51 protein-coding genes and 1 pseudogene (1 of these 52 only partly in view) are annotated in these 56,313 nt (G+C 70.3%); 18 read left to right on the top strand and 34 right to left on the bottom strand.

Annotated features, from left to right (window positions below; genetic code table 11):
• The 5 genes from ACTWQF_RS05805 to ACTWQF_RS05785 all read right to left on the bottom strand — a co-directional run.
• Positions 1-1,457, bottom strand: the 5' portion of a protein-coding gene (locus tag ACTWQF_RS05805) for an SCO6880 family protein (RefSeq protein ID WP_443277685.1). 43 nt of this gene lie to the left of the window's left edge; only the first 1,457 of its 1,500 coding nucleotides appear in the window; the start codon lies at positions 1,455-1,457; the stop codon falls past the left edge of the window.
• Positions 1,444-2,868 carry a hypothetical protein gene (locus ACTWQF_RS05800; protein WP_443277684.1) on the bottom strand — a complete coding sequence of 475 codons (1,425 nt, stop codon included), beginning with the start codon at positions 2,866-2,868 and terminating at the stop codon, positions 1,444-1,446. Before ACTWQF_RS05800 ends, ACTWQF_RS05805 begins: the two co-directional genes overlap by 14 nt.
• Positions 2,868-3,719 (bottom strand): hypothetical protein, encoded by an 852-nt coding sequence (locus tag ACTWQF_RS05795; protein ID WP_443277682.1) that lies wholly within the window; start codon positions 3,717-3,719, stop codon positions 2,868-2,870. Before ACTWQF_RS05795 ends, ACTWQF_RS05800 begins: the two co-directional genes overlap by 1 nt.
• Before the next feature lie 63 nt (positions 3,720-3,782).
• A complete protein-coding gene (locus ACTWQF_RS05790) occupies positions 3,783-4,109 on the bottom strand; it encodes a hypothetical protein (RefSeq protein WP_443277681.1) in 327 nt (108 codons plus the stop codon).
• 11 nt (positions 4,110-4,120) lie between these two features.
• Positions 4,121-4,594, bottom strand: a complete 474-nt coding sequence (locus tag ACTWQF_RS05785; protein WP_443277679.1) for a DUF6668 family protein — start codon at positions 4,592-4,594, stop codon at positions 4,121-4,123.
• Between the two features lie 305 nt (positions 4,595-4,899).
• On the opposite strand from ACTWQF_RS05785, the gene ACTWQF_RS05780 reads away from it, so the two are divergent.
• From ACTWQF_RS05780 to ACTWQF_RS05770, 3 genes are all read left to right on the top strand, one after another.
• A complete protein-coding gene (locus ACTWQF_RS05780) occupies positions 4,900-5,934 on the top strand; it encodes an NlpC/P60 family protein (protein ID WP_443277677.1) in 1,035 nt (344 codons plus the stop codon).
• Entirely contained in the window at positions 5,931-6,560 is a 630-nt protein-coding gene (locus ACTWQF_RS05775; RefSeq protein WP_443277675.1) for a hypothetical protein, read from the top strand. The genes ACTWQF_RS05780 and ACTWQF_RS05775 overlap by 4 nt, the downstream gene beginning before the upstream one ends.
• A 148-nt stretch (positions 6,561-6,708) precedes the next feature.
• Positions 6,709-7,473 carry a hypothetical protein gene (locus ACTWQF_RS05770; protein ID WP_443277673.1) on the top strand — a complete coding sequence of 255 codons (765 nt, stop codon included), beginning with the start codon at positions 6,709-6,711 and terminating at the stop codon, positions 7,471-7,473.
• 162 nt (positions 7,474-7,635) lie between these two features.
• On the opposite strand, the gene ACTWQF_RS05765 is transcribed toward ACTWQF_RS05770, so the two are convergent.
• The 5 genes from ACTWQF_RS05765 to ACTWQF_RS05745 are packed head-to-tail and all read right to left on the bottom strand — an operon-like array spanning position 7,636 to position 9,301.
• Positions 7,636-7,830, bottom strand: coding sequence for a DUF397 domain-containing protein (locus ACTWQF_RS05765; protein ID WP_443277671.1), 195 nt, complete (start codon positions 7,828-7,830; stop codon positions 7,636-7,638).
• Entirely contained in the window at positions 7,820-8,023 is a 204-nt protein-coding gene (locus tag ACTWQF_RS05760; protein ID WP_443277669.1) for a DUF397 domain-containing protein, read from the bottom strand. Before ACTWQF_RS05760 ends, ACTWQF_RS05765 begins: the two co-directional genes overlap by 11 nt.
• Positions 8,010-8,231 (bottom strand): DUF397 domain-containing protein, encoded by a 222-nt coding sequence (locus ACTWQF_RS05755; protein WP_443278470.1) that lies wholly within the window; start codon positions 8,229-8,231, stop codon positions 8,010-8,012. Before ACTWQF_RS05755 ends, ACTWQF_RS05760 begins: the two co-directional genes overlap by 14 nt.
• Complete coding sequence (locus ACTWQF_RS05750) at positions 8,221-8,445, bottom strand: DUF397 domain-containing protein (RefSeq protein WP_443277667.1); 225 nt, start codon at positions 8,443-8,445, stop codon at positions 8,221-8,223. Before ACTWQF_RS05750 ends, ACTWQF_RS05755 begins: the two co-directional genes overlap by 11 nt.
• Positions 8,435-9,301, bottom strand: coding sequence for a helix-turn-helix domain-containing protein (locus ACTWQF_RS05745; protein ID WP_443277665.1), 867 nt, complete (start codon positions 9,299-9,301; stop codon positions 8,435-8,437). The genes ACTWQF_RS05750 and ACTWQF_RS05745 overlap by 11 nt, the downstream gene beginning before the upstream one ends.
• Positions 9,302-9,435: 134 nt before the next feature.
• Between ACTWQF_RS05745 and ACTWQF_RS05740 the strand changes: the two genes are divergently transcribed.
• Positions 9,436-9,921, top strand: a complete 486-nt coding sequence (locus ACTWQF_RS05740) for an ATP-binding protein (RefSeq protein WP_443277663.1) — start codon at positions 9,436-9,438, stop codon at positions 9,919-9,921.
• A gap of 37 nt (positions 9,922-9,958) precedes the next feature.
• Here the strand turns inward: ACTWQF_RS05740 and ACTWQF_RS05735 are convergent, their stop codons facing one another.
• From ACTWQF_RS05735 to ACTWQF_RS05715, 5 genes are read right to left on the bottom strand one after another with little or no spacing between them, the layout of a single operon-like run.
• A complete protein-coding gene (locus tag ACTWQF_RS05735) occupies positions 9,959-11,221 on the bottom strand; it encodes a cytochrome P450 (RefSeq protein WP_443277661.1) in 1,263 nt (420 codons plus the stop codon).
• On the bottom strand, positions 11,218-11,838 hold the full coding sequence (locus ACTWQF_RS05730; RefSeq protein ID WP_443277660.1) for a GTP-binding protein: 621 nt from the start codon (positions 11,836-11,838) through the stop codon (positions 11,218-11,220). The genes ACTWQF_RS05735 and ACTWQF_RS05730 overlap by 4 nt, the downstream gene beginning before the upstream one ends.
• On the bottom strand, positions 11,819-12,187 hold the full coding sequence (locus tag ACTWQF_RS05725) for a DUF742 domain-containing protein (protein WP_443277658.1): 369 nt from the start codon (positions 12,185-12,187) through the stop codon (positions 11,819-11,821). Before ACTWQF_RS05725 ends, ACTWQF_RS05730 begins: the two co-directional genes overlap by 20 nt.
• Positions 12,184-12,588: a roadblock/LC7 domain-containing protein gene (locus tag ACTWQF_RS05720; RefSeq protein WP_443277656.1), complete on the bottom strand. Its 405-nt coding sequence runs from the start codon at positions 12,586-12,588 to the stop codon at positions 12,184-12,186. The genes ACTWQF_RS05725 and ACTWQF_RS05720 overlap by 4 nt, the downstream gene beginning before the upstream one ends.
• Positions 12,589-12,592: 4 nt before the next feature.
• Entirely contained in the window at positions 12,593-14,203 is a 1,611-nt protein-coding gene (locus ACTWQF_RS05715) for a sensor histidine kinase (protein WP_443277654.1), read from the bottom strand.
• A 1,280-nt stretch (positions 14,204-15,483) separates the two neighbouring features.
• On the opposite strand from ACTWQF_RS05715, the gene ACTWQF_RS05710 reads away from it, so the two are divergent.
• Entirely contained in the window at positions 15,484-16,602 is a 1,119-nt protein-coding gene (locus ACTWQF_RS05710; protein WP_443277652.1) for a hypothetical protein, read from the top strand.
• 233 nt (positions 16,603-16,835) lie between these two features.
• Here the strand turns inward: ACTWQF_RS05710 and ACTWQF_RS05705 are convergent, their stop codons facing one another.
• Genes ACTWQF_RS05705 through ACTWQF_RS05695 form a run of 3 tightly spaced genes read right to left on the bottom strand, consistent with a single transcriptional unit; the run spans position 16,836 to position 18,337 of the window.
• Entirely contained in the window at positions 16,836-17,126 is a 291-nt protein-coding gene (locus ACTWQF_RS05705) for a hypothetical protein (RefSeq protein ID WP_443278469.1), read from the bottom strand.
• The gene (locus ACTWQF_RS05700; protein WP_443277650.1) at positions 17,123-17,827 is read right to left on the bottom strand and encodes an HNH endonuclease family protein; all 705 of its coding nucleotides are present in this window, start codon (positions 17,825-17,827) and stop codon (positions 17,123-17,125) included. The genes ACTWQF_RS05705 and ACTWQF_RS05700 overlap by 4 nt, the downstream gene beginning before the upstream one ends.
• A 42-nt stretch (positions 17,828-17,869) precedes the next feature.
• Positions 17,870-18,337: an Lrp/AsnC family transcriptional regulator gene (locus ACTWQF_RS05695; RefSeq protein ID WP_443277648.1), complete on the bottom strand. Its 468-nt coding sequence runs from the start codon at positions 18,335-18,337 to the stop codon at positions 17,870-17,872.
• A gap of 84 nt (positions 18,338-18,421) precedes the next feature.
• Here ACTWQF_RS05695 and ACTWQF_RS05690 point away from each other — a divergent pair, with 84 nt between their 5' ends.
• On the top strand, positions 18,422-19,465 hold the full coding sequence (locus tag ACTWQF_RS05690) for an EamA family transporter (RefSeq protein WP_443277646.1): 1,044 nt from the start codon (positions 18,422-18,424) through the stop codon (positions 19,463-19,465).
• 41 nt (positions 19,466-19,506) lie between these two features.
• Positions 19,507-20,487, top strand: coding sequence for an aldo/keto reductase (locus tag ACTWQF_RS05685; RefSeq protein WP_443277644.1), 981 nt, complete (start codon positions 19,507-19,509; stop codon positions 20,485-20,487).
• Between the two features lie 332 nt (positions 20,488-20,819).
• On the opposite strand, the gene ACTWQF_RS05680 is transcribed toward ACTWQF_RS05685, so the two are convergent.
• Both ACTWQF_RS05680 and ACTWQF_RS05675 read right to left on the bottom strand, forming a co-directional pair.
• Positions 20,820-21,689, bottom strand: coding sequence for an endonuclease/exonuclease/phosphatase family protein (locus tag ACTWQF_RS05680; RefSeq protein WP_443277642.1), 870 nt, complete (start codon positions 21,687-21,689; stop codon positions 20,820-20,822).
• Positions 21,690-22,087: 398 nt separating this feature from the next.
• Positions 22,088-23,944, bottom strand: a complete 1,857-nt coding sequence (locus ACTWQF_RS05675; protein ID WP_443277640.1) for a SpoIIE family protein phosphatase — start codon at positions 23,942-23,944, stop codon at positions 22,088-22,090.
• Between the two features lie 97 nt (positions 23,945-24,041).
• Here ACTWQF_RS05675 and ACTWQF_RS05670 point away from each other — a divergent pair, with 97 nt between their 5' ends.
• From ACTWQF_RS05670 to ACTWQF_RS05655, 4 genes are all read left to right on the top strand, one after another.
• Positions 24,042-28,472: a HAMP domain-containing protein gene (locus tag ACTWQF_RS05670; protein WP_443277638.1), complete on the top strand. Its 4,431-nt coding sequence runs from the start codon at positions 24,042-24,044 to the stop codon at positions 28,470-28,472.
• Positions 28,469-29,101: a response regulator gene (locus ACTWQF_RS05665; protein ID WP_443277637.1), complete on the top strand. Its 633-nt coding sequence runs from the start codon at positions 28,469-28,471 to the stop codon at positions 29,099-29,101. Before ACTWQF_RS05670 ends, ACTWQF_RS05665 begins: the two co-directional genes overlap by 4 nt.
• Before the next feature lie 172 nt (positions 29,102-29,273).
• Positions 29,274-30,209 (top strand): SDR family oxidoreductase, encoded by a 936-nt coding sequence (locus ACTWQF_RS05660; RefSeq protein ID WP_443277636.1) that lies wholly within the window; start codon positions 29,274-29,276, stop codon positions 30,207-30,209.
• Between the two features lie 230 nt (positions 30,210-30,439).
• The gene (locus tag ACTWQF_RS05655) at positions 30,440-31,171 is read left to right on the top strand and encodes an alpha/beta fold hydrolase (RefSeq protein WP_443277634.1); all 732 of its coding nucleotides are present in this window, start codon (positions 30,440-30,442) and stop codon (positions 31,169-31,171) included.
• Positions 31,172-31,201: 30 nt separating this feature from the next.
• Here ACTWQF_RS05655 and ACTWQF_RS05650 read toward each other — a convergent pair whose 3' ends face one another.
• Both ACTWQF_RS05650 and ACTWQF_RS05645 read right to left on the bottom strand, forming a co-directional pair.
• Positions 31,202-31,909: a hypothetical protein gene (locus tag ACTWQF_RS05650; RefSeq protein ID WP_443277632.1), complete on the bottom strand. Its 708-nt coding sequence runs from the start codon at positions 31,907-31,909 to the stop codon at positions 31,202-31,204.
• Position 31,910: 1 nt separating this feature from the next.
• Positions 31,911-32,810, bottom strand: a complete 900-nt coding sequence (locus ACTWQF_RS05645; RefSeq protein ID WP_443277631.1) for an AraC family transcriptional regulator — start codon at positions 32,808-32,810, stop codon at positions 31,911-31,913.
• Positions 32,811-32,868: 58 nt separating this feature from the next.
• On the opposite strand from ACTWQF_RS05645, the gene ACTWQF_RS05640 reads away from it, so the two are divergent.
• From ACTWQF_RS05640 to ACTWQF_RS05620, 5 genes are all read left to right on the top strand, one after another.
• Positions 32,869-33,339, top strand: a complete 471-nt coding sequence (locus ACTWQF_RS05640) for a DUF2000 family protein (protein WP_443277629.1) — start codon at positions 32,869-32,871, stop codon at positions 33,337-33,339.
• A 172-nt stretch (positions 33,340-33,511) separates the two neighbouring features.
• Complete coding sequence (locus tag ACTWQF_RS05635) at positions 33,512-34,486, top strand: sulfotransferase domain-containing protein (RefSeq protein WP_443277627.1); 975 nt, start codon at positions 33,512-33,514, stop codon at positions 34,484-34,486.
• A 294-nt stretch (positions 34,487-34,780) separates the two neighbouring features.
• Entirely contained in the window at positions 34,781-36,628 is a 1,848-nt protein-coding gene (locus tag ACTWQF_RS05630; protein ID WP_443278468.1) for an ABC transporter ATP-binding protein, read from the top strand.
• A gap of 492 nt (positions 36,629-37,120) precedes the next feature.
• Positions 37,121-38,530: a lanthionine synthetase C family protein gene (locus tag ACTWQF_RS05625; RefSeq protein ID WP_443277625.1), complete on the top strand. Its 1,410-nt coding sequence runs from the start codon at positions 37,121-37,123 to the stop codon at positions 38,528-38,530.
• Positions 38,531-38,537: 7 nt separating this feature from the next.
• Positions 38,538-41,891, top strand: a complete 3,354-nt coding sequence (locus tag ACTWQF_RS05620; RefSeq protein ID WP_443277623.1) for a lantibiotic dehydratase — start codon at positions 38,538-38,540, stop codon at positions 41,889-41,891.
• A gap of 16 nt (positions 41,892-41,907) precedes the next feature.
• Here ACTWQF_RS05620 and ACTWQF_RS05615 read toward each other — a convergent pair whose 3' ends face one another.
• The 7 genes from ACTWQF_RS05615 to ACTWQF_RS05585 form a co-directional block, all read right to left on the bottom strand.
• Positions 41,908-42,153 carry a hypothetical protein gene (locus ACTWQF_RS05615; RefSeq protein ID WP_443277621.1) on the bottom strand — a complete coding sequence of 82 codons (246 nt, stop codon included), beginning with the start codon at positions 42,151-42,153 and terminating at the stop codon, positions 41,908-41,910.
• A complete protein-coding gene (locus ACTWQF_RS05610) occupies positions 42,150-44,063 on the bottom strand; it encodes a peroxidase family protein (protein ID WP_443277619.1) in 1,914 nt (637 codons plus the stop codon). The genes ACTWQF_RS05615 and ACTWQF_RS05610 overlap by 4 nt, the downstream gene beginning before the upstream one ends.
• Positions 44,064-44,166: 103 nt before the next feature.
• A complete protein-coding gene (locus tag ACTWQF_RS05605) occupies positions 44,167-45,540 on the bottom strand; it encodes a hypothetical protein (protein ID WP_443277617.1) in 1,374 nt (457 codons plus the stop codon).
• Positions 45,541-45,574: 34 nt separating this feature from the next.
• On the bottom strand, positions 45,575-46,969 hold the full coding sequence (locus ACTWQF_RS05600) for a cytochrome P450 (RefSeq protein WP_443277615.1): 1,395 nt from the start codon (positions 46,967-46,969) through the stop codon (positions 45,575-45,577).
• The gene (locus tag ACTWQF_RS05595; protein ID WP_443277613.1) at positions 46,966-48,369 is read right to left on the bottom strand and encodes an FAD-binding oxidoreductase; all 1,404 of its coding nucleotides are present in this window, start codon (positions 48,367-48,369) and stop codon (positions 46,966-46,968) included. Before ACTWQF_RS05595 ends, ACTWQF_RS05600 begins: the two co-directional genes overlap by 4 nt.
• Before the next feature lie 119 nt (positions 48,370-48,488).
• The gene (gene mdlC, locus ACTWQF_RS05590) at positions 48,489-50,045 is read right to left on the bottom strand and encodes a benzoylformate decarboxylase (RefSeq protein ID WP_443277611.1); all 1,557 of its coding nucleotides are present in this window, start codon (positions 50,043-50,045) and stop codon (positions 48,489-48,491) included.
• Positions 50,046-50,256: 211 nt separating this feature from the next.
• On the bottom strand, positions 50,257-50,835 hold the full coding sequence (locus tag ACTWQF_RS05585) for a MerR family transcriptional regulator (RefSeq protein WP_443277609.1): 579 nt from the start codon (positions 50,833-50,835) through the stop codon (positions 50,257-50,259).
• Between the two features lie 95 nt (positions 50,836-50,930).
• On the opposite strand from ACTWQF_RS05585, the pseudogene ACTWQF_RS05580 reads away from it, so the two are divergent.
• Positions 50,931-51,245: pseudogene (locus ACTWQF_RS05580) on the top strand (transposase); the annotation flags it as partial.
• 49 nt (positions 51,246-51,294) lie between these two features.
• Here the strand turns inward: ACTWQF_RS05580 and ACTWQF_RS05575 are convergent.
• The 4 genes from ACTWQF_RS05575 to ACTWQF_RS05560 form a co-directional block, all read right to left on the bottom strand.
• Positions 51,295-51,861, bottom strand: a complete 567-nt coding sequence (locus ACTWQF_RS05575; RefSeq protein ID WP_443277607.1) for a GNAT family N-acetyltransferase — start codon at positions 51,859-51,861, stop codon at positions 51,295-51,297.
• A 74-nt stretch (positions 51,862-51,935) separates the two neighbouring features.
• Positions 51,936-52,874 carry a MerR family transcriptional regulator gene (locus ACTWQF_RS05570; RefSeq protein ID WP_443277605.1) on the bottom strand — a complete coding sequence of 313 codons (939 nt, stop codon included), beginning with the start codon at positions 52,872-52,874 and terminating at the stop codon, positions 51,936-51,938.
• Between the two features lie 154 nt (positions 52,875-53,028).
• The gene (locus tag ACTWQF_RS05565) at positions 53,029-53,691 is read right to left on the bottom strand and encodes a M15 family metallopeptidase (RefSeq protein ID WP_443277603.1); all 663 of its coding nucleotides are present in this window, start codon (positions 53,689-53,691) and stop codon (positions 53,029-53,031) included.
• A gap of 11 nt (positions 53,692-53,702) precedes the next feature.
• Entirely contained in the window at positions 53,703-54,251 is a 549-nt protein-coding gene (locus ACTWQF_RS05560) for a GNAT family N-acetyltransferase (protein WP_443277602.1), read from the bottom strand.
• Positions 54,252-54,447: 196 nt separating this feature from the next.
• Between ACTWQF_RS05560 and ACTWQF_RS05555 the strand changes: the two genes are divergently transcribed.
• Entirely contained in the window at positions 54,448-55,131 is a 684-nt protein-coding gene (locus tag ACTWQF_RS05555; protein ID WP_443277600.1) for a maleylpyruvate isomerase family mycothiol-dependent enzyme, read from the top strand.
• Positions 55,132-55,308: 177 nt separating this feature from the next.
• On the opposite strand, the gene ACTWQF_RS05550 is transcribed toward ACTWQF_RS05555, so the two are convergent.
• A protein-coding gene (locus ACTWQF_RS05550; protein WP_443277599.1) for an IS5 family transposase occupies positions 55,309-56,117 on the bottom strand; the annotation gives its coding sequence in 2 pieces (ribosomal slippage) (positions 55,309-55,778 and positions 55,778-56,117; 810 coding nt in all).
• Between the last annotated feature and the right edge of the window lie 196 nt (positions 56,118-56,313).

The following is a 56,313-nucleotide window of genomic DNA, read 5'->3' as shown; positions in this document are numbered from 1 at the left end:
GGGAGCACCAAACCCAGCGGCAACGCGGCAGCGAAGGCCGCGGCCTGGGAGCCGTAGACCGGCCGGACGGCGATCCGTGCTGCGGGGGCGAGGTTGTCGACGGCGGCGGTCGCCCTGGGCAGATCCTCCGCGGAGTCGACGGTCGCGGTGATCAGCAGGCCGAACTGGATCACCCCGTGTCCCTGGGCCTGTTCCTCGGTCGCCTTCCTGGCCGCGACCACCTCCGCGTCGTCGCTCGCCCGCCCGAGGGGTGACTGCTGGGCGGTGAACAGGGCGTTCTTGTAGTCCTGTTGGACGACGCGGGCGCCCTCGGCGCGGCTGTGCGGGCGGTAGAGGAGGGTGACCCGCTTGCGGGCGATATCGCGGTTGGGCTGTACCAGGCCGGTCAGTACGTTGGAGAACACCTCGCCCTGCGGAGCCTCCGTCATGGCCCAGGTGATGCTGTGGACGCCGTCGTGCCGATAGTGGTCCCACGCCTCCTGCGCCGCGGTGGGTCCGGCCTCGTCCCAGGTCAGCCCGGTGCCCCCGGCGACGCGCGCCTCCTCCACCAGCTGTGCGACGGTCGGGTCGTAGGCGACCCGCACCGCCTCGGCGAGCTCGGTCGCCGTCATCGGTACGGCTGTCCCCGCGCCGGTCATGGACAGCCCGGCGGTCAGGCCCGGCAGGCGGGTGCCGATGTGCACCGCCATCTCCTCGACGTTGCGGCGGGGCGCACCGGCGCGGGCCGCACCGGAGTACGTCAGCGCGATCCGGGTGCTGATCTGCGCCGAGCCGCTTGGGTAGGCGGCGACCACGTCCCGGAGCATGGCCCGCGCCAACTCGGGTGCTTCGTCGACGGAGTTGGCGCCGATCTCCTGCTGGAGCCGGACTCCGGGATCGGGTGCCGTCTCCACGGTGACGCTCGCGGCGACGAGACCTGGTTCCGTACCCAGCGCCGACAGCCACTGGCCCCAGTGGGCCACCCAGATATCGACCTGCCGCTCGTCGACCAGGGCCGCACCGTCCGCGTCGCAGGAGACGACGACGGTGTGGTGGTTGGTCGCCGGAATGCTGATCATGGCGAACGGGCGTCCGTAGCCGTCCCGCGCCTCGCTCAGCGAGGACTGCGCGGCCAGCCCGGGCAGTCGGCAACTGCCGCCCCCGGCCCGGCCGAGCGGCCCTGACCGGTAGAGGTTGCTGCCGGAGGACGTGGAACGCCACCAGGCGAGGCGGACCGAACCACGCTGCATCAGCGTACGGCCGTGCCGGTCGCGCAGGGCCAGTGGAGCCATGACCATCGCCAGGACGACGGCCAGTGCCAGTGCGGCCCAGAGGGAGATCAGCGTGGTGAGGACGACGGCGATCAGGCCGCCGAACAGCAGCATGGTCGCCCCCAGGGACAGACCCCGCAGTCCGGAGGCGCGCGGCTTGCGGAAGTTGCCGTAGGTGCGCGGGCTGTGTGTTTCAGTCGCTGCCACGGGATTTTCCTCGCTGGTCGTCGTGGTGTCGGTGAGTTGTCGAAGGTGCGGAGGCAAGCAGCTCCTCGTCGGCGGACTCCGCGGGGTCCGAAGGGTCCGCGGGGTCCACAGGGCCCGCAGAGTTCGCAGACCGCGGCTGCTCCTCGGGCCGGTTCCGCCAGGCCGTCGGGCGCGGTTGCCCCGCGCGTCCCGCGTGTCCTGCGTGCCCCCCGTGTCCTGCGTGCCCCCCGTGTCCCGCGCGTCCGTCGGCGGCGACCCCCGCGTGCTCGGCGCCCGGTGTCGCGTGCGGGCCGCCGGCGCTTCCTGCGGGCGGGCGGCTGCTCGCCGCCCGGCGGGGGCTGTTGTGTGCGCCGGTGGCCTCCGCCCGGTCCCGGTCCACGGTCGCCCCGGAGACGGATCGGCCGGCGGCCGGACCGCGTAGCTGCGGTACGGCCTGCGCCCCGGTGGCCACGGCCTGACCGCCGCCTGCGCCGGACTTGGCGCCGCGGCCGAGGCCCGACGTCGTCGCCTGCACGGCGGGGGCTGCGAGCCGTAGCAGCGCGGGCAGGGTGAAGCAGGCCAGCACCAGCAGGACGACACCGGACACCATCGAGATGATCTCGTTGCCCTCTCCGCCCTGTTGCCCCGTGCCGGTCATCGAGAACGCCGCCGCGTACACGATCGCCGCGGTCGGCTTGTAGAGGACGAAGGCCAGCAGCCACCCCACGGACTTGCGGAACCAGGCCCGGCCCGCGGGGGTACCGCTCGCCGCCGCGGACAGCGGGAGCGTGCCGGTGAGGATCACCAGCATGGCCACCCGGACGATCATGAGGGCGATCTGCACCAGGCTGCCGCAGATCACCAGCAGGGACATGATCAGCACCAGGAAGGACGAATCGGTGTCCCCCAGGGCGAGCATGGCCGAGACGCGGTCGTCGAACTCCTTCACGCACTGCTGGACCGGCTCGCCGTTCGGGCTGATCTGCCGGCAGCCGATGGACCTGTCGATGATCCAGACGCTGAACCGGTCTCCCGCCACGGTCAGCAGGTTGACGGCTGCCACCCCGGCCGATGAGACGAGGACCAGGTTGAGCAGCCCCTGCACGGCCTGTCTGCCGGGTTCGCCGCGGCGCTGCCAGGCGATGTGCCCGGCCGCGACGATCAGGCACAGCACGGCGGTGAAGGAGGTGAACCACAAGGTGGAGCCGCGCAGGAACGCCACCGGTCCGCTGTCGAAGCTGAGGACCGGGCTCTCGATCTGCGTCCACGCGCTGCCGAGTGCCTTGACGGTGGAGCCTGCCGCCTTGGCGGCGCTGTCCACGATGTTGTCGAACGCGCTGTCGCCGAGGTCCTTCGGGCTGGTTCCCTCCCCCTCCCCCACGCAGTAGCCGCCGACGGTGGGGCTCACCCAGCCGAAGTCGCAGCCCGCCATCACACACCGCCCCACTTGACGTATCCGGCGAGGGAGTCGACGGGAGTGGGCGCCGCCGGATCGGCCGGATACTCCAGTCGCCAGTCCCCGTTCCGCCACAGCGCCGTCGTGGTGGCGGCCTGCATCCGGCCGTCGGGGAACCGCCACACAGTCTGGATCACCGCCGCGCTGCGGGTATACGTGACGAACTTGAAGCCCGCGATCTGCCCCTGCACCGCACCGTCCTGGGCCGCCTTCGGATCCGCCGTGCTCTCCGACTTGGTCCTGGCGGCGATATAGGACTGGCGGCCCGCGCCGACGGTCTGCGCGCGCGTCACCTTCTGCCAGTCGTCGGCGGCCAGGTACCGGACGCTGATCTGGCTCGTCGCCAGCAGAGCGCCCAGCGGAGTGTGCGCGTAGCAACGCGCCACGTCCTTCTCGACAACAGCCGGGCCCGCAGCCTTCGAGGAGGGGAGCGCGACGGTATGGAACAGCTTCCACGCCACGCCCTCGGGAGCGTCGGTGGGCACCTCGTCCCGCCGGTCGTCCAGTTCGGGACACGACGTATCGCCGCCACCGGACGTGTCACGGTCCCCGGAGGTGTCACCGTCCCCCGCCGAGTCGCCGTCCCCGGCCGCGGACGGCGGTGACTGTGTGGCGCGCCCGCCCGGCTGCGACCCCGGTGCCCCCTTCGATGCCGAGGCCGCGGTGGAACCGCCTCGGTCCGAGGAGTCCGAGGAGCCGGAGGAGACGAGGACCGCCACCCCGATGACGGCCACGAAGCCGATGAACCCCACCGCGAGGACGAATCCGGTCCGCAGCCACGGACTCCGCGGCTCGTCGGTGCCTGCACGGTTGTCGGACTCTGCCATGTCCCTTCCCCATCCCTGTGATCAGCCTCATCTGCGCCCGCCCCGCAATCCGTTGACGTGCCGTCAGACGAGCGCGCCGACGAGGCCGGAAGCCGAGCCGACGAGCAGACAGGCGCCCAGCACATAGCCCAGCCCCTTGGCGTGCTCGCGACCGCCGCCCCGTGAGTGGTCGAGCGCCATCCGCGCTGCGACGGCGAAGATCCCCGCGACGCACAGCGCTGTGACGGTCCAGGCCACCCACTTGAGCACCGTCAGCAAGCCGTCGGCTCCGGGCGGCGCCGAGCCGCCGCCGACGTCCGGAGGGCCGGACGGTGCCGGGTCGGCGGCGAGTTGGGCGAAGTGGGCGAGGTCCTGTGAAGCGACCGAGACAGCCGCCAGCAGACTGGACATGCGGTTTCCCCTTACGCGGGTCGGGTGAGTCGGGTCAGATCGCGGGCCAACGGCGCGCATTCCTTGGGGAGATGCGCCGTGGGCGGCTCGCCGAGCCGCCACTCCTCCACCCACGGGATCTCCCACAGCCGGGGGACGGTGCCGGAGACGAGATGCAGCAGGTCCCGCAGGGCGCGGGGGCGCCGGCCCGGAGCGTCGGCGACGACGACCAGCCCGAGCAGCTCGATCCCGGTGACCAGCTGCGAACCCCACTGCTGTGCGGCGTTCCGCACAGCCTTGAGGCCGTTCGCACTGGAGCGCGCGACGAGCACCACCGGCTGCGGCTCGTCGGCCGCGGGCCAGGCACGGCCCGCGTCCCGGCCGCCGGGCACGGCCTGCTCCAGCGTGCTGACCCCGGCGCCGCCGTGTACGCCCAGCCACCACCACCCGGGACCGGTGACCGGCCGGGGCGAGGCGACGGGCAGCACGTAGTCGGGCCACGGCACGCCGGCCCCCTGAGGTGCCGTCGGCCCTGTCGTTGCCGTCAACACGTCCTGAACCGATCGACTCGGCTCCCCGTTGTTGCCCCCCGAGGGACGGGCTGGAGATAGCCAGGGGTTGGAAACCGGTACTTCCCCGGCCATGGCATCTCCCTTCGTCGGCGCACTCAACGCCGCGATTCCGCAGATGAGTTGTCAAGTTCGTCCAAGCACTGATCGACGCGTACATACGCGCTGATTTTCGACTGCGGACCCACATACGGACTTTCGAGGGAACTGGTTCAAGAGGCTGGTTCAAGAGGGGGGTGCGGATGCCCACGGCCACGGTGAGGTTGGCGGGCGGTGTCATCGCCGGGCTGCTCGCCCTGCTGGTCGGCCTGTCCGTCGTGGCGGCAGCCGACGAGGAGGAAGCCGGTGCTCCCGCAGGGCTCGTGACAGCGCTCGATGCCGGACGCATCCCGAAGGAGTACGTACGGTGGATCGAACGCGCCGGCAAGGAGTGCAAAGAGGTCAGCGCCCCGTTGATCGCCGCGCAGATCGATGCCGAATCCGGCTGGAACCCCGACGCGAAGAGCCCCGTCGGCGCCCAGGGGCTGAGCCAGTTCATGCCCGGCACCTGGGAGACCTGGGGAGTGGACGCGGCCGGCAAGGACGGCAGCGCCGAACCCGACGGCACCGCCGACCCGTTCACCCCGGGCGACGCCATCATGACCCAGGCCCGCTACGACTGCTGGCTAGCGGGCAAGGTCAAGACGCTGGGGCTGGACGGCGACCCCACGCGGTTGCTGCTCGCCGCCTACAACGCGGGCCCCGGCGCGATCGAGCAGTACGGCGGTCTGCCGCCGTACCCGGAGACGCAGAACTACGTCGCGAAGATCCTCACGTCGATGAGCGACTACTCCGGTGCCCCCATGACGGACGAGGAAGGTGGCCCGTTCGGCGACCGCGTGGTGGCCTACGCCAAGAAATGGCTCGGCACCCCGTACGCCTGGGGCGGCGGCGGTCCCGAAGGTCCCGGGAGGGGCTTCGCGCAGGGTGCGAACACGGTCGGGTTCGACTGCTCCAGCCTCGTCCAGGCCGCGGTCTACCACGCGAGCGGCGGCAGGACGCTGCTGCCACGCACCTCCCAAGTGCAGGTCACCGAGGGCAAGACCGTCTCCCGCGACGACATGCGGCCGGGCGACGTGATCGGTTTCAACCTCCACGGCAGCTACGACCACATCGGCATCTACGTCGGGGGCGGCCAGTTCATCCACGCGCCGAAGACCGGCGACGTGGTGAAGATCAGCGATCTCGACGACAGCTACTACGCAAGCAGGCCCCAGAAAGTGAGGCGGTTCGGATGACAGCCCCCAGCGCGCGCCGTGCAGCCGCGACGGCGCTCGCCCTCGCGTTCGCACTTGCCGTACCCGGCTGCGGCGCCAGTGTCGGCGGCGCCGACACCGGCGGCGACGAAGGGAAGGGGCAGCCCTCCGTCTCGGCCCGGGCCTCGTCCCCACCGCCGTCCCCCAGCGCCACGGGCACCCCCAAGGGCGATGTTCCCAAGCCCGAGGAGGTCGACCAGAACGACGCCGACGAGGTCGGCGAGGGGACGCTCACCGCCATGTGGACGTACGACACCGCCGTCGACAGCGGTACGCAGGACGCCGGGACGCGCGCCGCGGACGCGGGCTGGCTGACCGAGTCGTACGCGCGTCAACTCCGCGAACGCCATTCCCGCGCGGCTCCCGGCGCCCAGTGGGGCGAGTGGACCCAGCATCGTGCCTACACCACCGTCAAGCTGACCAAGACCGAGGACGCGGCGAAGCCGGCCGACACCGACACCGTGGCCTGGCGGCAGTGGACCGTCACCACCACCCCGCACGGCCGCGACGGCTGGAAGCAGAAGCCCACCACCGCCGTCGCCTACGTCCACCTCGTCCGGTCGGCCGCCGCCAAGCCGTGGCGGGTCACCGGCGTCACCGTGCGCTAGCGCTTAGCGCCCCGAAGGGGCGCGGGGAACTGCGCGCCCAACCAGGGGGTACCTCCCTGCTCGAACAGCTTGGGGGAGCGCCCGCAGCCCGCGAGCGTCCGGCGGGGGCACCCCCTACCGGAACAGGAGCTCACCAGAAGGGAATTCGATGCCGTACGAGCCCAGCGAGGTGCCGGCCTGGCCGGCCTACGCCTTCGTCGTCCAGGACAGCGGCCGGGTGGCCGTCTCCGGCCCGCTCCTCCCCGCGTCCGAGCACCCCGACCGCTCCGCGGCCATCGACGCCGTGGCCGCGGCGGCAGCCGGCCTCGGCCGACCCGTACGCGCGGAGGCCACCGAGCCGGACGGCACCGTATGGCTGCTGGTCATCTCGCCCGACGGGTCGGTGGGCGAGCTCTCCGGCGCCGCCGCCCAACGCGGCAGGCCGCCGAAGAAACGCAGCACTCCTCCGCCCACCCCCGCGCTGGGCTCGCCGGACGCCCTCACCGATGCCGTGGCCCACCTCGAAGCACACGCGGGGGCGGGCCGCATGGACGAGGCCCTCGCGCTCGCCGCGCAGCTCGACGAGAAGGCCGCGGACGAGCTGGGGCTCTCCCACCCCGAAGCACTGCGCATCCGCGAGGCTCGCGCGCGCGTCACCGCTCTGGCCGGTGACGCCGTCGGTGGGGTACGCATGTACCGCGACGTCGCGGAGCGCTGGCACTACCAAGGGGCCGCCGACCAGGCCGAGGCCGTAGCGACCCGCGCTGAGGATCTATGGCTCCAGATCCCGGACCCGGAAACCGCAGCCCTGGCCGGAGTCGCCATGGTCCGCATGCGCAACCAGATCCCCGGCCAAGGCGGCCACGCCTTCGCCGCCGTCCTGGCCCATCAGTCCCAACTCGAAGCAGCCCTGAATGCCGCCACGGTGCAGTGATCTTTCTGGCCGGGGGTGCCCCTTGCCCAATCCCGCAGGCTGCGGGTGAGCTGTGGCTGATCGCGCAGTTCCCCGCGCCCCTAACGGGGCACGTCCCCTCTGTGCTTGGGAGGTCTGCGCCAGAGGCGCAGGGCTGGCAAGCACAGCCCCCCAATGCCGGGTTCAGCGCGTCACGGATGCGACGAACGCGGCCCAGCCGGCGCGGCCCATCGCGAGCTGCGGTCCGCCCGCCACCTTGGAGTCACGAACGCGCACGGCAGCGCCGGTACAAGCCACCTCGACGCAGTTGCCGCCACCCGACCCGCTGAAACTGCTCCTGACCCACGCCAGCGGCATGGCCTCCTGCTCAGTGGTCATCGTGCCCCTCCGACAACCGCTCGATAAACGCGGACCAGCCGGAGCGCGCCACCCGGATCTGCGGCCCATCCGCCACCTTGGAGTCACGAACGCGTATGGCAGTGACGGCATGAGCCACCTCGACGCAGTTGCCGCCACCGTCCCCGCTGTAAGTGCTCTTGACCCACACCAGCGGCATCTCACCGGTGGCCATCGCGCTCCTCCATCAACTGCCCGACGAACACAGCCCAGCCAGACCGCGCCACCCGGATCTGCGGCCCATCCACCATCTTCGAGTCACGAACGCACACGGCAGAACCTGTACGAGCCACCTCAACGCACTCGCCGCCGCCCGACCCGCTGTAAGTGCTTTTGAACCATGCCAGTGGTATCCCGACGGTGGCCTTCAGCTCAGTGGTCATGGTCATCGTGCCCCTCCAGCAACCGCTCGATGAACGCGGACCAGCCGGAGGGCGCCACCTTGAGCTGCGGCCCACCCACCACCTTGGAGTCACGAACGTGCACGGCAGCGCCGGTACGAGCCACCTCGACGCAGTTGCCGCCGCCCCCTCCGCTGTAACTGCTCTTGACCCACGCCAGCGACAGCCCGCCGGTCACCTTCTGCTCAGTGGTCATCGTGCCCCTCCAGCAACTTCTCGATGAACGCTGCCGATTCGTCGATGTGCAGCGCCTTCGAGCGCAGCTTCCCATAGCGCAGGCCAAGGGTGCTCACCCATGTTGCGTCGCTGATCACGAAGCCCAGGGTCTGGGACTCGATGTAGCCGAAGCGCCGGTGCTGCTCTGCGGTCTCCAGGAGCACGAATGGGCCTTCGAGTCCCGTGTGATACCCAGCCTGGCTAGGGATGACTTGTACCTCAACGTTCCCTGCCGTCCGCAGCTTCAGCAGGTGCCGGAGTTGTTCCCCCATCACCTCGGGGCCTCCGATCGGATTACGCAAGGCGCTCTCCCCAATGACGAAGGAGAACTCCACACTAGGTGTCTTGGTGAGGAGCTTCTGCCTACCGAGTCGGGCGTCGACGTTCTGCTCGACCATTTCCGCGGACATCTTGGGGCAATAGCCCTCGAACAACGCCTGTGCGTATGCAGGCGTCTGCAACAGCCCCGGCACCAGCAGCGGCTCGTACGAATAGTGGCTGACGGCATCCAGCTCTAACACGGCGAAGTCCCGGAAGAACGCCGGAAGTTTGGCGAAGTCGACCTCCTCCTGGACCGCCTCGAGAACTCCACCCGCGCCGAGGAACCGTTCGGCGGCCTCCGTGAAGGCGGCCTTCGCCGGGCGGCGGCCCTGTTCGATGGAGGCGGTCTGTTCCAGCGAATAGCCCACGGCTTCCGCCAGCCGTTCCTGGGTGACGCAGGCCCGTTTACGGGAGAGCTTCAGCAGCTTTCCGTAGGCCACCCAGACGCCGGGCCTGGTGTCGTTGCGCCTGTCCGCGGTCACAGGCTGCCGTTCGTGTTCCCGGCGCTTGGTCATCGCGCCCACCTCATCGCTCACTCCGTGCGGTTACGGTTCGCGGCCCGTACGGCGGTGGTCCTCGCACGTACCAACTGCGCGTGCAACATGGGCCGACCTGGGGAACCCTAGCCGCGTGACGAGATCGTCACCCTATGAACACGGAAATCAGGCGTCAGCAGCTCAGCCCACAACTCGACCCACAACTACTGGAGTTCCTGCTCCAGCTCTCCACCACCCGCCGTGGTGCCCGCCTGGCCCGTCGGCTCGCCGTGCAGCAGCTGGACGACTGGGGAATCCCGTACGGCAGCGACGCCTCGGAGACGGCAGCTCTCCTCGTCGCAGAACTGGCCTCGAACGCCGCACGCCACTGCGGCAACGTGGGCCGGGACTTCCGCCTTCGGCTCACCTGGGAGGACCGGACCGGCGGCACGCTGCGGATCGAGGTGAGCGACGCCTGCGCGGACCGGCCAGTGCGACCGACCTACCCGAAGGCGAACGACGGCAGCCAACCGGCCGAATCGGGCTACGGGCTGGTCCTCCTCGACGCTCTCGCCGACCACTGGGGCATCCACCGGCGCGACGCCATCGTGAAGACCGTCTGGGCCGAACTCAGCGTCCTGACGCTGCGGGCGAGGTGACGGGACGGACGCCTGGCTCCGGCCCCGTCACCCCGCCCTACGCCGCGAAGCTGACCGGAAGGCGGTCGAGGCGGGTCTCCCACGTGGAGGCGGTGTCCGTGAGCTCGGCGGGGTCGACGGTGAGGCGGAGGCCGGGGAGGCGGTGGATCAGCACCTCCACGGCCGCCTCGATGATGGCTTGGCCGATGGCCTGCCCCGGGCATTCGTGGGGGCCGCTGCTGAACGCCAGGTGAGCCTGGTTGCCCCGTACGGCGGTACCCGTGTGCGGGCGGATCTCCGGATCCAGGTTTCCCGCGGCCAGGCCGAGGATGAGCAGGTCGCCGACCTTGAGGTGCTGGCCGCCGAGTTCGCAGTCGGCGGTGGCGAACCGGCCGGGGAGCACGGCCAGTGGCGGCGAGTTCCACATCATTTCCTCGATGATCGCCGAGACGGTCAGCTGTCCGCTCACCACCTTGGAGAGGTGGGAGCCGTTACTGAGGATCGTCTGGAGCACCCGCGCCAGAAGGTTGCTGGTGGTGGTGTGGGCTGCGATGAGTACGAGGCGCAAGTGGTTCTGGACCTCGTCGTCGTCCAGGGAGGCAGGGTGCTGAATCAGTCCCGTGGCGAAGTCCGGGCCGGGTTCGGCGCGTTTGTGCGACGTGAGATCGGCGAGCACTCGGCCGATCCGGTCATTGTGCGCGATGGCGTCCTCGCCGCCCTTCATCATCTGGGCGCAGGACGCCGCCAGGCTCTTCCCCGCGCTCTCCGGCAGGCCGAAGAGCCGCGTCAGGACGAGCATCGGCAGATACTCGGCGTACTGGAGCACCAGATCCGCGTGCCCGGTGTCCGCGAAGGCGTCGATCTGCTGGTGGGCGAAGTGGATGACGTGGCGGCGTATCCCGCGATCGGCGACCGTCTGCATGCTTTCGGTGACGGCTTTGCGCAGCCGCTGGTGGGGCTCCCCGTCCTGCGAGAGACAGTCGGGGCGCCACCCCAGCATCGGGACGAGCGGTGAGGTCTCCTCGATCCGCCCCTCCTGCCAGTCCCGCCATTTGCGCGAATCCCGGCTGAACTGGTCGGGGTTGTCCAGCACACGCCGGTTCTCCCGGTAACCGAGTACGAGCCAGGCGGGCACGTCGCCTTCCAGGAGCACAGGCGCGACCTGCCCGTACTGCTTGCGCAGCCGGGAGTAGGTTCCGTACGGATCGACCGTGGACTCCGCCGCGTACAGCCTCGTCGCGGTGCCGGCGTGCCGCACAGGACAGCCCGCGGGCGGGTTCGGCGGGTCAAGGTGCGGACTGTCGGAGGGCTGGGCGTTCATCGGGGCTCCAATGCGGCAACAGACCGGTCCTTGATGTGGTGGATGAGCGCGATCAGCACATCGCGGCTCGAAGCCCGGTCGCGTGCGTCGCAGGTGAGGATCGGTGTGTGCGGGTCGATGGCCAGGGCCTCCCGCACCTCCTCGGCGGGGTAGCTGCGGGCGTCGGGGAACATGTTGAGGGCGATGACGAACGGCACGTCCAGCCTCTCCATCTCCTCGATGGCCCGGAAGCTGGACTGCAACCGCCGGGTGTCCACCAGGACGACCGCGCCGAGAGCGCCCTTGAACAGGCCGTTCCACAGGAACCAGAACCGCTCCTGCCCCGGTGTGCCGAACAGATAGAGCACAAGTTGCTCGTTGAGGCTGATCCGGCCGAAGTCGAGGCTGACGGTGGTGCTCTTCTTGTCCGCCACGCCGACCAGGTCGTCGACGCCGACGCTGGCCTGCGTGAGCGTTTCCTCGGTGGTGAGCGGCACGATTTCGCTGACCGAGCCGACCATGGTCGTCTTCCCCGTGCCGAAGCCGCCGGCGACCATCACTTTGACCGATCGGCTTCCCGCGTGCAGCGCTTCCGCCCGTTGCGGAAATGCCGGCCGGTCAAAGCCGTTGAAGTCCACTGAGTACCTCCTCAAGGAGCGCGAGGTCGGGCCCGCCGTCGCGCGTACCTGCGATGGGATCACGGGCTTCCACGCCGCCTGTGTTGAGCAGATCGGCCACCAGCACCGAGAGAACGTTGAAGGGCAGCTCCAGATACGCGCCAAGCTCGGCCACCGACAACGGGTTGCGGCAGGTCCGGAGGATGGCTTCGTGCTCGGGCCGGATTCCCGGTTCGGGCGCGGAGCGGGCGACGATGAGGGTGGCCACATCAAGGCTCGCCGCTCCTACGGTGGGCGCGCTGCGGCCGTCGGTGAGTATGTAGTAACGCTCCAGCCCGGACGGCACCGGGCCCAGCTGCCGTTCGGTCATCCAGGCTGCTCCTGGCGCGGAACGGTGCCGAGGAGGTCGCCCATCCTGCGGGCGCAGTCCCTCATCTGGTGTCCCAGCAGGCCCTGGTCGAGCCCGGTTTTGGCCAGCACACCCAGATACGTCTCGGTGCCTGCGCGTACGACGAAGAGGTGTCCACCGTCGACCTCGATCCCGGCGAGCCGCAACTGGCCCTTGTTTTTGGGGAACTGTTCGGCGACGGGCTGGGCCAGCGACTGAAGGCCCGCGACGATGGCGGCAAACCGGTCGGCGTCATCGGGGTCCGCGCCGAACGCGGTGATGGCCTTTCCGTCCGAGGAGGCCACCACGGCGAAGCGGATCTCCGGGATGCTCTCCGCCAGGTCGCGGAGCGCCCAGCTCAAGTCGGGCTGATGCTGCGTCATGTGGCTAATCACTCTCTTGTTGCTCGTCGAGGCGGTCGTGCGTGTCGGGCCCGTCCGCCGGGCTGTTGCTGGACACGAAGGCGGCCAGTCCGGCGAACGACTCCTCCGGCGGAACGCCGTCGGTGTCGGCGCCCGCCGCGGCGCGCATGCCGTTGGCAGGGCCCGGTACGTCCGTGAGCTGCTTGCTGCGCTTGGGCAGACCGCCCGGTGTGGTGCCGTCCGGAACCGGCTCCTCGTCCGGGCCGACCAGGCTGCCCGGACCGGCTGTCCCCGCCGGGCCGCCCGAGGCGGCGTCGGAGCCGGCGGTGCCGGGTCCGGGCCGAGCCGTGACGGCGGGTTCGGACTCCCGCTGGAGCTTGGCGGCCCGCGCCGGCTCGGAGTACATGGGCTTGTCGAGGGGCTTGAAGTACTTGTGGGGCACCACCACGACTGCGGCGGTGCCGAGCCACGGCGAGTCGTCGAACGTGATGGTGATGCCGTACTTGCGGGCGAGGTTGCCCACCACGCGCAGGCCGAGCTGCGCGTCCTCCGCCAGCCCGCCCGGCCCGGAGCCGATCATCACGCCGTTCAGCAGCCGCAACGCCTGCTGCCTCTTCTCCGCCTTGAGCCCGGTTCCCGCGTCCTGGATCTGGATGCCAAGCCCGTTGGGGACTTCCCGGCCGGAGACGATCACCGGTTCCGCCGGGGGCGAGTACCGCGTCGCGTTGTCCATGAGGTGCGCGAAGATCAGCGTGAGGTGGTCGACCAGGTTGCCGTCCACGCCCAGTTCTGGCAGTCGGCGTAGCTGGACGCGCTTGTACTCCTTGATGCGTCCCATGCCGCCGCGGACCACGCTGATCAGCGGCTGGTGGGTCTGCCACTGCCTGCCCGGGTGGTCGGCCCCGCCAAGTACGACGATGCTGGCGGCCAGGCAGTCGGCCGGGCCGATCTCCTGGTCCAGGTGCATGAGGTCACGGGCAACCGCGGGCAGTCTGCAGTGCACGCCCTGCATCTCGTGCAGTTGGGCACGGATCTTGCTCGTGTAGACCTGCATCCGGCTGCCGATGCTCACCACCGACTGGCGCGCCGAAGTGCTGCGGTCGAACTCCTCCTCGATGGCGAGCATGGCGGACCGCAGTAGCTTCCTGAGCGTGCTCTTGAACTCCTGCGGTACGTCGGGATCGTCGGCGAGCGGGCGCAGCAGATCGTCCATCGCCTCGCCCGCGCGCAGTTCGTCGATGGCCTTGGGCAGGAACTCCTCCGCGATCCGGACCAGTTGCTTCTTGTGGAACTCGGTCAGCTCGGAGAGCTGTGTACGCAGCGAGGAGACCTCGGCGGCGTGCTTCTCCTGTACGGATGCCAGCCAGCGCTCAGCCTGCGTCTTGTCCGCCGCCGCCTGCGCCTGGTAGTTCCCGGCGGACTGGCGGGCGCGGCTTTCGCAGTTCAGCAGGCGCTCGACGCAAATGGCCGTGGCCGCGGTGGCCAGCGCCCCGACGAGGAGGACGGTTGGCCGGCCTTGGGCCGACCCCGCGGCCATCGCCACGGCCGTGGCCATGCATATCGCTACGGGTAGTGACCACCACGCGTACCAGGCAGCGGGCAGCCGGGCCGCGGGTGAGTTCGTGGCTCGTTCCATCTGGGTCCTCAACCATTTTTCAAGCGGGGCTGGGTCGGAAACGCACTCGTCGTACGGCCGCTGCCGTACGGCGAGGCGGCGCTCACCGAATGGCCTGCTGGTAGTTCCGGTTCCTTTTCACGGGAGGCACAAAGCGGTCGGCAGGCCAACGGAGCCCTGCGAGTGCGTCAACTCGCCGGGAGTCGGGGAGCTTAACGAGAAGAACGTCCGCCCCGCAGGAGATGCCGCGTTCTGCCATGCATCCCGGATTTCCGTTCGAATACGACAGGCCAAATCCTTCGCTTCGGTTTTCGGAGCGCCGTGCGGGAAATCCCAGCCGCCGCGTATCACCGACGATCCATCCCGCCGTTAACGGCAACGCTTTCCGACTTCCTCCGTTCGGATAATGCCGCCCACTTGACTGTTCTTGCCCATTCTTGATCGCTCACGGCGACGGAACGCACCTGTCGTACGGCTGACCTGGACACATCCCATGAACCTGGGGAAACTGCCCTAGCACTGGCAGCTACCCCCCTCGCCGACCACGTCCGCCTGCCGGCCGCGAGCCCTCGCGGCCGGCGGGTTGACAGCCCCTGCTGCCCGTGTGACCTGGCCCAACAGGTCGTTCAGCTGACAAGTGCACCACAGTTCTCCGCTGTCCGAGGAGGAGCACTGCGCCACCGCACGCCCCACCGCACCACGCATGCCGTCATGCACCGCAGCACCGACGTGAGCGCATCCACGAACAGGAGGACTCACCGATGGGACGAAGCGGAATCAGCACCGAACTGGCAAACATGGTCAGAGACTCTGTCAAGAGCTGCACGGAAGATTACAAGCGCCGCGAAGAATCCGGTGTCGCACGCAGCAACAGGGCCGCGCGCGGAGAAGAGCGGCACGGGGGCAACGTGATGTTTCCCGTGGAAGGGGCGCTGGCCCGCGCGCCCAGGGCATTCCCCGCACCCGACGACCACGGCGCGGAACGTCTGCGCGGGCTGGACGCGTGTCTCGCCGTGATAGAGCGGGCGTTCCCCGGCGTCGAGACCGGCATCCGCCTGTGCCGGCTCTCGTGTGAATTACTGGAAGGTGCCTGGCGCGAGCGGGCGGAGAGCACGGACGTTGCACCCCACGATGATTCGTGCACCTGCACGCTCTGCTCCCACTTACCCAAGCCGCTCATCCGTAGCCTGGACGACTACAACTGGCGTAGAAGCGACGGACGTCCGCTCTCGATCAAAACGTGGCCCTTCCGAAAAGAACTGGACAGCGTGTTGACCGGGGGCTGGGTGTGGACCAGGAAGATGAACGACTCCGACCGGGATCTCGGCCTCAGGTTCCGGCACGAGGACGACATCCTGGTGCTCCACGAGTACAAGCGCGTCGAGGCGGCGATCCAGGTGTCCGACACCGCCCGGGCGGTCGAGCAGCGCCTCGCCGAGGACCGTACGACCAATGGGGCACGCGCCCTGATCTGCGGGCTCTACGCCGCCTACAAGCGGTCGGTCGACGAGCACTGGCTCAAACGGCACGTGTCGGGCACCGTCACGCTGCCCCAGTCCACACCGCTCGACCGCTCGGCCTACACCCTGCTTCAGCTCATGGACTGCCTGTTCTGGCACGTCTCCCCCGACAGCGAACTCTGGCAGGAGGAACACCTCGCCTCGCTGGTCCTGTGCCGGGTGCTCAACGACATGACCGACGTACGCGCGGACGCGGTCACCGGGGAGGCCAGCAACTTCTGGCTGAGCTCCATGTCCACGCACGAGAAGGCCCTGTACGGGGCGTGCGTCGTCGCGCTGATCAAGTACGGGTGCATGCCGGAAGCGCACGGTCTGCTGTGGAACACATGGCTGATGGGCACCACCATCGTCTGGGAGGGGCTGACCGGGCGGCACGCCCTGTGGTTCGACGGGATCACCAACGGCCTGCCCCCAAGGGACGACTGCCCCCTGTGCGGCATCGAGCCCAACGCCTGCACCGGTCTGCTGACCGACGGAGTCACACTGCGCATCGGCCGTACGACCACGGTGGACGGGCTCGGCGAACGCGCGGCCCAGCTCTCGGCTCGCTGCCGCAGCGAACACCCGGAAGTGTGGCGGCTGTTCGACCAGGAGCTCGCCGCTTTCGAGGCGCTGCACGGGGAATGGCACGGTGATGTCGGCACGGTCTGGGTCATACTGCGCCGCACCTACATAGCCGCCGTCATCGCCTCCCTGGCGGGCGGCGAGGGAGCCCGCGACGTCCAGATCGACTCCGGCAATGTCGGCGCGGACCTGTTCCACGCGCTGCACCGACCGCCCACCTGGAAGGAGGACACGGCCCTGCTCGCCTACATGTTCGGCTGCGCCCATCCGCACTTCCTGTGGAACGCCCAGGGCTTCACATCGACCGCTGTCGGCGGTGACTGGCTGGACGGCTGAGCGGCGCCGAACGGCTGGGCCTCGCGGGACGCCGCATCAGCCTCACCCTCACAGTTGTCCCGACGAGGGGGTGCCCCTGCCCGGGTCACCCGGGCTGCGGGTGCTCCCCCAAGCTCTTCGAGCAGGGAGGTACCCCCAGGCTGGGCGCGCAGTTCCCCGCGCCCCTTGCGGGGCGCGGGGAACTGCGCTCGGGAGGTCTGCGTAGGGCACGCAAACTCAAGCGGGCAATCGCTCTAGCGGGGTGCTTCCGCGCAGCCTCCGCGGCGTAGAAGGTCGACCACCTGGGTGTGGAGGGCCGCCAGCCCCCCGGGCGGCAACGGTGCCGGACTGCCGGAGAGGGTGTACCACTCTTCCGCACCGGTGTACTGCACATCGATCGCGGCTCGCCCGCCGGGCGCACGCCGGGTCACAACGGTCACCTCGCCGGTGATGACGCCGACCTCGTCGGTCATGATGCCGCCCGGACCCGCCTGGACACGGTCCTCGTACCTGTCCGGCCCACGGCTCGCCTCACGGCCGGTCATCGCCCGCACGTCTCCAGCATGTCGTCGAGCTTCTGCTTCTCGGCGCGGGTGACCGTCAGTTCGTACGTGGATTTCACCGCAGTCCAGGCGCGAGCGTACGTACACCAGGAGGTCTTGGCCGGGGGCTGCCACTCCTCGGGACCCTGGTCGCCTTTGGTCCGGTTGGTCGAAGCGGTCACCGCGAGCAGCTGCGGGTGGGTCAGATCGTTGGCGAACGCCTCGCGCTTGCGCTGTGTCCAGCCATCGGCTCCGGAGCGCCAGGCGTTGGCGAGCGGGACCATGTGGTCGATGTCCAGTTCGGAGGCGTCGGTGATTTCCTTGCCGTCGTAGAGGCTGGTCCAGTGCCCGGAGACGGCCCGGCATTCCGCGTTGCGTTTCACGTCCGTTCCGGCGCGGGCGAGGACCTTCTCGCGGGTGTCGCAACTGTCGCCCTGCGCGCTCCAGTGCGGGAACTTCTCCCGGCTGTAGCCGGACATCGACCTGTGCGCCGCCACCTTGAGCCCGGACAGTTCGCGTCGGGCCGTCGCCGCGCTGGGTACGCCCGGCAAGCCCCTCTCACCGGCCGCCTGCTCGTCACCGGCCCGCCCGGAGGCGGGCGGCTTGTCCTCCGGCGGTGAAGACGTCTCCGCGGACGAGCAGCCGGCCACCGCGAGCATGACCAGCGCCACCGCCCCTGGTCCCCACCACCGCTGACGCCTCATAGCTCTCCCGTGCCTCCGCCTCGCCGACTCTCCCGGCGGAGCCTACGGCAGGACCGGGCGCGGGGGCACGGGTGTGGATACGACGAGTGAACTGGTGGTCTGGCCGTGCAGCAGGAATCGGTCGAGTACGGATTCGAGGTCGCTCAGCTCCGGCACATGCACCTTGAGCAGGAAACAGTCCTCACCGGAGATCCGGTGGCACTCACTCACCTCGGGTGTGCGCTCGGCGAGTTCGGTGATGCGGGCCATCTGGCCGGGGCCGGGCCGCAGCCTGACCCAGGCCGCGACGGGGCGGCCGAGCGCTGCGGGGTCCACATCGAGCCGGTAGCCGCGGATGACGCCCGTCTCCTCCAGCCGCCGGATGCGCTCCCGCACGGTGGGCGCGGAGACGCCGAGTTCGCGGGCGAGCTCCGAGGCACCCCGCCGGGGGTCGGCCGCCAGCAGGTGCAGCAGGCGTCCGCTCAGCTCATCGACAGGCTGTTTTCCGTTCTGAAAGCGATCGCTGGTCACGGCTTTCCCTCCCGCAGACAACAAGCACGCCTGGCCTTCAAACGTCGATGGCTCCGTGCGCTGCTGCTTTCTAGGTTAGAGGGCATGCAGAACCCCGACACCGGAACCGCTCGCGGGAAGGGCGCCATACGCAGCGGGCAGGCCGCTCACACCCTGCGCGCCGGACGCGTGCGACGCGTATCGCCGCACGCGTACTTCGTCGTCAGCGCCGTCTTCCACTACCTCGGCCCGGCCTTCGCCGTTCTGCTGTTCGCGCATGTCCAGCCGCTGGGCGTCGCCTGGCTGCGGATCGTCACGGCCGCCGCCGTGTTCGCGGTGTGGCGGCGGCCCTGGCGGCAGTGGCGGTCCGCCGACCGCGCGACCAGACGCTCGCTGCTGGTCTGGGGCGCACTGCTGGCGGCGATGAACTCGAGCTTCTACCTCGCCATCGACAGACTGCCGCTGGGCACCGTCGCCGCGATCGAGTTCCTGCCGGTCATCGCCCTCGCGACGGTGGCGATACGGAGCAGACGCAATCTGCTGGCGCTGGTCACGGCGGTCGCCGGGGTGTATCTGCTGACCGACGTTCACCTGGCCGTCGAGCCGCTCGGGCTGTTCTTCGCTGCCGTCAACGCGGCGCTCTTCGCGCTCTACGTCGTTCTGGCCCACCGCGCCTCCCGCAACCCCGCCGTCAGCGGCATCGACGGCCTCGCGCTGGCCATGCTCATCGCCTCGGCCGCCGCGCTGCCCGTCGGCATCGCCCAGGCCGTACCCGCCCTGACCGACCCCCGGCTGCTGGCCGCGGGCGTGGGCGTAGGTGTCTGCTCGTCGGTGATCCCGTACGTCTGCGACCAGTTGGCCATGGCCCGGCTCAGCCGGGGCACGTACGCGCTGCTGGTGTCCCTGCTGCCCGCCACCGCGACCGTCGTCGGAGTGCTGGTGCTGGTGCAGATCCCGGTGCCGCTGGAGGTCACGGGGGTGGTGCTCGTGGTGCTGGGCGTCGCCGTGCACCGCGAACGGTCGCCGGAGACACCGGGCAACCCGTCCGGCATGCCGGACGACCCGCCCCACGTCCCCTGCGATCTGCGGACGTACGAAGGCGCGCGGCCCTCAGCACCGCCGACTCCCCCACCCCACAACAACCGATGACCCCACCCGCCAACAACCGACAAGACGGACAGGACCACAACATGCACTACACCCGGCTCGGCACCACCGGCCTCACCGTCTCCCGTATCTGCCTGGGGATGATGAGCTACGGCAACACCTCCGAACGCGCCTGGCACCTCGACGAGGCGGCGGCGGAGCCGCTCCTGCGGCGCGCGGTCGAGGGCGGTGTCACCTTCTTCGACACCGCCGACGTGTACGACGACGGCGTCAGCGAGGAGCTGACCGGCCGCATGCTGCGCAGACTCTTCCCCGACCGGGAGGCCTACGTGCTGGCGACGAAAGTCTACTTCCCCATGGGCCCGTCCCCCAACGACCGCGGCCTGTCCCGGAAGCACATCATGGCCGCCGTCGACGCCTCCCTGCGCAGGCTCGGCACGGACTACGTCGACCTGTACCAGATCCACCGCTGGGACTACGGGACACCCATCGAGGAGACGATGGAGGCGTTGCACGACGTGGTCAGGGCGGGCAAGGCCCGCTACCTCGGCGCTTCGGCCATGTACGCCTGGCAGTTCGCGAAGGCGCAGCAGATCGCGCGCGAGGCGGGCTGGACCCGATTCGTGTCGATGCAGAACCACTACAACCTCGTCTACCGTGAGGAGGAACGGGAGATGCTCCCGCTCTGCGCCGACCAGGGTGTCGGCGTGATCCCGTACAGCCCGCTCGCGCGCGGCCTGCTGGCGGGCGGGCGCGAGCGCGGTGGCGCGCGGCACACCGTACGCGCGGGCGACGACCCGCTGGCCGACGAGATGTACGAGGACGCCGACTTCGACGTGGTCGACGCCGTCCGCGCGCTCGCCGCCGAACGGGACGTGCCTCCCGCCCGGATCGCCCTGGCCTGGCTGCTGGGCAACCCGGCCGTGACCGCCCCGGTGATCGGCGCGACGAAGGCCGCCCACCTTGACGACGCGCTCGCCGCGGTCGACATCCACCTGAGCGCCGGCGAACGCGAGCGACTGGAGTCCCCGTATCGCCCGCACCGCATACTCGGCCACACTTGATCCGCCCGTAAACCCGATCCCCTCCGACGAACGGTGCTGAGAACTCGTCGTTCGCCGTTGGGCCGTTGGTGCCGGGATGGGCTGTGGGAGCTGCCAGAATCCGCGCATGGTTGCGACGACATATCTGGCTCTGACGACGCAGTTGGTGGAGCTTGGCTGCTGAGCGGCTCGCCCGCGGCGACCCCGCCGGTACCCCGTTCGGCGACCCCGTCCGCGCGCACGCCGCACGCCGAAGACGGGACGCCGGACACAGCCCGGGCCAGGATCGCCTGGCCCGGGCTGTTCCGCTCCGCGCGTACGGTCAGCTACGGCTTCTGCTGTCGCAGGTCAGGTCAGATGGTGAAGGTGGCCAGGACCACATGGTGGTCCGACGTGGGTGTGGGGATGCTGCGCGCTGAAGTGGCCGTCAGACCGCGGTGGAAGATGTAGTCGAACTTCTTTCCGACGTCGTGCGTCGGGGGGCAGGCCGTGGCGTCCGGTACGCATCGGGGGTCGGCCTCCTTCCACCCGGCCTTCCACAGCGGCTTGAGCGGGCCTTGTGCGGTGGGCTCGCTGTTCAGGTCGCCCATCAGGATGCCGGCCTGGGGGGTGCCTACGCCGTTGGCGAGCGCCTGGGTCTGTTCGGTCTGGGTGCCCTTGTAGCCGATGTGGGTGTTCCACACCGGGACGGTCCGCTTGCCGAATCCGACGCGCGCCCACACCACGCCGCGTTCTTCCTTGTCCTCCGACGTCGACACGGCCGGCAGCCGGAAGGTGCCCTTGCTCAGGACCTTTCCGGCTCCCTTTCTGACGAGAAGGGCGTCCCCGTTGGCGCCCTTGCTGCCCGCCCCGTTGCCGCAGCGCCAATCGGTGCGCCAGGTGCCGTGCACGGCTTCGTAGTGGAGACCTTGTGCCTTCAGGTCGTCGAGCAGGTGGTCGACCCACTTCACGCAGATCTCCTGCAGGCCCAGCACATCGGGGCGCTGATTCTTGATGACGTTGGTCCAGCCCGGCTTGTACCACGGGTTCTTGGGCATTTCCCAGTTCCAGGTCATCACCCGGACGGACCGGGCGGCTGCGGGTGACGACTTCGAAGCGGCGTCCGGCCCTGAGCGGAGCGACTGATGTGCGGTCGTCGGCGTGGTGCATGCCGTGGTCGCTGCCAGTACCCCTGCGCCCAGAGCGGCCAGGACGGCGCCCAGACGGGTGCGGTTGACGGTCATGCTTCCTCCGTGAATTCGATGCCGTGGCAGACAGCTGGTGCCGCGATCCGACGCAGCGGGATGCAGTGGATTTCTGACGGGCTGTCCCTGCGGTGGCTCCCGAACCCGGACCAGCCAGGCATGAGCATGCTGACGTCGTCCGAGCGGGGGCAAGACGTCATGGCTGTCCCGGACAGCTCCTCGATGTCCTGGCTGGTCAGCCGGGCTGTCCGAGGGCTGTCCCAGCACTCCCCGGGCACCCCGGAACCGCAGCCGCCCGACCTCGGAGGCCGGGAAGGCCGTGAGGGCCGTGAGGGCCGTGAAGGCCGTGCGCGGGACCGGACCGGTCGTCCGTACGGACCGCGACGGTGCACCTACCGTCCGGCCACGCCACGTGCGGCAGGTTCCGCCCGTAGGGTTCAGGCGACCACCGCGTGCAGTACGAGGATGGCCAGATCGTCCTCGAGCGGCTCCGGACCGAACTCGTGCGTGGCCTGACGCACGCGTTCCGCCACCGCCGCGGCCCCCAGTCCGACGCAGCCGGCGAAAATCTTCGCCAGGCCGTCGTCGTCGTCCAACTGTCTGCTTCCGTTGCGGCGTTCCGTCACCCCGTCGGTCACGCACAGCAGCGACTGTCCCGGCGCCAGATCGAAGCTGTAGGCCATGAAGTCGGAGCCCTCGTCGATCCCGAGCAGGAGCTGTGACTCCAGCACCGGCACGACCTCCCCGTCCGCGGACAGCTTCAGCGGGGGCGGATGGCCGGCGCTGGCAGCGGTGCAGTGGGCACCGCCCACCCGCTCGTCGGGCTCCAGCTCTCCGTAGATGAGGCTCAGAAAGCGCGGCTGGGCGCTCTCGCCGCCCACGGCCACGGCCTCCGCGCCCTCCTCGGCCATGGCGGCGTTCAGCTTGCCGAGCACGGATTCGACGCCGTGACCCTCGCGGGCGAGCAGCCGCACCAGGTGGCGGGTGAGCCCGGTGACGGACATCGCCTCCGGGTCCTTGCCCTGGACATCGCCGAGCAGGAAGGACCAGCGGTTGCGGCCCATGGGGAAGAGGTCGTAGAAGTCGCCGCCGACGGTCTGGCCCGTCGCGTGCGGTTCGTAGACGATCGCCGTCTCCACGCCCGGGAGGTCGGGCAGCGACCGTGGCAGCTGCTTGCGCTGGAGGGCACTGCTGATGGTGGTCTGGCGGGTGTACTGGCGGGCCGTGACGACTGCCTGTGCCACCCGGCGCGCGACGTCCTCCACCGTACGGGCGGCGGAGCCCGTCATCTCCGTCGGGCCGGACCTGCCGATCATCAGCGAGCCCAGACAGGTGCCGCCCGCGACCAGGGAGAAGGCCAGCGCCGAGCCGCTTCGCCCGGACGCCTCTCCGGGCCAGGGCCAGGGGAGGCCGACGGTCCGCAGGCCGGCGGGCGGCGGATCCGGTTCGAGGGCGAGGCGCAGCGCGCCGACCTTGCGCTCGTCGGAGTGCCAGACCCGGGACAGGCGCATCCCGCCGGTCTCCGTGGTCAGCCATACCGCGCACCAGTCGGCCAGCCGCGGCACCAGCAGCTGGCCCGCCAGCGCGGCGACCATGTCCTCGTCAAGCTGCCCGGCGAGGAGCTCGCTGGCCTCGGCCAGGAACGCGCCGCCGGGGTCGGTCCACCCGGCCGCGCGGCGCGGCTCCGCCTGTCCGGGGGCCGCGGGGGCCGAGAAGATCTCCGCAGCCTCCAGCTCGCGGTGCAGGGCCTCACTGAGCGCGCCCGTGGGGCTGGGCACCGTCTCGGAGACGGCGATACGGAACCAGACGATCTTCTCCGTACGCCGGTAGACCACGCCCCAGGACTCGGCCAGCGTTCCGACGATCTGGAGGCCGAGCCCCCGTGCGCCGGTGCGGCGGCTCGACGAGTCGCCGGTGACGACGCGGCCCGAGGGCTGCGCGTCGGTCACCTCGACCAGGACGGCGACGATCTCGACCGGGCCGCCCTCGGTCGCCCCACCGTCACGCGTGTCACGGGGGGCCGCGTCCTGCGGAGGCCGGGACCGCGTCTCCACGGCGCAGGCGACTTCGATCCGGGTTCCCGCGTGCACGAGGGCGTTGGTGACGAGTTCGCTGACGAGGAGCTCCGCGTCCTCGGTCAGCCGTCTGGTCTGCGACTCCGGCGTCGCGCTGGAGCGGCCGTGCTTGTCGATCTCCGAGCGTACGAGCGCGCGCGCCGCGGAGGGCGCGAGGTGACTTGTGGGGAGGGCCCGCCGCGACGCGGGATCGCTCAGGCCGACGGACGGTAGTCGCACAAGCCTCTCCTGACTCGGATGACCGGCGCTAACCCATCTATATTAGGATAAGAGAGACTATAAGGGATGCCGAGGATGGGATGCCATGGAGGACCCCATGGACGACCCTCAGGGCCTTGCTGTGCGGGAGCGGGATCTCCGTCCGCTGCTGGGAGCGATGAAGTCGCTGAGCGACGGAGACTTCTCGGCGCGCGCGGGGGTCGAGAGCCAGGGCATATTGGGCGAAATCGCTGGAACGTTCAATCAGATAGCCGCCCGTAACGAACACCTGGCTTCCGAGCTGAAGCGGGTCCGCCGCGAGGTGGCCAAGAACGGCCAGCTGGACGAGCGGGTCTCGGCCAGTCCCGGCCAGGGAGCCTGGTCCACCAGCGTCGACGAGGCGAATCAGCTGATCGAGGCCCTCGCAACCCCGGTGATCAGGGCGACTCACGTACTGGAATCGATTGCCGACGGGGACCTGGCCCATCGCGTGGAGCAGTCCGGGTCCCAGCAGTGGCTCCAGGGGGACCTCGGACGCCTGGAGGGGGGACTCCACCGTCTGCTGGAGCAGCTCTCCATGTTCACCGGAGAAGTCACCCGAGTCGCCCGGGAGGTCGGCACCGAGGGCAACCTCGGCGGACGTGCGGATGTGGGGGAGCTCTCCGGCGACTGGCGGCGGGTGACTGAGGCCATCAACGACATGGCGGAACGGCTCACCGGTCAGGTACGCGACATCGCCGGTGTGACGACTGCGGTCGCCAACGGAGACCTGACACAGAAGGTCATGGTCGAGACTTCCGGAGAGCTGCTGCAGCTGAAGCTCACCGTGAACACGATGGTCGACCAGCTCTCCGCGTTCGCCGACGAGGTCACCCGCGTTGCCCGCGAGGTCGGTACCGAGGGCAACCTCGGTGGACAGGCCGAAGTGCGGGGGCTGTCGGGCGTCTGGCGGAACCTGACCGACAACGTCAACCTCATGGCCTCCAACCTGACCTCCCAGGTCCGCAACATCGCCCAGGTCTCCACGGCCGTTGCCCAGGGTGATCTCAGCCAGAAGATCACCGTGGATGCGAAGGGCGAGATCCTGCAGCTGATGAGCGCGGTGAACGCGACGGTCGATCAGCTCTCGGCGTTCGCCGACGAGGTCACCCGCGTCGCCCGCGAGGTCGGCACCGAAGGCAACCTCGGCGGACAGGCACAGGTCCGCGGCGTGTCCGGCGTCTGGCGTGACCTGACCGACAACGTCAACCTCATGGCCTCGAACCTGACTTCGCAGGTCCGCAGCATCGCTCAGGTCGCCACGGCGGTCGCCGACGGCGACCTCTCCAAGAAGATCGATGTCGACGCGAAGGGCGAGATCCTGCAGCTGAAGACCACCCTCAACACGATGGTGGACCAGCTCTCGGGCTTCGCCGACGAGGTCACCCGCGTCGCCCGCGAGGTCGGCACCGAAGGCAACCTCGGCGGACAGGCACAGGTCCGGGACGTGTCGGGGGTCTGGAAGGACCTCACCGACAGCGTCAACTCCATGGCACTGAACCTCACTTCGCAGGTCCGCAGCATCGCCCAGGTGACCACGGCGGTCGCCAACGGAGACCTCTCCAAGAAGATCGAAGTCGACGCACGCGGCGAGATCCTCGAACTGAAGGACACCGTCAACACCATGGTCCGCCAGCTGCGGGCCTTCTCCGACGAGGTCACCCGCGTCGCACGGGAGGTCGGTACTGAGGGCAACCTCGGTGGTCGCCGGGCCGAGGTCCACGGGGTGTCGGGCCTGTGGAAGGACCTCACGGACAACGTCAACTTCATGACGATGAACCTCACTTCGCAGGTCCGCAACATCGCCCAGGTCGCCACCGCCGTCGCCAACGGAGACCTCTCCAAGAAGATCGATGTCGACGCACGCGGCGAGTTCCTGGAGCTGAAGACCACCCTCAACACCATGGTCGACACCCTCTCCTCCTTCTCCTCGGAGGTCACCCGTGTCGCACGGGAGGTCGGCAGCGAGGGGACGCTCGGCGGACAGGCCCGCGTCGAGGGCGTCTTCGGCACCTGGAAGGGACTGACGACCAGCGTCAACGAGCTCGCCCTGAACCTCACCACGCAGGTCCGCGCGATCGCCGAGGTCGCCAGCGCCGTCACCCAGGGCGACATGACCCGCTCGATCCAGGTGGACGCACGCGGCGAGGTCGCCGAGCTGAAGGACAACGTCAATGTGATGGTGGCCAACCTGCGCGAAACCACCCGCACCAAGGACTGGCTGGAGTCCAACCTGACCCGTATCGCCGGACTGATGCAGGGCCAGCGCGACCTGGTGGAGGTCGCCGACCTGATCCTGCGCGAGCTGACGCCGCTGGTGAACGCGCAGGCCGGAGCGTTCTTCCTGGTCGGCTCCGGCGGGAAACCGGGCGAGGAGCTGGAGTTCATCGCCGGCTACGGCACCAGCGGCAACGAGCACCCCGGCGGACCCGACTCCCCGCTGCGCGGCCTCATCTCGCAGGCAGTCGCCGAGAAGAAGCGCATCCTCATCGAGGACGCCCCGCCGGACTACGTACGGGTGGAATCCGGGCTCGGCTCCGCACCCGCGGCACACATCCTGATCCTGCCGATCCTCTTCGAGGACAGGGCACTCGGCGTGATCGAGGTGGCCTCGTTCAGCAAGTTCAACGATGTCTATCTGACGTTCATCGACCAGTTCGTCCACACCATCGGCGTCTCGATCAACACCATCCTGGCCAACGCCCGTACGGAAGTACTGCTCTCCGAGTCCCAGCGGCTCACCACGGAACTGCGCCAGCGCTCGGACGAACTGCAGCGCACCAACGCCGAGCTGGAGGAGAAGGCGGCGCTGCTGGCCACGTCCTCCCAGTACAAGTCGGAGTTCCTGGCGAACATGTCGCACGAGCTGCGCACACCGCTGAACTCGCTGCTGATCCTGGCGCGGCTGCTCGCGGACAACCCCGACGGGCGGCTCTCCGACCAGGAGGTGGACTTCGCGACCACGATCTACCGTTCCGGTTCGGACCTGCTTCAGCTGATCAACGACATCCTCGATCTGTCGAAGGTCGAGGCCGGGCGGATGGATGTGCGGGCCAGGAAGCTGCCGCTGACAAAGCTGCTGGACTACGTGCACGCGACGTTCCGGCCGATGACCATCGACCGCGGGCTGGGCTTCGAGATCGCGGTGGGCGAGAACGTGCCGCGCGAGCTGTACTCCGACGAGCAGCGCATCCAGCAGGTGCTGCGCAATCTGCTGTCCAACGCCGTGAAGTTCACCTCCTCCGGCGGTGTGGAGCTGCGGGTGGACCGCGTCACCGACATGGAGTTCAGGGAACCGACGCTGCGCGACGCCGAATCCGTGATCGCCTTCTCCGTGAAGGACACCGGAAGCGGCATCCCGCCGGAGAAGCTCTCGGTCATCTTCGAGGCGTTCCAGCAGTCCGACGGCACCACCAGCCGCAGGTACGGCGGCACCGGGCTCGGGCTGTCCATCAGCCGCGAGATCGCCGGGCTGCTCGGCGGCCGTATCGACGTCGAGAGCACAGAGGGTGTGGGATCGCGGTTCACCCTCTACATTCCGTCGGTCTACCCCGGCAGCGCCCCCTCCCCCGCAACGGTGCCCACAACTGCGACGCCGAGCGTGGACCTCCGCGAGGGGACTGCGGCCGTCGCCCCGGAGCCGTCTCCGCCCACTGCGCTGCCCGAGAGGGAGGGGCCGGAGCCCTCCCGGACGGCCACACCCCGGCAGCCCGCACCCGCACCGGAACCGGAACCGGAACCGGCCACCCCCGAACGGCCGGCCGCTCCGGCAGACTCGACTGCCGCAGCATGGCCGGAGACCCCCGAGCCCACTGCCGCTCCCCTCTCCCCCACACCCCGGGCCGAACCGGCCGTACCTCAGATGCCCCGCATCGAGCCGCTCGGACGGGACGAGGGACACGAGCACGCCTGGCCCGAGACGACGCAGCTGAAGCAGTGGCTCGGCGCACCGCAGGGGCAGGTGCTGACAGGCACGACCGTGCTCATCGTGGACGACGACATCCGCAACGTCTTCGCACTGACACACGTACTGGGCCGCGTCGGGATCTCCGTGAAGTACGCCGAGAACGGCCGCGAAGGTCTGGAGGTCCTGGACCGTTCACCCGAGGTGTCGATTGTCCTGATGGACATCATGATGCCCGAGATGAACGGCTACGAAGCGATCCAGAGAATCCGTCGCACACCGCGGCTGGCGGGACTGCCCGTCATCGCGCTCACCGCGAAGGCGATGTCCGGCGACGCCCAGAAGGCGATCGACAGCGGCGCGGATGTCTACGTCAGCAAGCCGGTGGACCTCGACAATCTACTGCAGGCCATGTACGACCTGCTCAGCACACCCGGCGCGCGCTCCGAAACCGGGGCCTGGGCCGGCAGCAGCTCGAACACAGCCGGTGACCCGGGCGCTGCTTCCCCCGCCGGCGGTGCAGACGGCGGCGACGGCTCGGACGCGAGCAGTCCGCAGTCGGCGCCCGGCACCGATACCGACGACCCGCCGGGAGGGATGCCATGACCTCGGCGGCGCCGGAGAAGTCGAGCATTCTGATCGTCGACGACATGGAGGAGAACCTCGTCGCCCTCCAGGCCGTGCTCGGCCCCTTGGAGCAGCAGCTGGTGACCGTACGCTCGGGCGAGGAGGCTCTGAAGGCGATGCTCCGCCAGGACTTTGCGCTCGTACTGCTCGATGTGCTGATGCCCGGGATGGACGGCTTCGAGACGGCGAACAACATCAAGCGTCTCGACCAGACCAAGGACGTCCCCATCATCCTGCTGACCGGCACCGACGTGGACCGGGACTACGCCTACCGCGGCTACGCCCTGGGGGCCGCGGATTTCCTCGCCAAGCCCATCGACCCCTGGGTGCTGCGTACGAAGGTCAACGTATTCCTGGACCTGGACCGCAAGAACCGGCAACTCGCCGTCCAGGCAGAGCAGTTGCGCCGTCTGCTGGTCGCCGAGCACGCGTCTCCCGGGGCCGACCCGCAGACAGCCGCAGTCGGCGCCGAGCAGCTGGCTCAGATCACCGAGCAGCTCGACCGGATCGAGGCGATGCTGCGGAGCCAGGAGACTTCAGAGGGCCCCGAACTCGCCGACTATATCGCCGAGTTGGAACGCTCGATCCGTCGGCTGGAGACGGGGTGAACGCGAAGCCGCCGTCGCTGCGTGTGTGGACTCCGGCTGGGCGCTTCCGGTGGCGTCCGCAAGACGAGTGAGGAAATACGACACGGGCTGTCCGGTTTTGGGGCGAGCATGATGTCACCGGTCGGCGTCGATGACGGCGAGGACCGGGTCGTATCGACAGACAAGGAACTCGATGGGATTCATGCCCGACACATCGACACCGGACCTCCACGGAAAGATCGCACTGGTCGCGGGGGCCACGCGGGGCGCAGGGCGCGGCATCGCCGTACAGCTCGGCGCGGCGGGGGCGACGGTCTACGTCACCGGCCGCACGACGCGGGAGCGGCGCTCGGAGTACGACCGGTCCGAGACGATCGAGGAGACTGCGGAACTCGTCACCGCCGCGGGCGGCACCGGCATCGCGGTGCCGACCGACCACCTGGCGCCTGAGCAGGTCCGTGCACTGGCCGAGCGCATCGACGCAGAGCAGGGACAGCTCGACGTGCTGGTCAACGACATCTGGGGCGGCGAGCGGCTGTTCGCGTTCGACACTCCGGTCTGGGAGCACGACCTCGACAACGGACTGCGGCTGCTCCGGCTGGGCGTGGAGACCCACGCGATCACCAGCCACATCGTGCTGCCGCTGCTGGTGCGGCGGCCGGGCGGGCTGGTGGTCGAGATGACCGACGGGACGTCTGCGTACAACGCAGCGAACTATCGCAACTCGTACTTCTACGATCTGGTCAAGAACAGCGTGCTGCGCATGGCGTTCGTGCTCGCACACGAGCTGAAACCGCACGGCGGGACGGCGGTGGCGCTCACCCCGGGCTGGCTGCGTTCGGAGATGATGCTCGACAACTTCGGTGTCACCGAGGACAACTGGCGCGACGCGCTGGCCACGGTGCCGCATTTCTGCATCTCGGAGAGCCCGGCGTACGTCGGACGCGCGGTCGCGGCGCTGGCCGGCGATGCCGATGTCGCCCGGTGGAACGGCCAGTCGCTGTCCAGCGGGCAACTCGCACAGGAATATGGCTTCACCGACCTCGACGGCTCGCGTCCGGACTGCTGGCGCTACCTGGTCGAGGTCGACCATGCCGACAAGTCGGCGGACGCGACCGGGTATCGGTGACGGGCACCGCTCTTGGGCCGCGGCGATAATGCCGCGGCCCGTGAGCGGGCCATCGGTCGGTCCGGGCTGCCCCGGCGCCGTGTCATCAGGGTGATGAGTGTCCAGTTCAAGTGTCCTTCGGCGTGGGCGGGCAGCCTCTCGTGGTCGCGGACGTTTCGGCGGGCGTTCGTGATCGTGAGCGAGACCGCGCCGGTAGAGTCGGCTGGACGGTACTCGCCGGGGGGAAACTGATGACGGCAGCGGACGCTGTGCCCATAGTCTTCGTTCACGGGACACGCTTCAGCGCGGGACAGTGGAGCATGCAGCTTGCTGCACTCCGTGACGAATTCCCGGTAGTCGCCGTCGACCTGCCCGGCCATGGGGAGCGCTCGGCTCAACCTTGGAGCCTGAGCAGTGCGACAGAGGTCATCGCTTCCGCGGTGGACTCGCTCGACCGTGGACCGGCTCTGGTCGTCGGGCACTCGCTCGGCGGCTACGCCTCGCTGGAGTTTGCGCGGCGTCGTCCAGAACAACTGCGCGGGCTGATCCTCGCGGGAGCCAGCGCCTCCACCCGCGGCCTCTGGGCGGCGCCGTATCGGTGGGTCGCCAGGCTGGTCCCTCATATACCGGCGGATCGGCTGGCCCAGTGGAACGACCGGTTGCTGCGGCGGCTCTACGCACCAGAAGTGGTGGAGGCGACCATACGTTCCGGCTACGCCTTCCACACCCTGCCCGCAGCCTGGGGCGAGGTATTGGGACGCTTCGACGCAAGCGCGATACGTTCTGTGGAGGCTCCGGTACTGATCCTGAACGGCGAGAAAGACACCGTATTCCGGGCCGGCGAGGCGGACTTCGCCCGCGCACATCCCCACGCTCGCGTCGAGCTGATCCCGCGGGCAAGACATCTCGCGAACTTCGACGACCCGGACGCCTTCACCGATGCCGTCCGCCGCTTCGCTCGGCAGCTCCCTGCCGTCAGCTGAGTGCGCCATCGCCGGGACCGCACTGGAATATCAGGCGAGGAACGACAGTCGCCCGCGCTTGTCGACATGGATGGCCCGGTCGTTCCACTCGACGTGCTGGACGTCGTCGGTACAGGTCACCGAGATGTCCTGGCAGAAGTGGCCGGTTTTCTCGCCAGGCTCCGCGGTGAACACTTCCGGAAGCCGGTCGCACCGCGGATCCACCGGCGCCAGCGGACCTTCCGTCGTCCCGTTCTTCCCGGTCTCCCAGGCGAACAGGTCGTAGACCGACTGGGCGGTATGAACTGTCTTCAGCGGCTTGGCCGTGTAGACGAAATCCTGGCTGAAGGCCCCGGCGCTGCCCGACGTCATGCCCTTGCTGGTCACCAGCCACGGCACCGTCACCCCCTTGAAGGACACGGTGCAGCGGACGGTCTCGCCGCGTGGCCGCATGACCTCGCCATCACACTTGCCGGGACCGGTCTCGCCGATGACACCGGCCATGCGCAGTGTCTCCTGCCGCAGGTGGTTGAGCACCTTCTCGACCGGCTCCGCCTCGAGCTCCGGCGACGGGAGAGCGTCCTCCAACTCGGAGTCGACGATGCCGGGATGCCGTTGGCTCGGTTCGATCTCCACCGGCCGCCTCTCGCCCTCTGCTTTCGAGAGCTTCGGCTTCGCATCGCAGCCGCTCGGCTCGTCGGCGCAGCCGCCGACCAGGGCCATGACGGCTGCCACGGCCGGGATCACAAGACGCCTCATCTCACCGTCTTCTCCGCTCGCGCTCGCTGACACACCCTTCGCCGCGAGGGCCGGCGGAGCGCGTGGCCGGTGGTTCCGGTGTGCCGGGCAAGCATAGAGGCGCGCGGGCGTGCCCCCTGGCGTACCGGCCCGGGGCGATGCCCAGGACCCGCTTGAAATGCCGGGTGAGGTGGGACTGGTCGTAGAAGCCGGCGGCGGTTGCCACCTCGCCCGGTGGCCATCCGTCGAGGAGCAGACGACGGGCAAGGTCGACGCGGCGGGACGTCACGTACTGGTGGGGTGCCATGCCGAACGCGGCGCTGAAGGCACGTACGAGATGCGCGGGGTGGGCGTGGAGCACACGTGCGGTCTCTTCCAGCGTGGTGCCTTCGCGGAATCGCTCGTCGAGGAGGTCACGCAGGTTCTGCGCGATGCCCCGGTCGGGCACCGTGCCGCCGACGGCGGGACCGGGGCGCAGGTGCTCGCGCAGGCGCTGGCTGATGAGGGCCAGCCGGCTCTCCGCCTCGAGCTCGTCCCCCCGGCCGGCGAGGGCGGTGTGCAGCTGTCCGACACGTCTGCGCAGGAGGGGGTCGGTGAGGTCCGGGCCGTCGACCGCAGGCCCGATGAAGCCGGCGTCCAGCTGCGTCATGTCGAGGTAGAGGACCCGCTTGCGGAAGCCGTGCGGGGTGGCGGGTGAGCCGTTGTGCGGGACCTGCGGCGGCAGCAGGCTGACGGTGCCGTCCGGGGTGCCGCGCTCATGGCGGTCCAGCTCGTAGCGGACCGCGCCGTCGTCGACGATCAGCAGCGTCCAGGCGTCGTGGACATGCATCGGGTACACATGCTCGGTGAAGTGGGCGTGGAGGACCTCCATGACGCCCGGGACCGACGGGCGCCAAGCAGAGATTTCCTGCTGGGACACCATGCAAAGAACGTACAAGACCGCGCAGGCGTGCAGCCTGCAGTCTCACAGCATGAGAACGATGGATGAGACCGGGACCCGGGCCGGGGTCGAGACCGGCACGGGGGCCGAGAACGCGCCTGTCCGCTTCGATACGAAGATCGCCGTACTGCTGCGTGACGACCTGGAGCCCTGGCAGCGGCTGAATGTGACCGCCTTCGTCGTCAGCGGGCTCGGTACGGTGTCGCCCGAGGTGATCGGCGAGCCGTACGCGGACGCCGACGGCATCGCGTATCTGCCGATGTTCCGCCAGCCCGTGCTGGTTTTCGAGGGGACGAAGGAGATGCTGACCACCGCACACGGTCGTGCGCTGTCCCGCTCGCTGCCGAGGGCTGTGTTCACCTCGGATCTGTTCCGCACGGGCAACGACCGCGACAACCGGGCAGCCGTACGCGCGGTGGGCACCGATCAGCTCGATTTGGCAGGGATGGCCGTCTACGGGCCGCGTAACGCGGTGGACAAGGTCATCAAAGGCGCGCGGATGCATCCCTGAGCAGTGGCAGTGGCGGAGGGCCGTCGAGGGCCGATCGGGCTCGGCGGCCCTCCTCGGTGTGACGGGGCCGAGGGTGGCGGTGCCCGCGGTGTGCGCGGGAGAGGGCGCGGGTACGGTCCGCAGCGGCGTGCGTACACACAGTACGGGCGCTGGACGAGGAGGAGTTGATCCGGTGGTGGAGACAGCAGCCGGCGGTCGTCCCGTGGTCCGGTACCGCTCCCCGGTCCTCGACAGCGCGCGGTGGGCGGGCTTCCCCTTCCGCGGCGGCGACATCGTGATCAGTACGCCGCCCAAGTGCGGCACCACGTGGACGCAGATGATCTGCGCCCTCCTCGTACACGGCACCCCCGGGCTCCCGCGGCCCCTGAACAGCATGTCGCCCTGGCTGGATGTGCTGTACCGGGACCGCGACGAGGTGGTGGCCTCCCTGGAGGCGCAACGGCACCGCCGGTTCGTCAAGTCCCACACCCCGCTGGACGGCCTGCCGTACGACGAGCGCGTGACGTATGTGTGCGTGGGCCGCGACCCGCGCGACGTGGGTCTGTCGACGCAGCACCACATGGCCAACATGGACCCGGCCACCGTCGCCCGTATCCGCGCGCGGGCAGCCGGTGAGCAGGCGGCCGCGGAGGTGGCCGAGGAGGTGACCCGGCGGGTACGGGAGGCTGCCGAGCCGGGCGCCGCGGGCTTCCGACGCTGGGTCGAGAACCGGGCCCCGGTGACGGAGGCGCCGGCGAGCCTGCGCTATACGCTGCACCACCTGCGGACGTTCTGGGAAGCCCGGCACCTCGGCAACGTGGTGCTGCTGCACTACGACGACCTCAAGTCCGATCTGGCCGGGAACATGCGCCACTTGGCGCGGCGGCTCGGCATCGCGGTGCCCGAGGAGAGGTTCCCCGAACTCGTGCGGGCGGCGACCTTCGAGGCGATGCGCGGCAATGCCGACCAGCTCGTCCCCGAGGCCGACATGGCCGTCTGGCGCAACACCCGCGACTTCTTCCACCGGGGCTCGTCCGGCCAGTGGAGGGAGGTCCTGGCCGAGCCGGACCTGCGCCGGTACGCGGAGGTGACCGCCGAGTTCGCCGGCCCCGACCTGGTGGCCTGGCTGCACCCGGCCCACCCGCTCCCGGCCGCGCCGACGGACTGACCACCGATGCGGAGGTGGTCCCGCCGGTTCCTCCCCCGCCCTGATCTTCCGCTGAGCGCATGAGTACGGTGATCCCCCGCCCGAGCGCCCTCCTCGGCCCCGTTCACAGATCACCAGTACACCTGACGCGCCCATCCGGAGGAAACCGTGGCCCCAAGTCCCGCCCCAGCGCCCGAGGATGAGCCGCGCGAGGAGGTGACCGCGGAAGGAGTCTCGGCAGCGGAACGGGAGTTGTTCGGCGGGCGGCTGCGCTGGGATGACGCGTTCGTCGAGCACGAGGGCGCGCTGACGCGTATGCGGTTCGGTCAGATGGCTGCCGCGCTGCCGCGCATGGTGGGCGTGGTGCTGCGGGCCGGATGGGCTGCGGACCCGCGGGCGCTGACCGGCCTGGTGACCGCGCAGATCGGCCAGGGGCTGACGGCCGCGTTCGGGCTGGTGGCGGTCAACGGGGCGCTCAGCAAGCTGTTCGCGGACGGCCCGGCCAGTGACAAACTTCAGCAGTCCCTCCCGGCGCTCGCGATGCTGGCCATCGTCTCCGTGGGCTCGGCGCTGCTGTCGGCCTGGTCGACGGCGATGTCCGGTCGGCTGGAGCCCCAGGTCGAGCGGGCCGTCTCCCTCCGGTACTACCGGGCGGTCACGCGGGTGGAGGTGGAGGCCACCGAAAGGCCGGAGGTCCAACGGCACTTGGACGCGGGGAAGTTCGGCACCGACTCGGCGCGGCGCATGCTCAGCCTGTCCGTCGGCGTCGCCAACGTCGTGATCGGCATGGTGGCCGCAGCCCTCGTGCTGGCCTCGCTGCACTGGTCGCTGCTGCCGATGCTGCTGGCGATCGCCCTGCCCAAGGGCTGGGGCGCTGTGCGCTCGGCGCGCCGGGAGTACATCTCGCGTCGCCACTGGGTGGATCACCGGCGGGCGGTGGTGACGCTGCTGCAGTACCTGACGATGCCGCACGCCGCCGGAGAGATCCGGGCACACGCGGCAGGCTCCGTGCTGCTGCGCGGGTACGAGGAGATGTCAGGGCTGATGGAGACCGAGCAGCGGCGTCTGGCCCGGGCCCAGGCCCACACCGATCTGGTCGCCGGCGCGTTCTCCGGCCTGGCCTCCCTGGGCTGTTACGGGGTGCTGTGGTGGCTGCTGACCAGCGGCGGTCTCCCCCTGGCTGTCGGGGGCACCGCGGTGGTCGCCATCCGTAACTCCACTGCCCGGCTCACGTCGTTGGTGCAGCAGGTCAACCGCATGTACGAGGAGATGCTGCAGCTCGGTGACACCGAGGAAGCCACCCAGCTGGCGGCCCGGCACGCCATCCCGCAGACCGGCAAGCCGCTGCCCTCCCCGGTGCAGGCCATCGAGGTGCGCAACGTCTCCTTCACCTACCCCGGCGCCGGGGTGCCCTCGCTGCAGAACGTGGATGTGTCCGTACGGCGGGGCGAGGTGACCGCGCTGGTCGGCGCGAACGGCTCCGGCAAATCCACGCTGGCCAAGATCCTGGCCGGGCTGCTGCTGCCCACCGGCGGCAAGGTGTGGTGGGAAGGCCCGTCCGGGGAACGGGTGGAGCTGCGCGAGGCCGACCGGGCAGAGGTCTTCCGGTCCGTCGGGCTGCTGACGCAGGACTTCCCCAACTGGCAGATGACAGCCGCCGCGAACATCGCCATCGGTGCCGGTGACCGCCCGCGGGACATGGCCCGGGTCAAGGAGGCCGCGCGGGCTGCTGACGTGGACGACTTGGTCGAGGGTCTGCCGCACGGCTGGAACTCCATCGTCGTCAAAGGGTACGAACGCGGCGTGCAGCTCTCGGGCGGTCAGTGGCAGAAACTGGGCAACGCCCGCAGCCGTTACCGCGGCGCACCCGTCCTGCTGGTCGACGAGCCGACCTCCGCGCTCGATCCGCACGCCGAGATCGAGGCGTTCGAGCGCCTGCGCACACTGGCCGACAGCGGCACCGCGGTGGTACTGATCACCCACCGGCTCGCCGCGACCGCCACGGCCGACCACATCTACGTCCTGGACCACGGGCACATCGCCGAACACGGCACCCATGAGCAGCTCATGGGAAGGGGCGGCGGGCTGTACCGGGGCATGTTCGAGGCGCAGGCCGCACAGTACGGGCTCGCCTCGCCGCCGGCCGCGTCCCGGACGTACTGATCACCATTCAGCGGCAGTTTGCCGATGGCCGGCCTTCGCCAATCTTGCGATGACTTCAAAGCATCGGAAGTTCACCAACAGGTGCATTCCCTTTGGTAGTTGACGTTGATCGCGACGCTCCACTACGTTTCAAGAGCCTCGGGGGAAATCCGGTATTCACAAAGGCCGTCGGCCCGGCGAATCCCGTGCGGGGCCCCTTGAACGGAGGGAACAGAATGAACGAAGAGATACTGGAAGACGAATTCGCTCTCGACCTGCGTGTCGGTTACGCGGAGGTTTCGTCCCATTCCGGCGGTGCCACGAACGACACTTGCGGGACGTCGCGTACATCGGCGTGCACCGACACGCTCAGCACGTGCTGCTGATACGCCACGTCTGATGTGACGCACCCCCATGGCGCACCACGCGGAGGGTCCCGTAGTCCGTGCACAGGGGATTCCCGTGCCCTCCGTGTGGTCGCTTGCCAGGAAGGCCGAGGAAGGGAGCGGTGCCATGGCGTCTCATTCCGCGTCTCATCCCGCGGGGAAAGCGACCGACGACGAGGTTCTGCGGCTGGCTCGCGATGTGGCTGACCGGCTCACGGCATCGGCCGGCGCCGCCGAAGGGAAAGCGGATCTCGCCGACGGCGCCCCCGGCGTCGCGCTCGCCCTCCGGTATGCCGCCGAAGTCTTCGACGACGACCGCTACTTCAAAGCAGGCCGACTCCAGCTGCGGCGCGCCGCCGAGGCGAGTGCCGCTGCGCCCTTGCGCGAGGCCAGCTTGTACCACGGCACCGCGGGAGTCGTCTGGGCGGTGACCGAGTACGCCCGGCTGGAGCCGCGCTACCTCCCGACGCTCACCACGATGACCGATCAGCTCGCGCGGCAGACGCTGGCGATCACGCTCCCCGTCGCCGTCGGCAGCGTGGCCGAATGCGATTTCGACGTCATCTCGGGCGCGGCCGGCTGGCTCGCCGCGCTCCTCAAGGCCGCGGATGTCCTCGGCGGGCCCGCGACGGACGCGGCCGAGGAGGCCACGGACCGCCTCGTCGGCTATCTGCTGGATCTGGCCCAGGACGACGGCGGCAGGCCCAGGTGGTTCTGCGCGCCCTCCCACTTCCCCCGCATTCCGGGCCCCGACGGACAGCTGGTGCGCCTTCCGACATATGTGAAGCAGTATCCCGACGGCATGTACAACATGGGATTCGCCCACGGGCCGGCGGGTATTCTCGCGGCCCTCTCCCGCCCCGACACCGCCTACGCGGCCGGCATCGCGGGCCGGGGCGAACGGGGAGACGCGCGGCCTCGCCGGGTGCGGCAGGGAATCCGCGCCCTCGCCCGGACGATCGAAGCGCTGCGCATCGACGGCCTCGACCATCCGGCGTGGCCGTACATTGTGCCGGCCCACCCGGACAACGGGCGCCCCGACACCGTCTCGCGGGTACCGGCCAGGCCCGGGTGGTGCTATGGCGCGCCCGGTGTCGCGACGTCCCTGCTGTCGGCCTCGGCGGCCTGCGGCGACCCGGAGCCGGCCGACCTCGCGGTGGCCGCGCTCCTCGGCGTCGAACGCACCCCTGTCGAGCAGCAGCGCCTCAACTCACCCACGATGTGCCACGGGCTGGCAGGGCTGGTGACCATCTACGGCCGCGCCGCCGCCCAGACCGGCGCGCCGGACCTGTGGCGTATGCACGACGACTTCCGGTCGCGGTTGTGCTCCCACGCGGACCCGGACCACCCCTACCTCTTCCCGAACTACACCCCGACGGGAGAGCAGGAGCACCAGGCCGGCCTGTTGGTCGGTGCGGCCGGAGTCCTGCTCGCCCTTCTCGGCACCGTGTCCGACGCCGCGGCCGGGTGGGACGAGCTGCTGTTCCTGACCCCGGGGCCCGCACGCGGGCGCGGACCGGGCGCGACACAGGCGTGAGGAAGACATGACCGAAAAGACCGCCGACACCTACCGGGCCTGCGGGTTCTTCATGCTCAGAGCGCCGGCGCTGCCCACCCGTCCGATGCTCGAACTGCTCAGGTCGCTGCCCATGGCGGACGGCGACGCCGTGCGTACGGACACCTGGCAGGACGATTTCGCGGACCAGCTCCTCAAGCTGTGGTGGACCCCGGGCGTGCCGGACGCCGTGCGGGCCGCCTCGCCTCATCTGGCGGACGCCGTTGAGCGGTTCGACAGCCTCACAGGCAAGAACCGGCGGAAGGCCGTCCGCGGCCTCAGCCGCTATTTGAACCGGATGAGCTTCCGCTCGACGCCGTTCGGCCTCTTCGCGGGGGTGGCCACCGGCGTGTTCGGCGAGGAGCAGCGCGCCCGGCTCGGGCAGAGCTCCATCGGAACGGCCCGCGCACGCGCCGACTCGGGCTGGGTCATGCACCTGGTGAAGCGGCTCGCCTTCGGCGCCGAGCGCCCCCACGACGTGAGCGTGCGGCGCAATGACCTGCTCCACGTCTCCCGCGGCCGGGTGTGGCTGTCCACCGCCGAGGGCTATGGGCTGGACGCCGGTGCCGAGGCACGCGCCAGCACGCATGACGAAGAGCCCACCACGCCCAGGGGCCGACGCTTCGTCAGCGTCCGGCTCACGGCCCCGGTGCGGTCCGTGCTCGACCACACCCGCACGCCGACGACGCTCGGCGAGCTCAACGCGCGGCTCACCGAGGACTATCCGAGTGCCGGCGCCGAGCGGATCGCAGCGCTGCTCGACGGTCTCCTCGACAGCGACATCCTCATCACCGCCGAGCGACCCCGGCTGCTCGTCCCGCCGACCGGCGGGACGGAGCCCGACGCGCTCCTGCGCTCGATGCTGCCGCCCGTCACCGACCCCGCCGTCGCGCGGGCGATCGACGACGTCGAGGCGGCGATCAGCGCGTTCAACCAGGGCGCGATCCCGGTGCGGGAACTGCTGAAGACGGCGAGCGCGCCGGTGCCCGAAGCCGTCGCCGGCCGCTCAGGGCCGACCCTTCAGATCGACTCGACGCTGGACTTCGACGCGCCCCCGGTCCTCCCACGGCCCGTGGCCGACCTGGCCGAGGAGGCCGCCCACGTGTTCGCGCGCGTGGGAACGGAAGACCGGTACCCGTCGCACCTCGCGGAGTACGCCGAAGCCTTCTCCGAACGGTACGGCGACGGCTCCGAGGTCCCCCTGCTGGAGGCGCTGACCCCGGAGACCGGCCTCGGCCCGCCCCGTCGTTACCGCTGCCCAGGACGGGCCTACCCGCTGCCCGGTGTCGCCCAGGAGCCCGAGGCCGGGTCGGGCTTCCCGGACCTGTCGTCCCGGGAGGCCGTGCTGACCCGGCTGGCCAACACCGCTCTCGCACGCCGGGAGCTGAGCGTCCAGCTCGACGACCGGCTGCTCGACGAGATCGCCGACGCCTCAGCCACCGAGGACGACGACCGGCCGCCGTTCCCCGTCCTCGATCTGTACCTCAGCCTCACGGCACCGGGCCCCGGCCGCGCGCACTGGCGCGGTGTGTGCAGCACCATCGGGGTGGGGATGGGCGGCAGGACCTTCGCCCGTTTCCACGATCTCCTCGACGACGAGGCGCAGTCCGCGCTGCGGGAGCTGGCCGCCGCCGAGGAACGGCACCAGGGCGACGCCGTCTGCGCCGAGCTGTCCTACCTCCCCGCGGACGCCAGGTCCATCAACGTCTCGATCCGTCCCACCGCGCACACGTGGGAACTGCCGGTCAACGTCACGCCCGGCCGGGACGAGGACCATGTGATCCGCCTGGACGACGTCCTCGTCGGCGTGTCCGGAGGAAAGCTCTATCTGCGCAGCCGCTCACTGGGCCGGCGGCTGCATGTCACCCAGCGCACGATGCTCAACCTGGCAGGGGCGCCGGACCCCTGCCGGTTCATGGTGGAGGTCTCCTACGCGCTCTCGCGCCTGGTCACGTCATTCAGCTGGGGAGACCTGGGCTGGACCATGCCGTTCCTGCCCCGCGTCGAGCGAGGCGATCTGGTGCTGCGGCGGGCGCAGTGGCGGCTGCGCAGGGGGGAACTCGCGCTGTCCGACGGCCGCTCCGATGGCCCCTCCGGCCACGGCTCCGGCAGCCACGACCACGGCGGCGGGGACGGACTGGCCGCATTCGCCCAGGCCGTCGACGCCTGGGCCCGGACGTGGATGGTGCCCCGTCTGGTCAACATCGTCGACCAGGACAACACTCTGCTGCTCGACCTCACCAGCGCCCCTTCGCTGCGCGAACTGCGCGACACCCTGGAACAGGCTCCGGAGGAAGGAGTCGTCCTGGAGGAGGTGCTGCCCGCACCCGACGAGGGCTTCCTGCGCGACGCCGCCGGTGAGCCGTACGCCTCCGAGATCGTTGTGCCCCTCGTACGAACCAGCCTGGACCCGGGCCGGGCCGCCCGGCGCGTCCAGCCCCGCTCCACCACGGCACAAGGGCGGGGCGGCCGGGAGGATCCGGAGGACCGGATCAAGCGGGTCGGCAGCGACTGGCTTGCCGTCAAGCTCTACGCCGAGCCGGACGCCCATGACACGCTGCTGGGGGTGGGCCTGGCCGCCCTCGCCGAGCAGATGTCCGAACGGTACGGCGTGGCCGCCCCGTTCTTCGTGCGCTACGCCGATCCGGCACCCCACCTGCGCGTACGGTTCTTCGTACCCGAGGAGGCCGCGCGCCAGGACGTCCTGCGCGATGTGACCGCTTGGGCCTACGATCTCGCCCGCGGCGGGCAGATCTCGGACCACGCCTTCGTCAGCTACCAGCGCGAGGTCGAGCGCTACGGCGGCCCCGAACTCATCGCCGATGCCGAGGACTTGTTCCGGCGGGACAGCACGGCCGTCATTCAACTCCTCCGGCACCTTCGCAACGGCGGGACCGGACTGCCGGGCCTGGGCCCCGAGCCGGACCTGGGCCTGGACGCGGACCTGGAGCGTGCCGCACTGGTCGCCCTCACTCTCGACCGGCTGTGCGCGTCCCTGATTCCCGACGCCGACGCGCGCCACGCCCTCGCCCGCGCCGCGGCGACACGGAACGCCGGCGGCAGCCTGTACCGGGCGGCCGGGCGAAGCCTGTGGACCGCGCTCACCGATGACGGCCCGACCCGCCGACTGCTCGACGAGGCCGCCGCCTCCTGGCGCCCGGCCGCGGAACGGCTGACGCGGCGGATGGCCGAGCTGCAGGGGGCGGGCCAATTCCAGGCGGACCGCATCGTCCTGAGCCTCCTCCACATGCACTGCAACCGCATGGGCCTCCGCCGCACCGAGGAGGAGATCTCCTACGGGGTTTGGCGGCGCCTCCTCGACCGCGCCGCCCACGCCCGCTGATCACTCCCGGCGTGGATCAGGGGGCGTCCAGGAGGGTCGCGGGGTGGGCGAGGGCGTCGGCGGCGATGGTGCAACGGTGGGCGAGTTGCTCGACCTGGTGGTGGAAGGCGGCGGCCTCCGGGCCGGTCCACTCGATGGCGTCGGCGCTTGCGCGGAGTCGTTCGGCGTGCGCTTGGAGCGCTGCGGCGTGGGCCCGCAGCTGAGCTGCGGGGGTGGTCGGGCCGTCGGAGGCGGGGCGGGGAGCGGGGAGCGAGGGCTTCACAGGTTCCTCCAGGGGGCGAAGGCGTTGGTCACGCCGTCCAGCGCGTCGGCGAGTTCGGGGTGGTGGCGCAACAGGACGCGGATCATGCCGTTGCGGTCGATCCACTCCAGCCCTTCGGGGGTGTAGATCTCGGGCCGGTAGTCGGTGGTGAAGAAGCGGTCGCTCTTGAGCCGTCGGCTGGCCATCAGGATGAAGATGCGGAAGAGGGAGTCGCTGAAGCCGAAACCGGCGGGGCGGGGCTCGACGAGGTTGCCGACGAGGGTGTCGACGCGGTCGAGACGGCCCTCGTAGAGCTCCTCCAGCAGCGGGGTGTCGGTGGGGTGGCCGCCGGTGAGTTCCTCGAAGGAGGTGACGGGGCGCTTGCGGAGCATCTGCCGGTAGGCGTTGTAGCGGGGAATGCCACGTTCGCGGTCGCGGAGGATGTCGACGGTGCCCAGGTCGACGTGTTCACCGGTGAGCCGGGTCAGTCTGCGCAGCGAGTCGGGATGGTTGTGCAGGACCAGGGCGCCCGGGTTGGCGGTGCCGAAGCTGTAGAACAGGTCGCTCATGCCGTGTGCGTCGATCGCGGTGCGGGTGGTGGCGCCCTGCATGTCGTCGAAGCCGATCGTCTCCCGGCGGCGGCCTGAGCGGTGGTCGCGCAGTGTCAGCTCGTCCGGGATGAGGGGGTGGAGCCGGTACGCGGAGACGAACTCCTCGGTCATGGAGAACGGAGCCGCGTGGTGGTCCGTCGGGGAGCCGAGAATGCCGCTGAGCATCTCGCCCTGGCCGATACGTCCGTACTTCTTGCGGACCCAACTCGGCAGGACGCCACACCAGTTGGCGTTCATGGCGCGGTGCAGGACGGGGGTGTCGAGGATGCCCGGCGTCCACTCCACCGTGTGGATCTTCGCCATGAGAGCGGTGTTGACGAGCCGGGCGGTGTGGAAGAGCCGTTCGTCGTCCCAGGTGGGGTAGTGGGAGTGCAGGTAGGCACAGATCGCGTTGTGTTCCTTGGCGAACAGGGTGTGCAGCAGGGACAGGCCGGTCCAGTAGTCGCTGTTCATCCCGGTGGCGTCGAGACAGGACATGCCCGGCCTGGGGTCGGCCGGCAGGCGGCCGTCCTGGACGATGAGGTGCCCCCGCTCGCCGGTGCGCAGCGACCGGCAGCGTTCCTCGGACGAGCCGTAGATCTGGGAGCCGTCCCACCAGTGCGTGAGGGTGTTCTCGTACGTGGGCGGGGCGTGGGGCGTGGTGTGCGCGACCGGGTCGGGGCGGGTGCGGTTGATGCGCATGGGGCACTCCCCCGCCCAGTCGTCGTCCTCGGCCAGCGGCACGGTGAACGGTTCGGCCTGTTCGTTGTCGCCGTGGTTGGCCCAGCCGTGGTTCTCGAACTGGATCCAGGCGGCGGCCAGCAGATTGAGGGTGGGGGCCGGCAGGAAGCTGCGCCGGGCCAGGAGGTGACGGCTGACTTCGCGCGGACTGGGCGACATCAGGTCGGCGTCGCTGTCCGGGAAGGCGAGGTGGAGCGGGGCGTTGCGGTCCAGGCGGGTGCCGACGCGGCCCATGTCCGCGTCATGGGGGTCGTACGCCGATCCGTCGTAGGTGCGGTACGGCGGCAGGCTCTCCGGGGCGCGGCGGGGCCGCTCGCCGCCGGCGCAGTAGGTGTCGTGGAGGTTCTCACGGCGCAGGTCGTCGCGGAGAAAGCGAAGGTTCAACAGGCCGACCGCGGTGGGGAGCTCGTGCCATTCGCGGCGGCGGTTGATACGGGCGAAGGCGGCGGAGCCGAGACGTTCCAGAACGCCGGGCGGTCCGTAGGGCGCCGGTTGCGAAGGCTGGGACGAGGGCGGACTGCCGGCCTGTGCGGGGATGTCCGAGGTGGTCGAGGCAGGACCGGCGGGCGTGCCGGTGTTGTTGGGTGCGGTGTCGGTCATCCGGGACCTCCAGGCAGGCATACGGCAACGAGTCGGACGGGTCGGAAAGCCTCACGGCACGAGTAACGGGCCCCTCGTGCCGACGGGAGCAGGAGGACGGGTGTCAGCGGTCGTAGAGCGCGAAGAGCCGGGTGGCGGTCACCCGGCCGCGGTACGGAGCGAGCGCCGCGTCGACATCGGCGCTCGCCTCGGGCACGTCGAACCGGAGGTTGTGCGCGTAGCGTTCTGCCGCGTGACACAGCGGGAAGGCGTGGGTGTCATCGGTCCAGGTGTACTCGGTGAACTGCGCCGGGAGGGCGTACGGCGAGACGGCGGAGCGGCCCTCCAGGCTGGGCACGACATCGTGTTCGTTGATCAGCGAGAAAGCGCGGGTTTCCGGGTCGGCCGGGCGTTTGCCGTCGACGGGTGAGCCGATGGCCACACTGTGTGTGACGCGGTACAGCGCGCAGAAGTCGGGATCGGCGGCGAGGTTCATCGCGGTGATGCCGCCCAGACTGTGCCCGACGAGGGCGATGTCACGGCCGGAGGGCACCCAGGAGCGCAGGGCCCGGGTGACGGCACGGGAGTACGGCGTGCCGGGCCGGGCGACCGCGTGGACGGCACCGAGCACATCCTGAGGGCTGGACTTGGAGAGGGCGTCGGTGGCCATCCCGGCGAGCTGGACGACGTACCGCGTCGCCCCGTCGGGGCCGGTCACCTGCTGGACGAGCAGGGTCCCGCCGGTGCCCACGGTCCCGATGTTGCGGATGCAGCCGACGACGGTGCCGGAGCAGTCGAGCCTCTCCAGCAGGGACGGGTCGGGGGTGACGGGTTCGGCGCGGCCGGGCCCCCGGTCGAGGAGGGCCCAGATGCGGGCGCCGATACCGAGGACCGGCTCGGCGCCGGTGAGGGTGCGGCCCGTGGCGATCTCCCAGGCGGCGTCGTCGTTGAAGGGGTTCTCGTCGGTGAGCGCGTTCCACGCCAGGATGTCGCCGAACGACGGGGCGAGCAGGGCGAAGGCGCGTTCGGCACCTTGGCTGCCGATGATGGACTTGAAGGTGCGCAGGGCCTCGCGTTGCCGGTCGTCGTCGATGGCCCGCAGCACCCGGGCGGTGTCGGGGTCGGTGAGCAGTTCGGGATGCGTGACGGCCGCCGCCCGGATGCGGGCCTTGAGTCCCGCGACGGCCAGGCTCACCGCGAGGCTTTCGCGGCTGGTGAGCACGCCGGTCAGCCAGGCGGCACGGGCCGCCGGGTGCCGCCCTTCGGCCGCCCAGCCCAGCCCGGCCGGGTCGGTGAGGGCGTGCAGCAGCGAGCGCAGTGCCGCACGGGCCCGGCTGCTGCCGAGTGCTCGCACCGGGAGCCGGGTGCCCAGAGCGAGCTCGCCCGCGTATCGGGAGGCTCGGCGTACGGCGTCCGCCGCCTCGCCCAACTCGCGGCACAGTTCGTGCAGACGGGCCACGTCCGGGTCGGTGTCGGTATCGGTGCCGGTTTCGGCCATGGGGTGGTGCCTCCAGGTCGGCGGTCCGGTGCGGTCAGGAGTGGGCCAGGGTGAGCTGAATGCCGGGGGCGTTCAGCACGCCCGGCAGCGGCCGGCACGGGTCGAGCCGGGGTCGGCCGCCGGTGACGCGGTGGTCGCGGAGCAGCTGTGCGCAGACTTCGGCGGCGGCCATGAGCCCGAGCCGGTCACCGGGGCAGCGGCCCTCCCCGTGGCTGAACGGCGCCATCCGCGTGTCCCGGTCGGCGCCCTCGGCCTGCCAGCGGCCCGGGGCGAACAGCGAACCGCCGGGAACCAGGTCGCTGTCCCGCTGCAGGAACCCGATGGGGACAAGGACGTGCGTCCCGGCCGGGTAGGGCACCCCGCGCCAGGTGGTGTCGGCGCGCAGGATGCGCAGCAGATCGGGCACCACCGGATAGAGCCGGAGGGTCTCCTGAACGCAGGCTTGCAGCCGGGTGGTGTCGGGAGCGTCCGGTACGTCGTGCAGCGCTGCCTGTTCGGCCGGGTGGGCGGCGAGCAGCAGCAGCGTACGGGCGACGATGGCGGCGACCGAGTCGAGGGCCAGGAACCAGTGGTGGGCCTGGCCCACGGCGTCGACGTCCTCGCCGCATGCCGTGTCCCTGGCGCGCCCGATCAGGGTCGATGCGGGGGCGTGCGGCGCGTAGACGTGCAGCCGATTCGTGGCGGCTTCGTACCGCCGCCGGCCGGCCGGCGTGGGGCCGCGCCGTACCACGCCCCAGTTGCCCTCCTTGCGCAGGGCGAGCAGCCAGCGGTGCAGTTCCTCGTCCCCGGCTGCCTGGTCTCCCAGCACGATGCGGCGTGAGATGCGCTCGACGGTGCGCTGCAGCCGGGCGTACGTAAGGGTGGGCCCGGTGGTGAGCCGCGTGCACTCCTCGGCGATGACGGTCCGGTACGTGCCGCACGAGGGGTGGGCCTCGTCGTGGTGAGCCAGCACCTGGTCGTTGAGGGCTCGGCGCTCCTCGCGCAGGTTGCCGTGGGAGCAGACGACTCCGGTGGGTTCGAGGACCGAGAGCATCTTCGTCTTGTCCACGGCGTCCAGGGCCAGTTCGCGCACCGGCCGGGCGAAGAACTCCTGGACGTCGGCGGGGTCGAGCAGGACGAGTGTGTCGCCGGAGGCCCCGCCGAGCAGCACGGGGGCGCCGTCGTAGCGGTCGCGCAGGGCGCGCAGAGTCGCGGCGGACCAGCGGGGCTGGCCTGCCGCGCCCAGCACCGTCACGGCCCCTGGGCGTACGGCCGGAATGCCTCGGGCGAAGGCCGGCACGGAGTGGGTGACGGCGAAGCGGAGGGATTCGCCGGGACGGGCGCGGAGCGGTCGCGCGACGGTGCTCCCGGGCTGCGCATCGGCAGGGCCGGCGGAGTCCGTGGTGTCGCCCGGCTCGCGCGAGCCGGCCTGGGGCGCGGGCCGGGTCATGCTTCCACAACCTTTCCGGGGTTGAGCAGCCCGCGGGGGTCGAAGAGCCGCTTGATGCCGCGGTGCATCTCGAGGCTGACGGCATCGAGTTCGCGGCCGAGCCATTCGCGCTTCAGCGTCCCGATGCCGTGTTCGCCGGTGGTGGTGCCGCCGAGCGCCAGTCCCGCCGCCATGATGTCGTCGTAGGCGGTGCGGGCCCGCTGGACCTCGTCGGGGTCGGACTCGTCGAAGACGACCGTGGGGTGCAGATTGCCGTCCCCGGCGTGGCCGAGCGTGAAGATCCGCAGCCTGTGGCGCCGGGCGATGTCCTCGATCGTGCCGACGAACTTGGCCAGTTCGGACGGCGGTACGGCCACGTCCTCGATGAACGCCGTGGGCTGTCCGCCGAGACCGGCGGCGAAAGCGCCCAGCGCCGGGGACACCAGCCGCCGGGCCTCGATGATCTTCTGCGACTCCTCGGCAGTGCCTGCGGCGACCACCTGGTCGGCACCGGCGCCCTCACACAGCGCCTTCATCGCCGCGAGGTCCGGCGCCGGGTCGGGGGTGTCGCTCTCGACGATGAGGGTGGCGGCGCTGTCGGGCCGCAGCAGCGCATGCCCGTACTCGGCGACGGCCTGGGAGGTCGCCCGGTCCAGCAGCTCGACGGCCGAGGGCAGGTGTCCCCCTCCGGTGATGGCCGCGACGGCGTTCCCGGCCGCGGTGAGGCTCGGGAACTGTGCCAGGAGGGCGAGCGGGGTGGGCCGGGCGGGCCGCAGCGCCAGGGTGGCCCCGACGATGACGCCGAGGGTGCCCTCCGAGCCGACGAAGAGCCGGGTCAGGTCGTATCCGGCGACGCCCTTGGCCGTGTCGCGTCCGGTGCGCATCCGCCGCCCGTCCGGGAGGACCACGTCCAGACCGAGGACGTAGTCGGCGGTCACGCCGTACTTCACACAGCAGATACCGCCGGCTCCGGTGGCGATGTTGCCGCCGATCGTGCACGTCTCCCACGACGCGGGGTCGGGCGGATAGGCCAGACCGTGCGCGGCGACGGCGTCGTTGAGCCGCTTCGTGATCACGCCGGGCTCGCACCGGACCAGCCGGTTGACCGGGTCGACGGTGCCGATCCGGTCCAGGCGCAGGGTCGAGAGCACGAGGCAGCCGTCGACCGCGTTCGCGGCACCGGCGAGTCCGGTCCGAGCGCCCTGCGGGACGACGGGGACGCCGTGCGCGTACGCGGTCCGCATCACCTCCTCGACCTGATCGGCGGTGCGCGGCAGGGCGACGGCGGCGGGGACACCGGGGGTGGAGAACGGGGCGGCGTCCCTGGTATGCGCGGCCAGCGCATCGGGGTCGGTCAGCAGGGTGTCCGCGGGGAGTCGGTCGCGCAGCTCGTGCAGCAGTTGCGTGAGGTCAGGGGACATGGGGCCTTCCAGGGTTCGTGCGGCCAGTGGGGGGCCAGTGGGGCCAGAGGGCGAGTGCGGCCGCGGTGCTGTACGGAGGGCGGGAAACGGTGGGCGGTGAGGCGGATACCGCCGGTGGCTCACAGCGAGGGAAGCTCCGTGGTGACCGGAACGTCGATCAGGACGGGGCCGTCCTGCTGGGCCGTGGCGTCCCGTACGAGTTTGGTGAGCTCCCCCGCGCCCTCGGCGCGGAGGGAGCGCACCCCGTAGCCGGCGGCGATCGCGGAGATGTCCAGCCCTGGGATGTCCAACCCGGGGGCGCCTTGGGCATGTTCGAGCTGCGCGAACCACTGCAGGATCGCGTAGCGCGCGTTGCTCAGCACCACGAAGGTGACGGGCACGCGGTAGGCCGCCGCGGTCCACAGCGCCTGCACGGCGTAGTGGACCGAGCCGTCCCCCAGCACGGCGACGACCGGCCGGTCGGGGGCACCGAGTTGTGCGCCGACGGCCGCGGCGGCTCCGAAGCCGAGCCCGCCGCCCGCGGAGAAGAGATAGGAACCAGGGGTGCTGATCCGGGTCGCCTCGTGGAACTGCGGAATGTTGGACGGCGACTCGTTCACCCACAGCGTGTCATCGGGCGCCCCTTCTGCGACGGCCGCCAAGGTGGTGCCGGGCGGCAGGGCCCCGTCGGCCGCCTGCGGGACGCGTACCCGCCGGTCCGGCGCGGGAGCAGGCTCGCAGGCGGGGAACTGCTCGGCCAGCGCCTGGACCGTCGCCGCGGGGTCGGCGACGACCGCGTCGCCGACCGGGGCCTTCGCAGCCTCGTCGGAGTCCCGGGTGACGAGGACCAGTTCGGTGCCGTCGGGCAAGTACGGGCCCGGTACGTAGGGGTAGTAGCGGAAGACCTGCGCGCCGATGACCACGACCAGATCGTGACCGTCCAGCGCCCGGGTGAGCGGACCGATGGCGGGTGGCAGCTCGCCCCGGTACAGCGGGTGGCCGTACGGGAAGGAGACGCGAGCAGAGGCGGGCGCGGACCAGACCGGAAGCCCACCGCGCTCGGCCAGCCGGACCACGGAGTCCCAGGCACCGGACGCATCCACATCGTCGCCGACGACCAGCACCGCGGAGCGGGCCCGCTTGACGCGGTCGGCAAGCGACCGGACGGTCTCCGGCCGCGGAGCTGTGGCGTGCTCGACCCTGCGGGCGGCGGTGGCCTGCGCTGCCTGGTCCTCCGCTTCCGTGACGGTGGCGTCGAAATCGTCCATGGGCAGGGAGAGGAACACCGGCCCGTGCGGCGGGGTCTCGGCCAGCTGTACGGCCCGGGCCAGCGCGGGCGGCACGTCGGCCGGACGCGGCGGCTCGTACGCCCACTTGACGGCCGGCTGCGGCAGCAGCGCCGGCTGGGGGTTGGAGAGCAGCGCCTCCATGGTGAGCATCGCCCGTACCTGCTGTCCTGCGGTGACCACCATGGGGGTGCGGTTGGCGCGGGCGTTGAGGATGGCGCCCATCGCGTTCCCGGTGCCGGGGCCGGTGTGCAGGTTGACGAGCGCTGTGACGCCGGATGCGAGCGCGTAACCGTCCGCCATGCCGACGACCACGGCCTCCTGAAGGCCGAGCACGTACTGGAAATCGTCGGGGAATTGCTTCAGGAACGGCAGCTCGGTCGAGCCGGGGTTACCGAAAACCGTGGTCATGCCGCGTGTTCTCAGAACATCCAGGGCGGATTCCCGGACTGTGCGCATGGAGGTCCCTTCCCGCAGTGCTGGCGGTGACCGTGACGACGGTCCCGGCGTGCGGAGGCCAATGCAGCACGACAGCCACGACCCGACAAAATGTCCCGCTCTCTCCAGTTTTGCTCTGCCTCCGAGCCGTCGTTCCGGGCTCCTGCCGCCGACCGCCGCGGCCTTACGTCAACGACCCGTTCGGCAAACCGCGCGCACTGATGCTTTCTTCACAACGGCCGGGCCGCACACGGTGGCTGCTGTCGGTCAGTTGAACCGGAGCCGGGCGTCCGAGGTCGCATGGACGCGGAGCTCCGGTAAGGGGGTGCCCTTGCCGGGAGCGCGCGGACTGCGGGTACTCCCCCCAAGCTCTTCGAGCAGGGAGGTATCCCCAGTGGCCGGGCGCGCAGTTCCCCGCGCCCCTTGCGGGGCGCGGGTCCCGCATTACTGCTCGTTTCAGAATGGAAGGAGTCGCGTCCGTGCCCGGCACCGAGCTCCAGCACATCCCGGCCCCCGGCCACACAGAACACGTCGGCCGCCCACGCAGCCGGTGCGGAGGTGGCCCCTCGCCGTACATGCCGGGATGGGCGGCGTAGATGTCCTGCCGGTGCCACCGCAGGGTGAACCCGAGCCGCTGGGCGGCCTTGATCACCCGCAGCGTGGTCACCGCCTCCTCGCCGTACAGACGGTGGCCTCCGTTGCTGCGTTCCGGCTCGGCCAACAGGCCACGCCGCTCGTAGTAACGCAGCGTCTGGATGTTCACCCCGCCCTTTCAACCTCAGCGGCAACCGCTCCACAGAAGCCGGATGGGCTCCGCCATTCGGTATGACCGGCTCGCCCTCCCCACAAAACACAAGGTACAACGCGAAGTACCCCAAGGCGGTCAAGAAGATCGTGGACGATGAGGACGAGCTGCTGGCTTTCTATGGCTTCCCCGCCGAGCACTGGATTCATCTGCGGACCATGAATCCCATCGAGTCGATGTTCGCCACCGTGCGGCTGCGGACCAAGGTGACGAAGGGTGCCGGCAGCCGGGCCGCCGGACTGGCGATGGGTTTCAAGCTGGTCGAGTCAGCCCAGGCCCGCCGGCGGGCTGTGAATGCACCCCACCTTGTCGCTCTGGTTCGTTCCGGGGCGCGGTTCGAACGCGACCGCCTCGTCGAACGCCCGAGCCCCTCTCGGCGTGAGCAGCCTCAGCCGGTCCGCAGAAGTCGGGAGGGTCTCAGGCACTCGCGCGCCGTATGTGCAGGTGGCCATCGCGGGGGAAGGAGGGCGGTGCCGCGGGCAGGAGGGTGGCGAAGTCGTAGCGGCTCTTCTGTGCAACCCGGCACGATGCCGGGTTGTCCACCTGGTGGAGGAGTTCGAGACGCTCCAGCCCGTCGGCTTCGAAGGTGTCGAAGGCCCAGTTGGTGAGTGCCTCCAGGGCGCGGGAGGCTACTCCCCGCCCACGAGCGTGTGCCGCGGTCCAGTAGCCCACTTCGGCCGCCGGTTTGCCGGAGGTGACTTCCTTGAGGACCACGTTGCCCACCAACTGTTCGCGAACTGAACCGGTCCGTGCCTCAAGGACGGCGAAGCCGAACCGGTCCCCCGTTGCCCAGCCCTGCTGCTGAGCCTGCACCCAGCGTGTCCCGTCGGCATCGTTGTCCACGACAGAGCTCGCCCACCGGCGCAGTGCGAGATCCTGGCTCACCTCGACCAATGCGGCGACGTCCTCCACGCGCCAGGGGCGAAGAACGAGAGCGGGAGAGACCGGCGACGCGGCCACCTGAAGTACGACCGGGGCACTCATCAGCCGATGGTATGTGGCGGCGTTTTCACCCGACGCCAGCCGCGTCCGCCCCATGCCGCCTTGTGACCGCCCCGTCATTGCCGTGTCCGGGCGCGCAGAGCCTGGACGGACCAGTCGAACACTGGAGCCAGGCTCTCCGGGGTCGGCCAGCCGTTGACCACTGCGAGCAGCTGGAGGTACCGCTCCCGGCGCGGATCGTTCACGCTCTCCAGCCGAGTCGCCAGCCGGCGGCGAAGCTCGACGTCGTCGGGGCGGCCGAGGAGGTGCGCGTAGTACGCCGTGAACTGCGCGACGATCGGATCGGCCTGGGGTGAGGCCGGGTCGATGCCTGCGGTCAGGGCCGGGCCGACCTGGTCACGGACGGCTGCGGTGATGTCGCGGCGCGGGACCGTCACGCCGCTTCGGGTCTGCTCGGCCGCCTGGTCCTCGGCCATCCGCCGCACGACGGCGCGGAAACCCGGGTCCAGGGCCATTTCGGCCAGCTCCACCCACGCCTGGACCTGCTCTGTCTTCGGGTTGTGGGGCAACTCGGGGGTCATCGAGCGCCTGACCCCCGCGCATGCGGGGGCGGCGTCAAGACCGCCGAAGACGGCGTCGAGGAAATCACCGATCAGACGGCTGCGTTCGTCCTCGGAAAGCCGGGCCAGCTGGTGCATGAGTTCCGTCTCCTCAGGTGTGGACCCGCGCTCGGCCACCGCCGTCAGCACCGCGCGCCGCAGGCACAGGACGCGGATCTGCACCGTCAGTGCTTCGGCGTGCGCTGCGGCGACCTCCGGAAACGAGAGCTCACGGTCCACGACCTTGCGGATCGTGGGAAGGTCCAGTCCCAGCTCGCGCAGGGTACGCACGAGGTCCAGGCGTGCCACGGCGTCGATGCTGTAGAGGCGGTAGCCGGCCGGGCTGCGGTCGGTCGGCGCCACGATTCCGCGATCGGAGTAGAACCGAATGGTCTTGACCGGGAGACCGGTCCGTCGAGCAAGTTCGCCGATCGAGTAGAGCGTGTCGCCGTTCATGTCCCCACCTTCGTGTCTCCCCCTACGGGAGACTCAAGTCCCTTCGCCTGCCGGCAGGCAACCACTCCTCATCCACAAGTCTTGACAATTCCTCTTGCCGGACCACGGCTCGCCGTCGGTGCACTGCCCGGGCCGGAACAGGAGGTCTGGTCGGTCAGTTGCGCCAGCCGAGCTCCTTGGGGCCGTAGAGGGCCGCGGGCTTTCCCGTGAGCAAGGCCCAGTAGCGGTCCCCGAAGGACCAGTGCCACCACTCCGTGGGGTAGTTCACCAGCCCTGCGGCCGTGAGCACGGTGCCCAGCAGCTTCCGGTTGGCGCGGGCCTCCTCGCTGATGTCCGGGGCGTGGGTGTAGCAGGCGCCGGCGCTCTCCTCCGGGTCCGCGTTCATGCGCGTGCCCAGGTCCAGTTCGTATCCGTCGGCATCGGCGAGGGTGAGGTCGACGGCCGCGCCGGCGCTGTGCGGCGCGATGTCGGGGGGTGACACGTACCTGCTCGCCGCCGAGTGGATCTCCTGGGAGGACCAGCCGGGGTGGGCGGCCCGCAGCCGGCCGGCGTACTCCTCGAAGTACTCCCGCTGGAGGGAAGGGGGCCGGTACCCCTCGACGAACAGCAGCCGGATGCCCACCGGCAGCATCGTCTGCGCCGTGAGCAGCCGCTCCAGCACACCTTCCCGCAGGTGGGCGAAGGCGTCCGCCGGGTCCTGCTTGCGGGTGTCGACGAGCAGACGGCCGCCGAGGCGGACGTCCACGAGGCGTTCGCCGGACTCGATCACGGGCACGGCGGCGACCTTCGGATCCGACATCAGCACGATCGCGTCCATGTCGCCGCCCCTCATCCTGCCGACGTGGCCGGGTGGCGCACGCCGAACCACTGCTCGGCGCCGTACTCCTCGAACCGCTCGACCTCGGTGAAGCCCAGTCTCGCCGCGAGGCGCATCGCCCGGTCGTTGGCGCTCTGGGTGGAGAGCACCACGGGTTCGCCGGGCCGCGCGCCGGTGAACCAGTCGAGTGCCGCCGCGCACGCCTCGAAGGCGTAACCGCGTCCCCACGCCTCGGACAGGAACAGGTAACCGAGTTCGGTCTCTCCGGCCTCGGGGCGGACATGTCCCCGGCGCTCGGCACTGCGGGAATCGAGCGTGATCATGCCGATCATCGTTCCGTCGAGTTCGACCACGAAACAGCCGGGGCGTCGTCCGGGCACTTCGGGCATCGCGCGTTCGAGTTCGTCGCGAGGCCGGGCGCCGCCGATGTAGGTGCCCACCTCGGGCGAGGCGAACAGCTCGACGAAGACCGCGCGGTCCCGGGCCTCGGACGCGCGGAGCACGAGCCGGTCGGTCGGTAACGGGGCCGTCGGCCAGGTGAAGGTTCCAGGTTCGATCACGGCGGGGAACCTATCGCACGCCCCATGAGAGCCATCGACAGAGAAGCCCGGCTGCTGCCCGGCGATCATTTTCCTGCCGTCTGCAACCGGGACCGCTTCGGTACGCGTGTCGATGATCTGAGAAGTGAGCGCGGAGCGGAACCGGCGGGACGGCGAAGCGAACGCGGGACAGCGGGCGAACGGAAGGCGACACAGCGTGGGTCACGACCAGGTTGTCGAAGCGTTTCAGCGGGAATGCGCAGCCCTCGGCGACGCCATGGCCGGCCTGTCCGAGGCCGAGTGGAACCTTCCGACACGCTGCGCTCCCTGGACCGTACGCGACCTGCTCGGGCACGTATGCGTGGTGATCGACTGGCTTCCGGCCATGCTGGACGCGCCGGAACCCGGCGAGGCGGAGATCTCCGCGGCGGAGTACTACCGCCCGGACGACCGCTTCTCACCCCAGACCAACGGCAAGCGGATCGCCCTGGCCCAGGACCGCGCGGCGAGGCCGGCCGACGGCGCCGCCTTCGCCAAGGACTTCGCCGCGACGTGGCGGCGGGCCGACCGGCTGTGCCGGGACCAACCCGGGGGCCGGACCGTGCGGACACGTCATGGCGACGCCATGCTCCTGTCGGAATTCGTCCTCACCCGCGTCGTGGAAGTCGCCGTCCACGGCCTCGACCTGGCCGACGCACTCGGACGCGAAGCCTGGCTCACCCCGGCGGCCGGTGACGCCGTGGCGGAACTGCTCCTGGGCGCGGAGCACGCCCCGGCGGCCGACAAGCTGCAGTGGTCCCGCTCCCGCTTCCTGCGCAAGGCCACCGGCCGGGAGCCGCTGACCGAGGCGGAGGCCGCGCAGGTCGAACGGCTCGGCATCCGCTGGCTCGCCCTGGGCTGATCTCCGTGCACAAACCGGTCTGGGTCGGAGACCGCGCCGAGGTAGTGGTGGCCGGTCATGTGGCACCAGGCGGGCAGGTCGAGAGGGGCGGCCGGGACGGTGCTCGGGGCGGCGCGGTCGATCTACTTGCGTAGGCTCACCCGCGGCCTCGCGCTCTACGGGGCGTAGCTGATCGTCTCAGGATGAGGTTCGCAGGCGGCGCAGGCATATGAGGCTGCAGACCAGTTCGAGCAGACCCTGATGGAGATCGGCGCGTCGCTCGTAGCGGATGCGGAGCCGTTTGAACTGGTGCACCCAGGCGAATGCGCGCTCGACCACCCAGCGCACCTTGCCCAGTCCGGAACCGTGGGTGACGCCGCGCCGGGCGATCAGCGGCTTGATGCCGCGCTTCCACAGTAGGCGTCGGTACTTGTCGAAGTCGTAGCCCCGGTCCGCGTACAGGCGCCGGGGCCTGCGGCGGGGACGTCCGGGCAGACCCCGGATCGGCGGAACGGCGTTCAGCAGCGGCAGCAACTGGGTGACGTCGTGCCGGTTGCCGCCGGTGAGGGTCACGGCGAGCGGGGTTCCGTGACGGTCGACGATCAGGTGATGCTTGGAGCCTGGACGGGCACGGTCGACGGGCGAGGGGCCGACATGATCCCCCCTTTGACGGCCCGGACGTGCGATCCATCCACGGAGCAGTCATCCAGGTCCAGCAGGTCGGCGCGGCGCAGTTCGGTCAGCAGGGCGGCGTGCAGACGCGGCCAGACGCCGGCCTCGGTCCAGTCCCGCAGCCGGCGCCAGGCCGTCACTCCGGAGCAGCCCACCGTCTCCGCGGGAACATCACGCCACGCGACACCGGTCCGCAACACGAACAGGACGCCGGCGAGTGCAGCCCGGTCCGGAACGCGAAGCCGCCCGGGATGCCGGTGGCGCCGTTCGGGAGCAGGCGGCAGCAGCGGGGCCACCCGCTCCCACAGGTCATCAGAAACAAGATCAGCACGCACGCGGGACACCCTGCGGACCAAGATCACCGAGTGCAAGACCTGCGAATCAACTCATTCTGAAACGATCAGTTACTGATCTTTTCGTAAGTTCGGTGGGTGTGGTGGGCGGATGGTCAGGCCGGTATGGGCGAGGAATGACCATGGAAGTCGGGGGTTGGTATTGATGCGGTGGATGCCTTGCTCGGTGGCGTCGGCG

Origin of the sequence: Streptomyces sp. 8N114 (assembly GCF_052245835.1) — a bacterium.
Classification (GTDB): Bacteria; Actinomycetota; Actinomycetes; order Streptomycetales; family Streptomycetaceae; genus Streptomyces.
This window is presented reverse-complemented; position numbering and strand designations above follow the sequence as displayed.

Coding starts and splice junctions, on each gene's coding strand:
- ACTWQF_RS05745 (WP_443277665.1), bottom strand. CDS start 9,301: ATGACCAAGCGCCGGGAACACGAACGGCAGCCTGTGACCGCGGACAGG.
- ACTWQF_RS05640 (WP_443277629.1), top strand. CDS start 32,869: ATGGATGAGACCGGGACCCGGGCCGGGGTCGAGACCGGCACGGGGGCC.
- ACTWQF_RS05600 (WP_443277615.1), bottom strand. CDS start 46,969: ATGACCCGGCCCGCGCCCCAGGCCGGCTCGCGCGAGCCGGGCGACACC.
- ACTWQF_RS05685 (WP_443277644.1), top strand. CDS start 19,507: ATGCACTACACCCGGCTCGGCACCACCGGCCTCACCGTCTCCCGTATC.
- ACTWQF_RS05610 (WP_443277619.1), bottom strand. CDS start 44,063: ATGACCGACACCGCACCCAACAACACCGGCACGCCCGCCGGTCCTGCC.
- ACTWQF_RS05620 (WP_443277623.1), top strand. CDS start 38,538: ATGACCGAAAAGACCGCCGACACCTACCGGGCCTGCGGGTTCTTCATG.
- ACTWQF_RS05790 (WP_443277681.1), bottom strand. CDS start 4,109: ATGTCCAGTCTGCTGGCGGCTGTCTCGGTCGCTTCACAGGACCTCGCC.
- ACTWQF_RS05770 (WP_443277673.1), top strand. CDS start 6,709: ATGCCGTACGAGCCCAGCGAGGTGCCGGCCTGGCCGGCCTACGCCTTC.
- ACTWQF_RS05670 (WP_443277638.1), top strand. CDS start 24,042: ATGGACGACCCTCAGGGCCTTGCTGTGCGGGAGCGGGATCTCCGTCCG.
- mdlC (WP_443277611.1), bottom strand. CDS start 50,045: ATGACCACGGTTTTCGGTAACCCCGGCTCGACCGAGCTGCCGTTCCTG.
- ACTWQF_RS05735 (WP_443277661.1), bottom strand. CDS start 11,221: ATGAACGCCCAGCCCTCCGACAGTCCGCACCTTGACCCGCCGAACCCG.
- ACTWQF_RS05680 (WP_443277642.1), bottom strand. CDS start 21,689: ATGACCGTCAACCGCACCCGTCTGGGCGCCGTCCTGGCCGCTCTGGGC.
- ACTWQF_RS05570 (WP_443277605.1), bottom strand. CDS start 52,874: ATGAACGGCGACACGCTCTACTCGATCGGCGAACTTGCTCGACGGACC.
- ACTWQF_RS05565 (WP_443277603.1), bottom strand. CDS start 53,691: ATGGACGCGATCGTGCTGATGTCGGATCCGAAGGTCGCCGCCGTGCCC.
- ACTWQF_RS05710 (WP_443277652.1), top strand. CDS start 15,484: ATGAACGACTCCGACCGGGATCTCGGCCTCAGGTTCCGGCACGAGGAC.
- ACTWQF_RS05660 (WP_443277636.1), top strand. CDS start 29,274: ATGGGATTCATGCCCGACACATCGACACCGGACCTCCACGGAAAGATC.
- ACTWQF_RS05595 (WP_443277613.1), bottom strand. CDS start 48,369: ATGTCCCCTGACCTCACGCAACTGCTGCACGAGCTGCGCGACCGACTC.
- ACTWQF_RS05700 (WP_443277650.1), bottom strand. CDS start 17,827: ATGAGGCGTCAGCGGTGGTGGGGACCAGGGGCGGTGGCGCTGGTCATG.
- ACTWQF_RS05775 (WP_443277675.1), top strand. CDS start 5,931: ATGACAGCCCCCAGCGCGCGCCGTGCAGCCGCGACGGCGCTCGCCCTC.
- ACTWQF_RS05800 (WP_443277684.1), bottom strand. CDS start 2,868: ATGGCGGGCTGCGACTTCGGCTGGGTGAGCCCCACCGTCGGCGGCTAC.
- ACTWQF_RS05665 (WP_443277637.1), top strand. CDS start 28,469: ATGACCTCGGCGGCGCCGGAGAAGTCGAGCATTCTGATCGTCGACGAC.
- ACTWQF_RS05760 (WP_443277669.1), bottom strand. CDS start 8,023: ATGGCCACCGGTGAGATGCCGCTGGTGTGGGTCAAGAGCACTTACAGC.
- ACTWQF_RS05630 (WP_443278468.1), top strand. CDS start 34,781: ATGCGGTTCGGTCAGATGGCTGCCGCGCTGCCGCGCATGGTGGGCGTG.
- ACTWQF_RS05740 (WP_443277663.1), top strand. CDS start 9,436: ATGAACACGGAAATCAGGCGTCAGCAGCTCAGCCCACAACTCGACCCA.
- ACTWQF_RS05605 (WP_443277617.1), bottom strand. CDS start 45,540: ATGGCCGAAACCGGCACCGATACCGACACCGACCCGGACGTGGCCCGT.
- ACTWQF_RS05725 (WP_443277658.1), bottom strand. CDS start 12,187: ATGACCGAACGGCAGCTGGGCCCGGTGCCGTCCGGGCTGGAGCGTTAC.
- ACTWQF_RS05715 (WP_443277654.1), bottom strand. CDS start 14,203: ATGGAACGAGCCACGAACTCACCCGCGGCCCGGCTGCCCGCTGCCTGG.
- ACTWQF_RS05705 (WP_443278469.1), bottom strand. CDS start 17,126: ATGACCGGCCGTGAGGCGAGCCGTGGGCCGGACAGGTACGAGGACCGT.
- ACTWQF_RS05655 (WP_443277634.1), top strand. CDS start 30,440: ATGACGGCAGCGGACGCTGTGCCCATAGTCTTCGTTCACGGGACACGC.
- ACTWQF_RS05650 (WP_443277632.1), bottom strand. CDS start 31,909: ATGAGGCGTCTTGTGATCCCGGCCGTGGCAGCCGTCATGGCCCTGGTC.
- ACTWQF_RS05780 (WP_443277677.1), top strand. CDS start 4,900: ATGCCCACGGCCACGGTGAGGTTGGCGGGCGGTGTCATCGCCGGGCTG.
- ACTWQF_RS05690 (WP_443277646.1), top strand. CDS start 18,422: ATGCAGAACCCCGACACCGGAACCGCTCGCGGGAAGGGCGCCATACGC.
- ACTWQF_RS05795 (WP_443277682.1), bottom strand. CDS start 3,719: ATGGCAGAGTCCGACAACCGTGCAGGCACCGACGAGCCGCGGAGTCCG.
- ACTWQF_RS05720 (WP_443277656.1), bottom strand. CDS start 12,588: ATGACGCAGCATCAGCCCGACTTGAGCTGGGCGCTCCGCGACCTGGCG.
- ACTWQF_RS05750 (WP_443277667.1), bottom strand. CDS start 8,445: ATGACCACTGAGCAGAAGGTGACCGGCGGGCTGTCGCTGGCGTGGGTC.
- ACTWQF_RS05645 (WP_443277631.1), bottom strand. CDS start 32,810: ATGGTGTCCCAGCAGGAAATCTCTGCTTGGCGCCCGTCGGTCCCGGGC.
- ACTWQF_RS05765 (WP_443277671.1), bottom strand. CDS start 7,830: ATGACCACTGAGCAGGAGGCCATGCCGCTGGCGTGGGTCAGGAGCAGT.
- ACTWQF_RS05625 (WP_443277625.1), top strand. CDS start 37,121: ATGGCGTCTCATTCCGCGTCTCATCCCGCGGGGAAAGCGACCGACGAC.
- ACTWQF_RS05755 (WP_443278470.1), bottom strand. CDS start 8,231: ATGACCACTGAGCTGAAGGCCACCGTCGGGATACCACTGGCATGGTTC.
- ACTWQF_RS05575 (WP_443277607.1), bottom strand. CDS start 51,861: ATGAGTGCCCCGGTCGTACTTCAGGTGGCCGCGTCGCCGGTCTCTCCC.